Here is a 57671-nt window from a genome sequence, read left to right on the forward strand (position 1 = left end):
GCCGATCAGGCTGGCTGGATGTTCGGTGAATTCATCCTGCGAATGGCGCCTGTCACCCTACCCGTTTTCGTCTGTGGCCTAACCACCTGTATACTGGTTGAGAAATTCAAAATCTGCGGATACGGTACAGAGCTACCAGAAAACGTTCGTCAGATCCTCGTTGAATTCGACAACGAAGAACGCAAACAACGCACTAACCTTGATTACGCAAAACTGATCATCCAAGTCATCATTGCAGTATGGCTGATTGTCGGCTTGGCAATGCACCTCGCTGCTGTAGGCTTGATTGGCCTGACCGTTATCATCCTTGCGACCTCGTTCACCGGTATTACCGAAGAGCACGCTTTGGGCAAAGCCTTTGAGGAAGCCCTACCGTTCACCGCGTTGCTGGCCGTATTTTTCTCTATCGTAGCCGTGATCATTGACCAGAAGCTGTTCGCCCCGATCATTCAGTGGGTACTCAGCATGGAAGGCAACAGCCAAATGACCATGTTCTATGTAGCCAACGGCCTGCTATCGATGGTATCGGACAACGTATTCGTCGGTACCGTTTACATCAACGAGGTTAAATCTGCCCTACTTAACGGCGCGATCAGCCGAGAGCAGTTCGACATGCTAGCCGTTGCCATCAACACAGGTACCAACCTGCCGTCAGTGGCAACGCCTAACGGACAGGCAGCGTTCTTGTTCGCGCTGACCTCTGCGCTGGCACCGTTGATTCGCCTGTCATACGGTCGTATGGTCTACATGGCTCTGCCATACACCATCGTGCTGTCTCTGGTTGGCTTGGCCTGCATTGAATTTACCCTAGTCCCTATGACCCACTGGTTCTACGACATGGGATGGCTGGCCCAAACCGCAGCTGAAGCAGCTAGTCATGCTGCGCCCGTAATTGGACATTAATGGAATCTTTTTCACATTTCATGGTCTGTTAACTATCAAAGCCCTGTTTATTCAGGGCTTTGTAATATATTAGTATGACCAAACAGCACATTGGCTGTTGACCATCACAATGCCCTGGCAAACAGCCCGTGAAAAAAGAGTAATTAGGAACCGACAATGCAATTTTTATACAACTTTTCCAAAAGCCGCCTCTCTTGGGGTCTGCTGCTCGCTTTCATTGTCTTCTTCGAAGCATGTGCAATGTTCTTCCAGCATGGGATGAAGCTGGAGCCTTGCGTAATGTGTGTCTATGAGCGCGTTGCCATGACCGGTATCGGTATTGCCGCTATCATCGGCCTTATTGCCCCTCAAAACGCCCTGTTTCGCTGGTTAGGGCTCGCAGGCTGGGGATTTGGCGCCTATCAGGGCCTTATTCTGTCAACCGAGCATGTTGCCTACCAATTCCCTACCAACCCGTGGTCAGCAACCTGTGCCCTGAATGTTAATTTCCCTGCATGGGCGCCGCTTAACGAGTGGGCACCTTGGTTCTTCGAAGCCACTGGCGACTGCGGCAAAATCGTATGGCAGTTCTTGGGGCTATCCATGCCGCAATGGCTTGAAATCATCTTTGCCGCCAACTTGGTCGCTCTGGCTATTATTGTTATCGCCCAATTCTTCGGCGCGAGAAAAAAATAACTCGCCAAATCACGAACAGCCGTTGCTAACTCGGCCTGTTCAGCGCAATAAAAAAGCAAGAGATAACCTCTTGCTTTTTTTTATCCTTGCTGCGCTCAATCTCGCCTTTGGCCGCCTCTCAACGACTAAACGAGCAATGCATCAACAATCGGTAAATCAGCCGGGCAGAGCGAGTATGCCGCTATCTGATCGGCCTCCACCCAACGGGCATCCTGATGACTATGCAGTACCAAGTCTCCCGACAGCCAATGGGAAAGATATCCTTTTAAATGGATAACCTTATCGCCATAGTCAAAAACACTGTCAGCCAAGAAACGTCCCGTATGCGTGGCGATAGCCAGCTCCTCGGTCAACTCGCGTTCCAATGCCTGCTCAGGGGTCTCTCCGGCTTCGACTTTGCCGCCGGGAAACTCCCACAATCCGGCCTGACTACCGTGTTCAGGCCGTTGGGCCAACAGATACTTACCGTCTTTTTCAATCACCCCGGCCACGACCAGGATGACTTTCTGACAACGACTTTCCATTACTGGCCGCAGCAATGCTTGAATTTCTTGCCACTGCCGCACAGGCAGTCATCATTGCGTCCGGTCTCTTTAAACGGGTTCACCGCCTGTGACTTGGCACCGACTTGCAGCTCATCTGCCGCCATCACCACTTCGGTTAGCATCAGTGGCAATTGGCAATAAAGATCGGTAGGTTGAGGCATCCCTGTTACGCCCGCATCTTCCATTTGTGCCAGCGTTGCCTCTTCATCCAGCATCAACATCAGCGTTGTAATAAGCGCAGACAGCATACGCATCGTACCGTCGGACAATGGCTGATCGGCCCAGCCAGGCTCGATACAAGGCCACACCGTCAAGAAACCTTCGGCAAATTCGCGGTGTGCATCGCAAAGCCCTGTCTCCGGATCCCACTGCAGTTCAGCGGGCAATACAAACTCGCCAGCTTTGATATAGCGGTATTGCAGTTCAAAATGGTTCAGGATTGCCATTTTGTCATCATGACCCAGTTCGATAGCTTCATCCTCCTCAACACCGCCTGTGATCAACAGGGGAAGCCAGGCTTCTGGCTCAAGCGGTTTCGGATTGGCATTTGCTGCAAGCAGCGCGCCTTCGATGAAAGTAGCAGGCATCCCTTGCCAATCTTGTGGCAAAGACAGCAGATGTGTCATGGTCGATATCTCGTTGCGTCTTAAATATTAATGCTGATTATACCTGACTTCCCCGATTTGGCCGACCCGTGAAACAATTATTACTGACTGTACATAATTTGAGCTAAGACAGAAAAATGAGGGCGTTAGCGACAAAGATATTGAAAACACCTACGAACAGTGGCAAAAAGTACCCCATTCAAGCCAATCAGGATGAATAGAATGACGGGACAACATGCCATTATTGCCGGGGCCAGCGGGTTGGTCGGCGAAGAATTGATCCACTTACTGCTGCGCAATGATGACATCAATAACGTCTACGCCCTGTCTCGCCGGGAATTGCCCTACCAAAGCAAAAAGCTGAAGCAAATTCTTGACCCATCCCTGCGAATCAATCACTGGGAAGAGCACGATCCCACGCCGACGCTCGGCTTTATTTGCTTGGGCAGCACTAAAAAACAAGCGGGTTCTCAACAGGCACTCGAGGCCGTCGACATTACCTTGGTTAGGGACGTCGCCAAATCAATGAAAATGCTCGGTGTAAAGCATATCGTCGTCATTTCCAGTCTTGGGGCCTGCCGCCACTCCCCTGCCCATTACCTACGCTGTAAAGGGAAAATGGAAAAAGCCGTCACAAATATCGGCTTCGAAACCTGTATTTTCGTCCGTCCCGGCCCGTTGAAAGGCGAACGCCATATTCCCCGCAAGGATGAACTGGCGATCCAACGCCTATCTGCATCCCTACACCCGCTGATGATTGGCCCGCTCGCCAACTTCACCCCGATTCCAGCTGAACAGGTCGCCAAGCGGATGATCGAGCTGGCTATCTCGGCAACTCGCCGCAAACTGCCTGAGGTTGTGATCGTGTCCGGCCGAAAGTTATTAGACAAGTAAACACTTAACAACTAGAATCGCGCTCCCAACAGTGATCAGAACAGACCTCTTTGCGGCTCTTATCACGAGCCCGGATCATCTTGTTTCAGGCCCGTTGTGTCATGCATTCCCAATGGGAGTTGTTGCCCAACACAGCGGTCAGCAAGAGGTTACTGTTCGCCAGCCGAGAGAGTTCGATGCGAGTAATTTTAGGCCCGATGGAAGGTGTAGTCGATCACCTGATGCGGGAGATGCTGACCGAAATAAATGACTATGACTTGTGCGTGACAGAATTTGTCCGGGTTGTCGATCAGCTTCTAAACAAGAGTGTCTTCTATCGCCTGTGCCCCGAACTGTATCAAGGCGGAAAAACGGCATCGGGCACCCCCGTTCGAATCCAATTACTGGGGCAAGACCCGCACTGGCTGGCCGAAAATGCCGTCAGGGCCGTCGAACTGGGCTCACCCGGTGTTGACCTCAACTTTGGCTGCCCGGCCAAAATGGTTAACAAGAGCCGTGGCGGAGCCGTTTTGCTGCAAGACCCCGAGATGATGTACCAAATCGTCAAAAACGTGCGAGATGGCGTCGACTGCCGTCGCCCGGTTTCAGCCAAGGTTCGTCTCGGCTGGGATGATCCTAATCGATGCTTCGAAATTGCCGATGCCGTCGCCCAAGCCGGTGCCGATGAGATCGTCATCCACGCCCGCACCAAAGAAGACGGTTACCGTGCCGACACCATCAAGTGGGACTACATCGCCAAGGTCAAGCAAGCCATCAAGATCCCGGTAGTGGCCAACGGCGAGATCTGGAATTACGAGGACGGACAACGTTGTATTGCCGCCACCCATACCGACTCGCTCATGGTATGCCGCGGCGCAATCAACCTGCCAAACCTGGGCAATGTCGTTAAATACGATGAAAAAGCAATGGAATGGCCCGCCGTGCTTGATTTGCTGTTAAAATACTCCACCTACGAGATCAAAGGCGACAAAGGGCTTTACTACCCCAACCGCATCAAACAGTGGTTCAGCTACCTGCGCCAGCAATACCCGCAGGCCAAAGCACTCTTTGCCGAAATCCGCAGCCACAACAAGGCTGCGCCAATCATCGAGATATTGGAAAACGCACGCCGTTAATTCCACGCCTTGATTTTCGACTCCATCTGACCGGGCATGACCCGGTCGGATTGTTTTTATTTAAAAAAAAGAGATGTTGATAAACAAGTTAACACTCATGAACAAAGAATACCGTATTACTATGAACAACCGACTTTCCTGGGCAGATTCATGCCGTATACTCGCCACCCTCGGCGTTATTATTATCCATGCTTGTGTTGGCAACTTTTCCAAATTTGGCACAATACCCACCTATGAGTGGCTCTCTGTCAACCTTCTAGATTCTCTTGTTCGTGTCTCAGTCCCATTATTTTTCATGCTTTCCGGCGCTTTTATTTTAAAAACTGACGGCAGTTATATCAGTCTGAAAAGTGTATTCAAAAGAACAGCAAGAATAGCGATTCCATTATTTGTTTGGAGTATTGGATACCTTGCGTATATTTCACATTATACCGGCCAAGGCATTGATGTATTAAGTGTATTTAAAAAACCTTCAATGTATCATCTATGGTTTGTTTATTCCTTAATTGGCGTATACCTATTACTTCCACTCTTACAGAGTATTTTCAATGCTCTAGTCTCGAGGAAAGACTACCAAATTTATTTTTTGGTTCTGTGGTTTACCATTAACTGTTTGCCAACGTTTATTTATATGCCAGAAATAAACCTCATGCACCTCACTGGTTTTTTGGGGCATGCTGGCTATTTCCTTATTGGTGGCCTGCTCTTTTCATACCTTTCATCCCATAAAGAACTCGGCAAACCACAAACAATGCTCACCTTCATTGTTTTTGTGGGCGCGCTAGCAAGTACATTTTTAATTACATGGTTTATTTCCGACAAAGCCAACAGGCCACTAGAAACGGCTTACAGTAACTTCTGCCCAACCATTTTCATTGCCTCTGTTTCGCTATTTGTTCTCTTTAGCCAACTAAAGACCAAAGAAAAAACGGCGAAGGTTCTTAACTGGATCTCTGATCGCACATTCATCATCTATTTTGTTCATGTGCTTGTGCTAGAGAAAGTCACTCATTTTGTTACCGGTCACATCCATTTACCGGCTATGATTTCTATTATCTCCATTTCTCTAATTACATTTACCATCTGCCTGGTAATTGCCGCGATTCTACGTCTGTTACCAAAATCAAAAATGATTTTAGGGTAAATATCGCCAATAAAAAATGCCGCCATGTTGTTGCCACAAGAGTGGCCACAACATGGCGGCATTCAATGTCAATACACGGTTTAGACTAGAAACCCTATGTCATTGACACTTCGACAATATTAAATTATCTGTTATCGATTTGGATGATTCAGAATGTGGTCTTCCCAATCAATCACATCGATTTCGTAGACGACTTTGTCTTTAACCGACTCATCAGCTGCATGCATCGCGTCTTTAGAACCGGTGATCAGCGGATGCCACTCTGGCAGGCCTTTGCCTTCAGCCAATAAGCGGTATGCACAAGTATCTGGCAGCCATACAAACTCATCGATACGTTCGCGGGTTAGCTTGAGGCACTCTTCGCCTGATTCAAAACGGTTCAGGTAATCACTGCACGAACAAGTCTTGCTGTCGAGCAAACTACAGGCAACATTGGTGTAGTAGATTTCATCGGTATCGTCATCGATCAGCTTGTGCAGGCAGCATTTACCGCAACCGTCGCACAGGGCTTCCCATTCCTGATCTGTCATATCCTTCAAATCTTTTTCTTGCCAGTAGTGTGTCATTACATCGCCTTCTGTCTTCATCCTGCCTGCCAACTTGGCCAAGCGCTATGGTGAGGCGGTGTTATAGCCGCCAGCCCAGCAAAGTGCAAGCACTTATGGCCAAATGCCGCCAAACCGGCGTTGTAATAAAATTCATTCTTATTTGGCAGACAAACAACGACAAATTTTTGATCCGAACGCCCAAGGGTGATAACGTTCGCTCCCTTCAAATTACAGTGTAGGTGAGTTATGGAATGCCGTTTAGGGTGCGGTGCCTGTTGTATAGCCCCGAGTATCTCCTCCCCCATTCCTGGGATGCCCAATGGCAAACCGGCTGGCGTGCGTTGCATTCAGCTTAACGACGATAATCTGTGCAAGCTATTTGGCAAGCCGGAACGGCCTAAAGTCTGCGGACACTTCAAACCCTGCCCATCGGTATGCGGCACATCAAACCAAGAAGCGCTTGATACCATCACCGAACTGGAAAATATTACCTGATACCCATCGTACTCTTCGAATGGTACCAGAAACAAAAAGGCCTGATGATTTGCTCATCAGGCCTGAAGACTCTCTCGCTGTTGGCGAGATTTAGGCAACGTCGACTTTACCAGTCAGAATACGTAACGCTGCTTTTGCATGCTCAACGGTTTGATGGCCGGAAAAGGTCAAATAGCCGCCATCTTCTTGAGTTACCAGCCCCTTGGCATAAAGACGCTTGGCTGCTGCTACCGTTTCAGGCGCGGCATCGCTGCGAACTTTAATCCCCTCTCGTTCACTGTGCATAGGGAACTTTACCAGCAGGTTCATCTCGTGCATTAGGTCTGCATTATAAGGCATAGCATTCTCTCATTTGTTTCTTAACCTGCATTAATAGTAGCGTCTTGGCGCACGAATAATAGGTGGTCAGATCATATCTCATTGATTTTTTGAGAGAGGAAGATCAAAAAAACAAAAAGCCGCCCTTCTAGGGACGGCTTTTGTCTTGCGGCTACACCATTATTGGTATTGATGAGAACGGCTTACGCCTGAATCCCCACAATCAACCACGGTGCATTTGGCTTGGTTAAATCGCGCTCAAGGTGCCACACATCCGTGATCTCTTCCTCAACGCCTTCAGCACGGTCTTTGTAGCGGCCGGAGAACTGGATACTCAACTGAGCCATGCTCGCATTGTAATCGGCACGTACCAGTTCGGCGTCAACATACATGACTTCAGTATGCTGCTCGCCATCTAGCTTGGCGCGCTCTGCCGCGAGATCATCGAACAATGCCGGGCTTACGTATTCACGGATTTTACCCAGTTCATTGTGGTTCCAAGCTCCCTGAATCGTACGATAATGTTCACGCGAACCATTCAGGAATGCGTTCATATTGAAGCCTGGAGGCAAGTTGAACGGCACTTCGCTGTCTGTCGACACATAGCTTTCCTGACCGGCATTCGCCTGCTGACGGAATTGCTGGGCTTGTTGCTGCTGCTGGGGAGAGTTCCCCGCATACGCTTCGCGGTGTCCCATCGGTGTCGATTTTGAACCACGCAGTGCTTTGAAAATCTTGAATACCACAAACACCAGCAAACCGATGATCAGAATATCCATAAACTGAATGCCATCGAATGCCCCGCCGAAGAAGGCTGCCAACAAGCCACCGGCCAACAAGCCGCCAAGTAGACCGCCCATAAGCCCTTTCTTGCTAGACTTAGCAGGCTGATTCGCGGTAGGTTGTTGTTGTTTTAGGGTATCAGTTTGTTGCGGTTGCTGCTTTTTCACCGGTGCCGTTTTAAAACTTTTACCGAATGATTTGCCGCCACCGAATTTTTTAGCCTCAACGTGCGGTGCCGCGAAGGACACTGTCAGTATCAGGGCAAAAATGGTGAAGATGCGTTTCATATCAATGCATACCTTTGCCTTATAGTCGTAGCTGCATCGTAAACATCCTTGACTGAATGTCAACTAAACCACAAAAGCAAATTGTTACTAATATTTATATGGCAGCCGCTCGCCATAACCGGTAATCACCATTAGGCTGACCCAACCGGCTGTCACCTCAGGAGAAATAAGTAATGCACCAAGATACACATAGCAAACTCATCGGTTACCTCTTATGGATCTTCGGCTTCCTCGGCGCCCATCGCTTCTATTACGGCAAACCGGTTACCGGCACGATTTGGTTCTTCACCTTTGGCTTACTGGGCATAGGTTGGTTAATTGACCTATTTCTGATCCCTTCGATGGACAGAGAAGCCGACCTGCGCTTCCAAGCTGGCCCTTACGACTATACCGTTGCATGGTTACTGCTGACGTTTCTAGGGATCTTCGGCCTCCACCGCTTCTATATGGGCAAGTGGCTAACAGGTTTGCTATACCTATGTACAGCAGGCTTCTTCCTGATCGGTGTCCTAGTCGATTTCTGGACACTCAACGAGCAGGTCTCCATCAAAAATAGCGAGAGCCTACGACGCTAACCCGTCGACCACGACGCTCAATACACGCTGATATGATAGCCCTCACAGGCTGCCAAGAAATCAGCCGAAACCTTGTGGGATATAAGCCCAGCCCTTGACCTAGAACAAGCGTTCGAACTAAAATATCGAACAATGTTCTATATTGACGATGTCTCTGCGCTAACCGGACTGAGGCTGGGCAAGATAATAAATTGAACGATTAAGAGTTGATAATTCAATGGCAAGACGAAATGACCATACTCGGGAAGAGTTGGTAAGCATGACCCTTGAACAAGTAAAGCTGTTCCTTTCCGAGCACCCTCACCACGAACTCAGCCTGCGTAAAGTTGCCGCGATGATCGGCTACGTACCGAGCACGCTGGTCAATATTTTCGGCAACTACAACCTGCTTCTGCTTCATGCTGTCGCCCAGACACTCGATGAGCTGTTCGCCGAGGCCGAAGCCGAAATGGCCACCGCTACCTCGCCGGAAGAAGCACTGCGAAAGCTCGCCTACTGCTATCTCGATTTTGCCAGCCGCAACCCTTACCGATGGCAGCTTATTTTCCAGCACACAATGAACGGTGAAGAATTGCCAGATTGGCAGTCAGACCGTATCAACAATATGACGGGAATGCTGGAAACCCTGATCAGCCAGATCAACCCCGACATCAATGACGCCGATGTTCTGGCGGCAAGCCGGGTCTTGTGGGCGGGTGTTCACGGTATTACCCTGCTGACTGTCGACGACAAGTTGTTTACCGAAGTACCGGTGGACGGCAAGGCGCTCATCGACAACTTGCTGACAACTTACCTTAATGTCTGGAAAGGGTAAGCGGAGCCTGTGATGTCGGAAAAGCCCCAATCTCGCCTGTTGACCAAACGGCGCTTCCTGCCTTACTTCCTCACTCAGGCGCTTGGGGCATTCAATGACAATGTCTATAAAAATGTCCTGCTGCTACTGATTGCCTTTGCTGCGCCTAGTGCCCTGCCGTTTGAGAGCGATCTGATCATCAACTTGGCTGCTGGGCTCTTTATCCTGCCCTTCTTCCTGTTCTCGGCAAGTGCCGGAGTCCTGTCTGACATGTATGACAAAGCCGTGATTATGCGGGTAGTCAAAATGGCCGAAGTGGTTATCATGTCACTGGCAGCACTGGCCTTGATCAGTGAAAACTATGCCATTCTCCTCATCTTATTATTTCTTATGGGGACTCAATCGGCATTCTTCGGGCCGGCAAAATATTCCCTGCTGCCACAGCACCTGAAAAAAGAAGAGCTGGTGTCTGGCAATGCACTGGTTGAAACCGGTACATTCTTGGCCATCCTGCTCGGTACTCTGATTGCAGGCATGATTGCCAACCAGGCCGATGCCAACATTATCGCCGCTATAAGCGTTGTCACCTTTGCGGTACTCGGCTATCTGACATCAAGGTGGATCCCCGAAGCCAAGCCAAGCAATCCACACGGCAGCTTCCGCTGGCAACCCATAAAGCAAACACGACACACGCTGGCTATCGCACGTAAAGACAAAGTCATCTTCCAGTGCGTGATGGGGATCAGTTGGTTCTGGTTCCTCGGCGCGTGCTACCTCACCCAATTCCCGAACTTTGCCAAATTGCACCTTGCCGGCAATGCCGCGGCGGTCTCGTTCCTACTGGCCCTATTTTCGATTGGAATTGCCGTTGGCTCACTGCTTTGCGACCGCCTTTCAGGACACCGTATCGAACCGGGCATCGTCCCTTTGGGCAGCTTGGGGATCACGGTCTTCGGTGCCGGGCTGATGTTCTCCACCCCGAGCTCAATGCCGGAGAATATCGGGTTTATCGAATTTATCAGCCATCCCGACTTATTCTCGGTCTTTGTTTGCCTGATGATGCTAGGCGTTTCAGGCGGGATATTCATCGTCCCGTTATATGCCATGATGCAACAGCGTGCCAAAGACAGTGAACGCTCGCAGATTATTGCCGCCAACAATATCTGGAATGCCATATTCATGGTGGCCAGTGCCATTACCGGGATTGTTTTCCTCTCCGTCCTCGGCTTCAATATCCCTGAGTTTTTCCTGTTTCTCTCCGTGCTTAACTTCGGCGTGGCAATCTATATCTATATCCAGGCTCCGGATTTCTTCTGGCGATTTCTGGTATGGATGGTCAGCCACACCATGTACCGGGTCGAGCACCAAAATCTGGCCAATATCCCGGCCAAAGGCGGCGCGCTTATTGTCTGCAACCATGTCAGCTACATGGATGCCTTGCTGCTGGCCGGGGCCTGCCCGCGCCCCATCCGTTTTTTGATGGACAGGGATATCTACAACTTGCCCCTGATCAAGACCTTCTGCCGGGAGTGCAAGGTGATCCCAATCGATGCCACAGACCGTCGCTCGATAATGAAAGCCTTCGCTGAAGTAAACCGACGGCTAGAGCTCGGAGAGGTAATCTGCGTCTTCCCCGAAGGGCAGCTTACCTACGATGGGGAAATTGGCCCTTTCATGCGTGGTATCGACCTCATTATCAAGCGCAGCCCCGTGCCGGTGATCCCCGTCGCCCTACAGGGGCTATGGGGCAGCTATTTCAGTCGCGAAGGCGGCAAGGCCCTGCTGAAACGGCCAAAGCGTTTCTGGTCGAAAATCAATATTGTTTTCGGCAGCCCAATCAATGCAAGTGATGCCGACAGCGCAACCCTACGCGAACAGGTAGCCCAGCTACGTGGCGAAAGTCGATAACGGCTCTTCATTGCGAATAAGCGGATATAAGCAGATAAATAAAAAGGCCAGCTCCCAAGAGCTGGCCTTTTTGGCAATAATAACAAGATAATAATAATTACTGCGTCGTCAGCCACTGAGCGAGCATGGCACGCGATATTTTTATCCCGCCACCCAATGTCTCCGGTAACGGCAGATAACGAACAGGCCGACGATAGCCGCTAACCTGCTCGGCCATATAATCCGCCAGACGCTCGGCCAACTCAGACGTGAACGGTTGCCCCGAGGCCACCAGCGCCACCGGACGGCTCCCGAACTCATGGTCCTCGACAGGCAAAACGAACACCTGATCGACCTCAGGGTGAGCCATCAGAACTTTTTCAATCTCTTCTGGCTGAATGTTCTCGCCACCGGAAATAAACATATTGTCAGCACGGCCGGAAATATGCAGCTCTTCATCCTGCCAGAAGGCCAGATCCTTAGTCGCAAACCAACGCACACCGTCAAACTCGGTTTCACCAGCGGGGAAAATCATCCGATTACGGTAATATCCCAAGCAGAGCGTCGCACCGCTCACCCATGCCTCACCATTTCTCACCGCCACATTACGGTTAGGCAATACATAGCCAACCCCCGTGCTCTGATCAGCCAGTTTAGCCGTGACCGTCGAAGCCATTTCGGTCATGCCATAGCCACACCAGCATTCGATTCCAGCCGCTCTGGCCTGTTCAGTCAAACTCACCGGGATCACGGCTCCGCCGAGGAGGACCCGTTTCAACGCCAAATTAGTCGGCCTTCCTCCAGCCAGTAGCCGCTGAAGCTGGGTAGGCACCAAGGAAGCATGGGTAACGCCGGCCAACGATTGCTCCAGCTGCTGAGGCGGGCACAATACCAACCGGGCACCACGCAGCAGCCAGCGCCATACAATCGCCAAACCAGAAATATGGAACAGCGGCAATGACAACAGCCAACTGTCGTCGGCATCAAACGCCATCCGTTCGAGCAAACCCTCGGCACTGCTCAAATGGTTTTGGGCCGAATGCACCACGGCCTTTGGCAATCCTGTCGAGCCAGAGGTCAACGTCAAGGTTGCCGCTCGCGTCGGCTGCCATGTCACGGGCACCAGCCTTGGCTGTTTGGCCGGCAATAATTGCAGCCGGGTATATCCCGATGGTACGCCAGCTTGTTTCGACGGATACCACACAAAATCACAGGCCAATGCAGCTAATTGACGCTCCAGTTCCACCGCAGAAAAACGCGGGTTAATGACCACTATCCGGGCTCCGACGCGCAATGTCGCCAACAGCAACCAAACCACAGACACAGAATTCGCAGCCACAACCGCGATGAGCTGGTCGCGCTTCACCCCCTGTTCGATCAGCCCCTGGGCATAATCATCCACCCGCTGAGCAACTTCCGCCCAACCAAACGACTGGCCATCAAACGACAGAGCGACCGCTGAGGGCCGCTCTGCTGCCCAATACTGCCAGGGCCAGGTCGGGAAATGGGATTCAATCACTTCCGCCATTACTTACCTTTACTTATTATAAATTGCCCTAAACCGTACCGTTAGGCTTGCCAAACAACCGGCAACGACGCCAATGACGTCACTGGCAATTCGCAACCCGGCCACGGCATTTCAAGCTGGGCCATGAACAGCTGCATGGTGTCCAACCCAGGAATAACCCCCGGGGTCTGCCATGCGGCAAGACGTGCCAACTGATTAAGGCCAAGGCTGCTTTCCATACTGGAACTCACCACCGCGACAAGACCCACGGCCTGTGCCTGCGCAATAAGGTCGATACAGCGCGCCACGCTTCCCACCAAGGTCGGCTTGATAACAATTGCCGCAACACCCGGTTCAGCCTTCACTTCAAAGCCTTCGTCGCGTACCGTTTCATCCCATGCGATGCTAATACCGGTCTCTTGGGCAAAAGCCAAGCTGTCGGCAGGGTTCATGCACGGCTCTTCGAGGAACGCGATTCCACCGCGGTGCTCGGGCTTCACATACTTGGCAAACTGCTGGGCTTTCAATGGCGTCCACTGACGGTTGGCATCAAGACGCAGGCGTACACCCGGAATAGCCTCGATAAACATGTTCGCAACCATGCCGTCACGAACCGCTTCGTACATACCCACTTTGATTTTAGCGACCTTCTCCCCTTCCATTTCATTGAGGGCAATCACCAAATCATCAGGGTCACCGGCACACAGCGGGGCAACCTGATAGTTACCGTCTTCCGGCAGTTCGCCAGCCAACGTCATGGCAGCCATGCTTAGGCCAAACGCAACAGAAGGTATTGCTGACTCTAGATCCCATGCCTCACCAGCCACCCACTGGGCCAGCAGTGCCTTGGCCTGCTCACCGGCTTGCTCAGCCGTCTCGTGGCTGAATTCCGGCAAGGGAGCAATTTCACCATAGCCAGTACACTCACCGTCTTTAAGCTCGACAATCCAACCGTCACGGTTAACCAATCGCTGAGTTCGCAGGATCACGCCGCTATCCATCGGCAACTGGTATTGGTAGAGTTTTGCACTACGCATTGTTCATTCCATCTTATTGATTAATATCTGCCGCAAGGTGCCTGCGAACGCATCGGGTTGTTCGGCATGGACATTGTGCCCCGCTCCGCCAATCACCGAGTGGTCAAGTGCAGACTGGCTTGCCAGAGTTTTGAATTTGGTGTCGTTCTCGCCGCAAATGTAATGCACGGGCATCGTCAGCCCAGTCAAAAGCGGCAGCAAAAACGGCTGTTTGGCCAACGATGTAGCCTGTAACATATGTGCTATAGCAACCCCAAGGTTATCACTGCGTTTGGCGATAAAACCTTGTCTTTGGTCATCATTGAGAGATAAAAAAACCGGCTGTCGATACCAGTCCGCCAGCACCGAATCCAGCGACTCGGTGGCAAATCGCCGCGACCAGCACAGATCATTTTTCCAGCGAGGCTCACGTTCAATCTCCGGCAGACCGAAATTCCCGCCTTCGACAACCAAGCCTGCAAGCCGTGGGGGGCCGAACTCGTTATCGACCTCGCCGCCTGCCTCGCCAGCTACCTCGCTATCGGTTTCAGCGGGCAGATAACAGCTGGCATAATACATTGCGATCCGAGCGCCCAGCGAATAGCCAACCAAGACATAACGGCGGATGCCTCGCGCACGCAGCGTCGCCGATAATTGCCGGCAGACATCATCAAAACCATCTGCACGGCACCATTTGCTGTGCCCGTGCCCCGGCAAATCAATACTCAGGCATGGCCAGTGCGTCGCCATCTCAGCAATCACTCGCTGCCAGTCGCGCCCGCTTCCCAACAAACCATGAAGAAAAACCAGAACCGGACGCTCTGCCGCCAACGGTGACGAGCAACCAAATGACTCGCTATAAAGCCGACTAGAGCAATGCGGCATCGCGGACCTCGGCAAACAACGCCTGCAAGCGGCTGCCGCTGTCACCGGCTGGGGTCTGAATTTCAATAACCGTTGTACCTGAGTTTACCAATGCCTGCTCACAAGCCTGCTGGGCATCTTGCAGCGTTGCCGGGCAAACATAATCCAACCCGAACATTGCGGCGGCATGACTAAAGTCTAACCCGTGGGGCATTCGGTAGAACTGTGCCTTTTCCTGCTCAGGGACCGGCAGCATATCGAAAATCGCCCCGCCGTCGTTATTGGTCACCAGTACCACCAACGGGAAATCCTGCTGGCGCAACAGCGCCAGCGAATTCAAATCATAAAGCAGCGAAGTGTCACCAAGTACGCACAGCATCGGTGCCAACTGCGCCCGCTGCACCCCGGCAGCAGTGGCAATCAAGCCATCGATCCCCGAGGCCCCGCGATTGGCAAAAGTAGCGGTTTCCGGCATTTGCGCAAACATATCAAGCAAACGCACAATCAGGCTGTTACCCAAAAAGACCGTGGTATTTTGCGGTACCCAATCCATCATGTCGGCAGCTAGACCCAACTCATTCAAGCCACCGTTTTTATCAGAGGCCAATTGCTGGCAACGCAAGGCGGCAGCTTTCAGTGAATCCGCCCAACCGTGATACTCACCGCACTGGCCTGCCTGCATCAATTCAGAGGCCATCGCGGCAGCAAATTGTGCGATACCCGCCTGTAGCCGCAAAGTACAACGGAAACTCGGGTCAAGCGGCACATCCAGCGGGTCCACCAGCCAGTAGTGCTGTAACGGGTTGGACGCAATAAACTGACCAAGGCGTTTCGATACCAAACGCCCGCCAAACTGGAGCACCACCTCGGCTTCGGCCAGTTTCGCTCGGCACGCGGCATTTTGCATCCAAACGTCAAAACCGAACCAATCACTGGTTCCCCCTGCCTGCGGGTCCACCAACAACGGCCAGCCCAAAACCTCGGCCAACACCTTGACTTGCGCCAACTCGCCCGGCGCCATCCGCCCAGCCACCAGTACCCCCTTGCGCGACACGCAATCCTGCCACGCAGGCACGGCACACCCCGCCATCGGAGACGGATAAACCGTCAGCGGCAAAGACGAGGATTGCCAGCGGGCAACAGGCTGAAGGTAATCCGAAAAGTCCTGATCACAGCCATACAGCGGCTCAGGGTAATGGCAATTGAAATGAACGGCACCACCACGTACAGCCTGCTGCTGCATCGCTTTGTCCACTGTAGACAACAGCCATGCTGGACTGATCGACATCGTAGGGGAAGGTATATCTTCAAAGGCCGTCACATGGGTGGAAAAAATACCATGCTGGCGAATAGCCTGATTGGCCCCGCACTGAATCAGCTCGGTAGGACGGTCAGAGGTAAGCAGGACCAGCTTCTCACCGGTCAGGCCGCTCTCGGCAACAGCGGGAAGCAAATTGGCCACCGCCGTACCGGAAGTCACAACGACTGCCACCGGCTGGTCACTGGCCTTTGCCAGCCCCAGCGCGAGAAATCCGAGACCGCGTTCGTCAAAATGGGTATGGACGGTCAATCCGCCATGACGGGCCGCCGCCAGCGTCAACGGGGTCGATCGCGAGCCCGGAGCAATACAGATATGTTTGACACCCAACCTGAAAAGCTCTTCGAGCATCAAACTTGCCCATAGTTGGTTCAAGGCAGCCCGGCTTTCGAGCCCCTGCGGTAAAGTCGCAACTGTCATGCCGTCTTGCGCTCCCAATCCGTTTCATCACTACCGAACAAGCTGCACAAGGTTGAGGTTTTCCGGTCCAACTCCTTCCATTCGCTGTCGGCGGTCGAGCCAGGGACAATCCCGGCGCCAGCAAACAGATGAAGCTGGTCGCCCATAATCAGCGCACTGCGAATTGCCACGCAGAACTCGCTGCGCTGTTGGCTGAGAAAACCAACCGAGCCGCTGTACCAACCTCGGGCAAACGGCTCGTGCTCAGTGATAAAATCCAATGCCTTGTCGCGGGGCAAACCGGCAATCGCCGCTGTCGGCTGGAGGCTTTCCAGCAAGTCCGCACTGTCTACATCGCTGTTGAGCTGGGCATCGATGCCTCGCTTGAGGTGCTGAACCTTGCGCAACCGGATCAGTTCTGGGGTCTCAGCCACATTCATGGTATCGCAGCATGCCTCGAGGCGACTGACAATATCATCAACCACAAGGCGGTTTTCATACCGGTTCTTATTGTCATCAAGCAGCCATTGTGCCAACCGGTTATCTTCCGCAGGGCTATTGCCCCGTCCGATCGTTCCCGCCACCGCCTCGGTCAGCAATGCTCTCTCCTGACGCAAAAACAGTCGCTCGGGGGTCGAGCCGACGAAGCAGTGCTTGGCATCAAGGGCCATCATAAAGTGAAAACTGTGATGATTGCTGCTCCGGCTGGCCTTCAGCAACTGGGCTGGCGCAACGGGCGTATCGAGTGTTAGCGTTGTCTTACGCGCCAAAACCACTTTTTCGAATACTTTCTGGGAGATCGCCTCAAGGGCGTTGCTGATCATTGTCGACCAACCAGAGAAATCTGGCGAATAGGTCCGGCCAAGGATCTTGCTCTTTATCTCCAACACCTCACTCGATTCTATGCTGAGCTGAGACAAGGCAGAAAGCACCTTGCTTGTTGATTCTGGAGAGATATTGACAGCAAGATACCAGTCACCGTCCGTCCGGGCCAACTCGGCCACAGGCAGGAAAAAGAACGACGGGAGGCAACGCTGGTTGCGTGCCGTTCGTCCGTCAAAGGACTGGCCACCCCAGATGCGTTGCTCGGGAGCCAAGATTTTCTCGGCAGCTTTCGGATCGGTAAAGGTTTTGATTTGGCCAAGCGCAACGACCTCTTCGCGTCCGTCACGTGACTGCCAATAGAATTTAGGAAACAGCGGCTGGCTGTCTAGCCAGTCTATCAAGTCGGTATTTGCCGGAAGCTCCAGCTTTACCATTAATCGTTGAGTTGTCGGTGCGGATTGTTGAATTTTTCTAATTAAGAACTCAACGGCTTGTTGTAACGCGGTCAAGGTAACCTCACTCAGCTCTCAAGCACTAAAAAAGGCTCATCCCTGGCTGATGCTTTGCTGCTAATCGTTAGCATATCACTTGCTTTGTATGGCTGTTATGGTTGCAGTTTCGTTGCAAAATACCGCATGTAGCAAGCCCTCGGCCCACCTACGGCAACCATACAATGAATAAGCCATTCTACATCAGTTATCGTATTCTGACTAATAAAGTAATGACTCAACACGAATTTTCACATCTCATCATATACCTACGATGTTTAGTTTCTTACCACTCTCATCTCGGCATACGCAACCACTCCACCAAACTGTACACCAATGTGTCCAATGCAGGGCAAAACCTCGGTTCTATATTGGTTAAATCCCGAGCAGAACCACGCAAAGTAACATTTCCTACTGCTTTCCAAGCCAATCGAGCCTAAAAAAACCGCCAAAGTAGCGTAATCTTTCACCCAAGGAAGAATTTAATAATATAAAAAACTATTTATCCCTATATTCACCCGATAGGTGTTTATTTTATAGGGTTTCATAGTGTAATTTGTGGATATTCACTAAAAGTTACAGAGTATCAGCCAATGCATAACATCGGGATGTCATCCAAACTCAATAATGTCTGCTACGACATTCGCGGGCCCGTCCTCAAACATGCCAAGCGCATGGAAGAGGAAGGAAACAAAATCCTCAAGCTTAATATTGGTAACCCTGCCCCGTTTGGTTTTGACGCCCCAGATGAAATTCTGGTTGACGTAATCCGCAACTTGCCGACCTCGCAGGGGTACTGTGATTCCAAAGGGATCTACCCGGCTCGCAAAGCCGTTGTCCAGCACTACCAAAAACGCGGCATGCGCGATATCGATGTCGAAGATGTCTATATCGGCAACGGGGTATCCGAGCTGATCGTCATGGCTATGCAGGCACTGCTCAACAACAACGACGAAATGCTGATCCCGTCACCGGACTACCCGCTGTGGACCGCAGCCGTTTCACTGTCAGGCGGCAAGGCCGTGCACTATGTCTGTGATGAGTCGTCTGACTGGTATCCGGATCTCGACGATATCCGCAAGAAAATCACCCCGAACACCCGCGGCATCGTGCTGATCAACCCGAACAACCCAACCGGCGCGGTTTACAGCCGTGACTTCCTGCTGGAAATCGTTGAAATTGCCCGTCAGCACAAACTGGCTATTTTCGCCGACGAAATCTATGACAAAATCCTTTACGAAGGTGCGCAGCATACATCCATTGCCTCGCTGGCAGACGATGTGTTCTGCGTGACGTTCAATGGCCTGTCGAAATCATACCGCGTGTGCGGCTTCCGTGCTGGCTGGATGGTACTTTCTGGGCCGAAGCACGTTGCCAAAGGCTACATCGAAGGGTTGGAAATGCTCTCTTCTATGCGCCTGTGTGCCAACGTGCCGATGCAGCATGCGATTCAAACCGCGCTCGGCGGCTACCAGAGTATCAACGAGCTTATCCTGCCGGGCGGTCGCCTGCTTGAACAGCGCGACAAAGCCTACGAACTGCTGACCTCGATCCCGGGTGTTTCATGCGTCAAGCCGAAAGGCGCGCTATACCTGTTCCCGAAACTGGACCAGAAGAAATTCAACATCATCGACGACCAACGCATGGCGCTGGACTTCCTCCAGCAGGAAAAAGTGCTGATCGTCCACGGTACCGGCTTCAACTGGAAGCAGCCAGACCACTTCCGTATCGTTACCCTGCCACGGGTCGACGACCTCGAGCTGGCCATCGGCCGACTGGAGCGCTTCCTGTCAGGCTACCGCCAGTAATTTCAAACCCCGCTTCTGCGGGGTTTCTTTTATCCGCTTGGCTATCCATTCCCTCGCTATACTTATACCCAACAAATTTACTATTGACCCGTGTCCAGATCTGGTAACGTAATCCTGTCAGCTACCTTACATAAACCAGCGGTACAATCCTCAATATCACGCGATACCAACAAGAAGTAGATCATGAAACAGAGCCATTTTTTTGCACACCTCGCCAGGATGAAACTCATCCAACGCTGGCCGCTCATGCGCAGCGTCGAAACCGAAAATATCTCCGAGCACAGCCTCCAAGTCGCCTTCGTCGCCCACGCCCTCGCCCTGATCAAGAACCGAAAATTCGGCGGCAACACCAACCCCGAGCGCATAGCCCTGCTCGGCATGTTCCACGATTGCAGCGAAGTACTCACCGGTGACATGCCAACGCCAATCAAGTACTACAACCCGGCCATTGCAGAGGAATACAAGAAAATCGAACTGGCAGCAGAGCAAAAACTGTTATCGATGCTACCGGAAGAGTTCCACGACGATTATGCCCCGCTGCTCGATAGTCACCGTATCGACAAAGACGACTACGCCATCGTCAAACAGGCCGACAGCCTTTGCGCCTACCTCAAATGCCTCGAAGAGCTCAATGCCGGCAACCACGAATTTACCTCCGCCAAAAAGAACCTCGAAAAGACCCTCGCTGACCGCTCAACACCGGAAATGCGCTACTTCCTCGATACCTTTGTCGACAGCTTCAACTTAACTCTGGACGAAATCAGCTAATGACAATGTTAACCACAACAGTACCTTCCGGTGAAATCTGGGAAGCACGCAAAAGCAACGAACAAAAGATGCGCCGCAACGACCACCGTTCGGCCTTCCAGCGAGACCGGGCAAGAATTCTTCACTCGGCCGCCTTTCGCCGCCTACAGGCGAAAACCCAAGTCCACGGCGCCGGACACCATGATTTCTACCGCACCCGCCTGACCCACTCCCTTGAGGCATCGCAGATCGGAACAGGGATCGTCGCCCAGCTAAAAATCAAGCAGCCCGAATTTCGCAACCTGCTCCCCTCCACCAGCCTGATGGAAAGCCTGTGCCTAGCTCATGATATCGGCCATCCCCCTTTTGGCCACGGCGGTGAAGTGGCGCTCAATTACATGATGCACGAATTCGGCGGCTTCGAAGGTAACGCCCAAACATTCCGTATCGTCAGCCAGCTCGAACCCTACACCGAACACTACGGGATGAACCTGTCACGCCGTACCCTGCTCGGCCTGCTCAAATACCCGGCTTTCATCAGCCAGACCCAAGCCAGCGAACAGCCGGCACCGGTCCATAATTTCCGTCACCTCAAGGCTCGCGACTGGCACCCGGCAAAAGGGATCTACCATGACGATGCCGATACCTTCAACTGGGTACTGGAACCCCTGAGCAGCAACGACCGAACCCTGTTTAGCCAGATGCGCGCTGCTGATATCGGCCCGCGCGAGCACAACAAAACCCAATTCAAATCACTAGATTGCTCGATCATGGAATTGGCCGATGATATCGCCTATGGCGTGCATGACTTGGAAGATGCCATTGTGATGGGAATCGTCAACCGCGACCAATGGCAGGAAGCGGCGGCCAGCAAGCTTGCCGATTGTGGCGAGTACTGGCTTGAAGAGCGAATCGGCACGCTTAGCGACCAACTCTTTGGCAACCACCACCAGCGCAAGGATGCCATCGGCGCGATGGTCAACGCGCTGCTGACCTCGATCCATATCGCACCGGCAATCCAGAACGGTATCGACAGCTACGATGAGCCGCTGCTCAAATGGAACGCTTTCCTCACCGAACCGATGGAGCAGGTCCTCAATGTCCTCAAGCAGTTCGTTAGCCAGTACGTCGTTCACAAACCCGACATCCAGCTGGTTGAATACAAAGGCCAGCAGCTGATCATGGAGCTATTCGAAGCCTATGCCTCCGATCCCGAACGACTGCTGCCTGAAAGCACCCGAGCACGCTGGCGCGAGGCACAAGGCAGCGGAGGAAACCCGCACCGGGTGATTGCCGATTATATTTCCAGCATGACCGATGGCTATGCCCAACGCCTCTACAGCACCCTGTTCCAGCCCTCTACCTCATCATCGTTCGGGCTCGACGGACATGGATTCTAGGAGGCGCCGTAGTTTTTCTGGTAGACCCCTGCAGGCATCTGCTGGATCTGGAACTCAATCATCTTGTTGAAGGTGTCGATAAGGGGCAAGTACTTATCCGTTTCACCGTCCATCACCGATAGGGCAAGGAAACCGGCCTCTACGGTCGACACCCCTTCTTCACGCGGGGACTTGCGGATCCGGTAGTTGCCTTTTTCGACATTGTCCAACATCACCGACGGCAACTGCTGCAGGTTGCTGGACAGCTGCCACATCTTATAGGCTTTCTTCCACGTGCCATCGAGCAGGATCAATGTCCGTACCCCGTCCGTCGCACTCGCTGCGTCTTGCGGGCACAGGCTAGAGATGGGAACCGCCTGCTCACCGGGGTATACCACCCATGTCTGCCGCCCCGGCTCAGCCAGCAAATGGTTAATTTCCTCGTGCAAGGAAAAGTCCTCTCCAACCCACAATCGGCTGTTAGGAAGCGACAACGACAGGATTCTGGCTGTACCAATTGCCCGTTTAACCTCGCTTGGGTGTTGTAATATCCAAAGTTCGGTTTTAGCATCAATAACTTGGATCCAACGGCAAATACAGGCTTTCTTCGCCTTGCCGCATTGCTCACAGTAACGACTCATCGAGGTTGCCTTGTCTTTACGTATTTCAGTACTCATTGTGATCGCCTTAATGGCATTAGCACAACTGCCGTTCATCCAGCCGCAGTTGGTCTGGCAGAGCGACATGATTAAAAATGGGGAGTTGTGGCGGATTATCACCGGTAACCTCACCCACACCAACTGGCCCCACATGATAATGAACAGCATGGGATTGGCAATTATAACCTTCTGTTTTCGCCATCACCTGAGCCCTAAACGGTTATTCCTGCTACTTCTCGGACTTTCCGCCTGGGTAGGATGCGCATTGTTTGCATGGCCGACAACTTGGTACGCAGGGCTGTCAGGAGTACTTCATGGCCTATTTGCCTGGGGGGCGCTGGCTGATATCAAACAACATGACAAACTCGGTAAATGGTTACTAGCAGCGATTGTTGCCAAAATTCTATGGGAGCAGTTTTTCGGAGGAGCCGCCAGTTCAGCACAACTGATCGGGGCCCGTGTAGCGGTCGAAGCGCATCTTGCTGGCGCACTGGGCGGAATTGTATTCGGGGGGCTGGCATCAATGGCCAAAAACAAAGCCACAACACCCAAAGTCTGACTCTGATAATACAAAACAAAGGAGAACCACACACTTCTCTCCTTCGCAGGGTAAAGCTATAACACTCGGGGTCGCCTACAGCTGAATCCGCTTACGGTTCTTCTCCACCGTAGCAGGGCCGATCCCTTTCACCTCGGACAATTGCTCTATCGAGGTAAACTTGCCATTTTGGGTCCGGAACTCAATGATGCTTTGAGCCTTCTCCGGCCCAATACCCACCAACAGCTCATCCAGCTCCTCGGCATTGGCGTCATTGATATTGACGGTGATTTCTATTCCCTCATGACTGCTCTCTGCAGCCAATACCGCTGTGCCCGGATAACACAGACAAGCCAGCAGCAGCAAAATCCCTTTCAGTGACTGTTTCATTCATACTCTCCTTTTAATGTTTTTGTCATGTTTGTACCATCGTGCCAAACATAACCAGAGTGGTGGAGTGCACTCCGGCGAGTAAACAGTCAATTATTTTCAGGCCCTAAAAAAACGACGGGCCACACAAGGTGGCCCGTCTGACTAACGTAATAATTACCTGTTAGTTTGCAGCTGATTGCTCTTCCACTGGGAAGCTCACTTCCGATGTATTGCGCAACACCTGTAGGGTTGTCATCACATCTTGCTGAGCAAGCATCTGAGCATACTGCTGGCCTAGCTGGCTATCTGCCGATACTGGCTGAACAGTGGCTTCAACCACCTTGTCCAGTTCGATGATCAGCATGTCACCCTTGGCATCGCGGGTCATACCGTAAACAGGCTTGCCGTCTACTGGTTTCGCCAAGCTAAAGGCTACCTGAGCAACCATAGGCTCTGCACTGGTACGAGTCAGCATTTCAGGTACAGAGAAGCTCAGACCTTCTTCAGCGACTACATCTGCCTTGCCATCACGCAGGGCTGCCAGTAGTTCGTCGGCTTTCGCCTGCGCCTGCTCCTGGCCTTTCTGCTGTGCTAGCTGACTCTTAACCTTGGCAGATACCTCTTCGAAAGGAAGCACCGCTTCATCACGAGAGTCATCAACGCGCACTACAACCACGTGCTCAGGTGCAATCTCAATAATATCTGAGTTCAGACCATCTTCACGAACTTCTGGGCTGAACAGCGCCTGCAATACCGCAGGGTTGTTAAGCACACCCGGGGCATCCGCATGCGAGAAGTAACCCGTAGCATGCACCTTGGCATTAACGGCTTCGGCTGCATCATCCAGCGAATCTGGCATTTCGAACGCCTTCTCTGCTAGCTGAGTCTGCAAGTCGTAGAATGCTTCTGCCGCACGCTGCTCGCGCAGGTCAGCAATGATTTCATCACGTACCTGATCGAATGGCTTCAGCTTCGATGGCTTCACGTCTTCCAGCTTGATGATATGGAAACCGAAATCAGATTCAACCACGCCGGAGATCTGGCCTTTATCCAAGGCAAATGCTGCGTCTTCAAAAGCAGGATCCATCACGCCACGCTCGAACCAGTCCAGCTCACCGCCGTTCTTAGCACTGAACGTATCCGCAGATTCTTTCTCAGCCAATGCAGCAAAATCCGCACCGCCTTTCAGCTCTGCATCCAGCGCTTCAGCCTTGGCCTTCGCCTCGCTACCACGGCCTTCAACAAGGATGTGGCGAACCAAACGCTGCTCGGCTGAACCAAACTTGGCTGGGTGCTCGTCGTAGTATGCCTTGGCATCTGCATCGCTAATCACCAGCGTCTGCTTCAGATTGTCACCAGACAGTTCGATATACGCCGCTTTCACCTGATCAGGACGCGTGTACATCTCTGAATTCTGTGCGTAGAACTCTCGGGCTTCCTCGTCAGTCACTTCGACTTTATTGGTAAAGTCAGCCACATTCAGAGTAAGCGTACGTACTTCACGCTGCTGCTGCTCAAGCTTAGTCAGCGCAGTCAGCTCATTGCTCAGGGCAAAATCGCTGCTTTGCAGAGCACGAAGCAATTGCTGGCGAAGCAGGTCAGTACGCATCGATTCGGCAAACATGTCAGGTGTCATACCGGCACGGCGCAGCAATGTGTTGTACTGTTCGTTATCAAATGTACCCATGCGCTGGAATTCAGGCATTGCCAGAATAGTCTGACGAACCTGCGCATCGCTGATACGCATACCCAGCGCCTTCGCACGCTCTTCGATAAGCAGATCGTTCACCATACGATCCAGCACGCTGCGGCGGAACTGTTCAACGTAGGCAGGATCACCCATCAACGTCGAGAAATAGTCGCCTAGCTGGCTTTGCATACGGTTACGCTCGTTCTGATATGCCATCTCGAATTCGCGCTGACTGATCTCACGGCCATCTACTTTAGCAGCTACTTGCTGACCGCCGCTGGCAAGGTAACTACCTACACCTGCAAAAACAAAAGAAAGAATAATGAGTCCAAGAATGATCTTGACCCAAATGCTGCTTGCGCCTTCGCGCATACGCTCCATCATAATTTGCCGTATCTCCTACTGATTCGATTTGGCATAGCGGTGAAGAAAGCTAACAGGGCGAGACCTGAAATAATTTTCACACTGTCAAAGTAAAAAAAGCGCACCGATTGGATGCGCCCTTTATCATGCCAAGCTGCTACGCACATTCAACTTGAAGTTGTATCGCTATGACAACTTGAATAAGTCTTTGTTCCAAAAAACAAACGGGCATCAACCCGGTGCTTAGTTTACAGAATCTTTTAGCGCTTTACCCGCTTTAAAACCAGGTACTTTTGCTGCTGCAATTTGAATTTCCGCGCCCGTCTGAGGGTTACGGCCAGTACGTGCTGCACGCTCGCGAACAGAAAATGTACCGAAGCCTACAAGAGCAACCTGATCACCCGCTTTTAGGCTATCAGATACGGCTTCGATGAAGGCATCAAGAGCACGTCCTGCAGATGCTTTAGAAATGTCTGCATTTTCGGCGATTTTATCAACTAGTTGAGTTTTGTTCACGATCTCATCCCCTCTATGAACACTATCCGTGCAAGGCCTTCTGGGCAAAATACATGTCACGGATAAAAATATATAAGGTCTAATTATATCAGCACAGAACACCAATAATCTGGCAAGCGTTGATATTATTGAGCTAACAGCAAATTAAAACTAACTTATAGCTACACAAAAAAACGCTGACAAGGCTTTTTAGCCCTGAAAGCGTTTTTTCATACATTAACTTTGCTGCATGTCACTGTTTTGTGCGTTGACCAGTTCAATGCCTGCTGGGTTGTTCTGAAGCGCTATCGTCAGCACCTCGTCAATCCAGCGCACTGGGCGTACTTCCAAATCAGCAATCACGTTGTCTGGGATCTCTTCCAGATCACGTTCGTTCTCTTTCGGGATCAGCACTGTTTTGATACCGCCACGGTGGGCAGCCAGCAACTTCTCTTTCAAGCCGCCAATCGGCAACACTTCACCACGCAGGGTAATTTCACCCGTCATGGCCACGTCACCGCGTACCGGGTTGCCCGTCAGGCTCGATACCAGTGCCGTACACATCGCGATACCGGCACTCGGGCCGTCTTTCGGTGTTGCGCCCTCAGGCACGTGTACGTGGATATCACGCTTCTCGTAGAAGTCTGGCGCAATACCCAAATGCTCTGCACGGGTCCGGACAACGGTCATCGCCGCCTGAATCGACTCCTGCATCACATCACCTAGCGAACCGGTGTAGGTCAGCTTGCCCTTGCCCGGCATAGATTCGGTCTCGATGGTCAGCAGATCACCGCCCACTTCGGTCCATGCCAAACCGGTTACCTGACCAATACGGTTGCTGTCTTCCGCTTTACCGTAATCGAAGCGCTGCACGCCGAGGTAGTCTTTCAGGTTCTCCTGATTAACAACCACTTGCTTGGTTTGCGGATTCAGCAGGATCTCTTTCACCGCCTTGCGGCATAGCTTAGAGATCTCACGCTCAAGGCTACGCACACCCGCTTCGCGCGTGTAGTAGCGGATAATGCCGATCAGTGCGGAATCATCAACGTCAATCTCGCCGGCTTTAAGGCCATTACGCTGGATCTGCTTGCCTAACAGGTGACGCTTGGCAATGTTCAGCTTCTCGTCTTCGGTATAACCCGACAGACGGATCACTTCCATACGGTCAAGCAGCGGGCCTGGGATATTCATTGAGTTCGATGTCGCCACGAACATCACATCCGACAGGTCATAGTCAACTTCCAGATAGTGGTCGTTGAACGCATTGTTCTGCTCGGGGTCAAGTACCTCAAGCAAGGCTGAGGCAGGATCGCCACGCATGTCAGAGGACATCTTGTCGATTTCATCAAGCAAGAACAGTGGGTTCTTCACCTCGACCTTGGCCATTTTCTGGATCAGCTTACCCGGCATCGAACCGATATAGGTACGACGGTGACCACGGATTTCCGCTTCGTCACGTACGCCACCAAGAGCCATACGTACATACTTACGTCCGGTAGCTGCAGCAATCGACTGACCCAGCGATGTTTTACCAACACCTGGAGGCCCAACCAAACACAGGATCGGACCTTTCAGCTTGTTGATTCGGCTCTGAACCGCCAAATACTCAAGGATACGTTCTTTGACGCGCTCAAGGCCGTAGTGATCGGCGTTCAGTACTTCCTCGGCCTTCGCCAAGTTTTTCTTCACTTTTGAACGCTTGTGCCACGGCACGCTAAGCATCCAATCGATATAGCCACGTACCACCGTTGCCTCGGCAGACATCGGCGACATCATCTTCAGCTTCTGCAGTTCTTGCTCGGTCTTCTCGCGCGCCTCAGCCGGCATCTTCGACTCTTCGATCTTCTTCTTGAGTGATTCGAATTCGTCCGGTGCATCGTCAAGCTCACCCAGCTCTTTCTGGATCGCCTTCATCTGCTCGTTGAGGTAGTACTCGCGCTGGCTCTTTTCCATCTGCTTCTTGACGCGGCCGCGGATGCGCTTTTCCACCTGCAGCAGGTCAATCTCAGACTCCATCATCGCCATCAGGAATTCCAGACGCTCGACGACATCGGTGATTTCCAGCACTTTTTGCTTATCTGCCAACTTAAGAGGCATATGCGCAGCAATGGTGTCAGCAAGACGTGCCGCCTCATCGATACCGTTTAGCGAGGTCAGAACTTCCGGTGGGATTTTCTTGTTGAGCTTGATAAAGCCTTCAAACTGGTTGATGGCGGTGCGCACAAGCACTTCCTGCTCGCGCTCATCCATCTCTTCTGTCACCAGGTACTCTGCGTCAGCATAGAAGAAATCATCATCGCTAAGCGTGTGAACCTTGGCGCGTTGTTGACCTTCAACCAACACTTTAACTGTACCATCAGGCAGCTTCAGCAACTGCAAAATCGTTGCTATCGTACCGACGTTGTAGAGATCATTGATCGATGGCTCATCAGTCGCCGCTTCCTTCTGGGCAACCAACAGAATTTGTTTATTATCATCCATCGCCGCTTCTAGGCAGCGAATCGATTTTTCCCGTCCTACAAACAATGGAATAACCATATGCGGGTAGACAACCACATCACGCAGTGGCAGAACGGGGATCTCAAGGCGTTCCGAACGCTCCAGGTTCATATTATTCTCTCTTCCGTTCACTCTATTACTGAGTATATGGGGGCTTGGGGACAAGATTCAACGGGATATGCGGCAGAAAATAAAAAAGGAGGCCAATGCCTCCTTTTTTTCGTCACTCTGTGCAGAGTTTACTCAGCGCCAGCGGCTTGATTTTCAGTGTTTTCGTAAATCAGCAAAGGCTCAGACTCGCCCTTAATAACTGATTCATCGATAACAACCTTACTTACGCCTTCTGCCGAAGGAAGCTCGTACATAGTGTCGAGAAGCACGGCTTCAACAATCGAACGCAGGCCACGGGCACCCGTCTTGCGCTCCATTGCCTTGCGGGCAATCGCAACCAATGCATCGTCACGGAACTCAAGCTCGACATTTTCCAGCTCAAGCAACGCACCGTACTGTTTGGTCAGGGCATTCTTTGGCTCGCGTAGGATCTGAACCAATGCGTCTTCGTCCAGCTCGCTCAGGATCGCCGCCACAGGCAGACGACCGATGAACTCAGGGATCAGGCCGTATTTAACCAAATCTTCTGGCTCAACCTTCTCGAACAGATCGCTTAGCGTACGTGACTCGTCTTTCGAGCGAACATCGGCACCAAAGCCGATACCCGTACCCGTAGACACACGTTGCTCAACAACCTTGTCCAAACCGGCGAATGCACCACCACAGATGAACAAGATCTTCGACGTATCAACCTGCAGGAATTCCTGCTGCGGATGCTTACGACCACCCTGCGGCGGCACCGATGCAACAGTACCTTCGATCAGCTTCAGCAATGCCTGCTGAACACCTTCGCCCGATACGTCACGAGTAATCGATGGGTTGTCCGACTTGCGGGAAATCTTGTCAATTTCATCAATGTAAACAATGCCGCGCTCGGCCTTAGCTACGTCGTAATCGCATTTTTGCAAAAGCTTCTGGATGATGTTCTCAACATCTTCACCCACGTAACCCGCTTCAGTCAGCGTGGTTGCATCGGCCATGGTGAACGGAACATCCAGCATACGTGCCAAAGTTTCGGCAAGCAGCGTCTTACCACTACCGGTAGGACCGATCAGCAAGATATTACTCTTGCCCAGCTCAACACCCTCACTGTTGGTATCGCCATTGCGCAGACGCTTGTAGTGGTTATAAACCGCGACTGCCAGAACCTTCTTCGCATGGTTCTGACCAATAACATACTCATCCAGGTTGGAACGAATTTCCTTAGGTGTCGGAAGTTCGCTGCCATCGCGCTTTGGCATCACTTCTTTTATTTCTTCGCGAATAATGTCATTGCACAAGTCAACACATTCGTCACAAATATACACAGAAGGGCCTGCAATCAGCTTGCGAACTTCATGCTGACTTTTGCCGCAGAAAGAGCAGTACAGCAGTTTTCCACTACCACTCTCTTTTCGCTTATCTGTCATTCGCTAACCTCTTCATGGGGATTCCCCCGTCATTGCCTTGTTTTGAGTGTATAACAACTAAAGCCGTTTTGCCCCGTTACCATGACAGCAAAACGAACCATCAGGTAAACGGGGCAAATAGCTGTTTTAGCTGCGGTGGCTCAAAACAGCATCGACCAAGCCGTACTCAACAGCCTGCTCAGCCGACATAAAGTTATCACGATCAGTATCGCGCTCAAGCACTTCCAGCGGCTGGCCGGTGTGTTCGGCTAACAGGTTATTCAAACGCTGCTTGATCGTCAAAATTTCCTGAGCATGGATCTGAATATCAGAAGCCTGGCCTTGGAAACCGCCTAGTGGCTGGTGAATCATAACGCGGGAGTTAGGCAGGCAGTATCGCTTGCCTTTCGCGCCGCCAGCCAGTAGGAAAGCACCCATTGAACAGGCTTGGCCCATACAAACAGTGCTTACGTTCGGCTTGATAAACTGCATGGTGTCGTAAATTGACATACCCGCCGTTACCGAGCCACCTGGAGAGTTGATGTACAGGAAAATATCCTTGTCTGGATTTTCAGATTCAAGGAACAAAAGCTGTGCAACGACCAGGTTGGCCATATGATCTTCAACCTGACCGGTCAAGAAGATCACACGCTCTTTTAGCAGTCGGGAATAGATGTCGTAGGAACGTTCACCACGAGAAGTCTGCTCGACCACCATAGGAACCAGCGCATCCAAAATCGGCGACATAGCGTTTTTTTCTTGGTAGCTCATAACGTTATTTCCCTAAAATAAATGGCCCGAATGAAATTGCTCTCACACGGACCATTGTTAGCAGAAGATTTAACGTAAAGTCAAATCTCTACAGCAATTTCAGCTAATTAAGCAGCTGGCTGGTTCATTAGCTCGTTGAAGCTAACTTCTTTCTCAGAAACCTGAGCTTTTGCCAGTAGCGCATCAATTGCCTGCTCTTCCAGAGCAATGTTACGCATGTTGTTCATCATCTGCTCGTTCTGCTCGTAGTAAGCAACAACTTCTGTTGGATCTTCGTATGCAGAAGCCATGTCAGCGATGATTGCTTTAACGCGCTCTTCGTCAACTTTCAGCTCTTCAGACTTGATTACTTCACCAAGAAGAAGACCAACAACTACGCGACGCTTAGCCTGCTCTTCGAACAGTTCGCGAGGTAGCTCAGGAGTGTTCTGCATGTTGCCACCGAAACGCTGTGCAGCTTGCTGGCGAAGAACGTTGATTTCCTGATCGATAAGTGCAGCAGGAACAGCGATATCGTTCTGCTCAACTAGGCCGTTAAGAACCTGATCTTTGATGCGAGCTTTAGTTGCTTGCTTCAGTTCACGTTCCATGTTCTTGCGAACTTCAGCTTTAAGCGCGTCAACAGAACCGTCTTCAACGCCGAACTTAGCAACGAACTCTTCAGTCAGTTCAGGTAGCTCTTGCGCTTCAACTTTGTGTAGTTTGATAGCGAAAGATGCTGCTTTACCTTTTAGGTTTTCAGCATGGTATTCTTCTGGGAAAGTTACTTCTACAGTGAACTCTTCGCCAGCTTTCTTACCTACGATACCGTCTTCGAAACCTGGGATCATACGGCCCTGGCCCATAGCTAGTGCGAAGCCTTCAGCTTTGCCGCCTTCGAACTCTTCGCCGTCGATAGAGCCAGTGAAGTCGATAGTTACACGGCTGCTTTCTGCTGCGGCTTCTTCAACTTCTTTCCAAGTTGCCTGCTGCTTGCGCAGAGTATCTAGCATCGCATCAACGTCTTCAGCTTTAACTTCTACAGCTGGTTTCTCAACAGCGATCTTGTCTAGGCCAGCTAGTACGATCTCTGGGAATACTTCGAAAGACGCTTTGAATACTAGGTCTTTGCCTTCTTCGATTTCAACTGGAGTGAAAGTAGGTGCACCCGCTGGGTTGATCTTCTCTTTCACGATAGCTTCGATGAAGTGACGCTGCATTACTTCGCCCAGGATATCCTGACGAACTGAAGCACCAAACATACGAGCAACCATTTTCATCGGTGCTTTACCAGGACGGAAACCATCGAAACGACGATTCTTAGCAATTTTCTTCAGCTCAGCATTCACAGCGTTTTCGATGTTAGCTGCTGGAACTGTGATAGTTAGATGGCGTTCTAGACCTTCAGTGGTTTCAACGGTAACTTGCATTATTTTAACCTCAAAACTTACTCAGTGTTCTCTGAGTGATGTTGCCGATCAGCTTGGCTGACGGTGGCATCCTTTCGTGTTATGGCCGGCAACCACGCCAGTACCATAACGCCTTAATTCTGATAATTCCCCTCATTGCAGCGTATGCAAAAGCGAGGCAAATTAAAAACGCGGTATTATAACGGTCGCATCCCGATTCGTCGAGACAAGAGCCTCCGCAATTCAACCTTTCACACAAGATAGGGGCAAAAATTCCATTTACAAGGGAAAAGTTTAAAAAAATCGCATCCCATTACGTTTTTTTGACCATGCGTTGATTTATCCGATTCAATTGCCTTCCCATTGCTGTTTTTTACATCAGCCAATTAGCTCACCCTTCGCGACTGATCCAAGGCCACCGCCAGTCAGTAAGAAAAGAGATAATCAAAAGGGGGATAATAATGAAACACTTTATCGTCGGCGCCTCCGGCGGCATTGGGCTGGCGCTGGTCGGCAGGAGTATAGCGCACGGGAATCAGGTTACCGCCCTAACCCGGCAAGCCTCCCCCAAATTGCTCGAACTGCGCCAAAGCGCCCCACGGCAACTGGCCATTATTGAGGGGGATCTGCTGACGGACACTGCTGAAACACAAAGTAAACTCAACGGCCTGTTTCGTCGTTTCGGGAAGCCGGACTGGACTATCAATGCCGCGGGCATACTTCACCATGGTCAATCAATGCCAGAAAAAAAACTCGACGACGTCACTCCTGATTCTTTCCAGCGCAATCTAGAGGCTAACACCTACCTAAGTATCGCCCTCGCTCAGTACCTAGCCACAGGCTACCAACGAGCTGACCCTTTCCGCTTCATCTGCCTGTCAGCATTGGTTGGCTCTATTAGTGATAATCGAACCGGTGGCTGGTACAGCTACCGTATGAGCAAAGCGGCCCTCAATATGTTTGTCAAAACACTCAGCCATGAATGGCGGCGCCAATATCCCAACGCTATCGTAGCCGCTATTCACCCGGGAACAACCGCAACAGACCTCTCAGCCCCGTTTTGGGCAAATATCGCCGACGGGAAACTCTTCAGCCCATCGCTAACCGCAGAGCGGTTGCTTACCCTTATCGCCACTATACCCAATACCGGCAGCGGGCAGTTTTTCCATTGGGATGGCACACAAATAAGCTGGTAGCGCAACGCAGGCCGCGAACAACGACCATCTCCAAGCGTCAACGCCACGAACTCAGACAATAGTCAGCAGAAAGGCAGAAAGGGAATTTCAGACATGAAAAAGCCCGCAGCAAGATACTTGCTGCGGGCTAGAATACGCTGGCGCGCCCTGCAGGATTCGAACCTGCGACCACATACTTAGAAGGTACGTGCTCTATCCAACTGAGCTAAGGGCGCGTCATGGTGCCACCATTGTGCGGTGGTACGAGGGGAATTATACGTAGCCGTCAGTGAACGTCAACGCCTTTTCCCCTATTTTCCGAGCATTTGCAATCAAACGTTCAAACATAAAGCAATCCGGGGGGAAATATCGCAAATTGACACCTTCATCACCAACCAACAAGATTAACAATACACCCAATAGTTTTATCAACTTTAACCAAAATACAAATAGCAAACGTTTGCGATGTGGATTTAGTCAAAAAACTCTGCGACAATATGCAGCGCCGTGACAGCACAGGCTAATCATCCTCTCTGCATGTGCATAGTCAAACCTGACAACTGATATCGCTCAGCAACCTCTGACGAAAGGAACACCATGGCCGCTCAAATTATCGATGGTAAACTCATATCTCAAACTGTCCGCCAAGAAGTCGCAGCTCGCGTAAAAGCCCGAATCGAGGCGGGGCTACGCGCTCCTGGACTAGCGGTCATTCTGGTCGGCCAAGATCCTGCCTCCCAAATCTATGTTGCCAGCAAGCGCAAGGCCTGTGACGAAGTTGGCTTTGTGTCCCGCTCGTACGACCTGCCGGCCACGGCCACCGAAGCCGAACTGCTAGATCTCATAGATACTCTCAACAATGACCAAAACGTTGACGGTATTTTGGTTCAGCTCCCACTACCGGCTGGCATCGACAGCACAAAAGTGCTCGAGCATATCGATCCAGAAAAGGATGTGGATGGTTTCCATCCTTTCAATGTCGGTCGTCTGTGCCAGCGTATTCCCAAGTTACGCTCCTGCACCCCGAAAGGTATTATGACCTTGCTTGAGCGTTACAATATCGAGGTTAGGGGCAAGCATGCCGTGATTGTCGGCGCATCCAATATCGTCGGCCGCCCTATGACACTGGAAATGCTGCTGGCAGGGGCGACCACAACAACCTGCCACCGCTTTACTCATGATCTAGAGAGTCACGTCCGCCAAGCCGATATTCTGGTCGTAGCCGTGGGCAAGCCCAATTTCATTCCTGGCGACTGGATCAAAGAAGGGGCCACCGTTATCGATGTCGGTATCAACCGGCTCGACAGCGGCAAATTAATCGGGGATGTTGAGTACGATCTAGCACAGCAAAAAGCCCGCCATATTACTCCGGTTCCTGGCGGTGTTGGGCCAATGACCGTGGCCACCCTGATCGAAAACACCCTCCACGCCTGCGAACTATTCCATAGCAAGTAAATCCGCAGTCACAGTAAATAACAAAAAGTCCCTGTGTCATAAAACACAGGGACTTCATTTATTCAGCTGGTGATTAAAAAAGTAAGGCTTACTGACTTTTTACTTTGCCAGCGATTTCAGGTAATCGGTAAACGCTTCGCCAAATTCATTATGACGCATGCCGTATTCGACAAACGCTTTCATATAGCCGATCTTCGAACCACAGTCATGGCTTTTGCCTGACATATGAAATGCATTAACCTGCTGTTTTTCCATCAGCATATCAATCGCATCTGTCAGTTGGATCTCATCACCGGCACCAATTGGCGTACGCGACAACAACGGCCAAATATCCGCAGACAAAATATAACGACCGACAATGGCCAAGTTCGACGGCGCATCGTCCTGAGCCGGTTTCTCAACAACCTTGGTCATCGATACCGAACCACCAGGTAACAGATCCGCACCATTAACATCCGCGACACCATAGCTAGATACCTCGGACATCGGCACTGGCTCAACCATCACCTGGCTCACACCATTCTCATTGAAAGCCTTTACCATCGCAGCCATATTCTCACGACGCAAGTCACTGGCCACATCATCAAGAATGACGTCTGGCAACACGACGGCAAACGGCTCATCGCCAACCAGTGGGTGGGCACACAGCACAGCATGGCCTAGACCTTTGGCCTGACCTTGGCGCACATGCATAATCGTAACGTCAGGCGGGCAAATATTCTGCACCTCATCGAGTAGCTGACGCTTAACACGTTTCTCTAGCGTGGCTTCGAGTTCAAAAGAGGTATCGAAATGGTTTTCAATCGAATTTTTTGATGAATGCGTCACCAAAATAATCTCTTTGATCCCAGCAGCAACACACTCACTCACTACATACTGAATCAGCGGTTTATCTACAATCGGCAGCATCTCTTTTGGGATGGCCTTTGTCGCTGGCAACATACGAGTACCCAAGCCAGCAACTGGAATCACTGCCTTACGGACGGGGGAAGTATTCGACATTTCTTTATCCATATTTAAACGTGGCTGGGCCAATATAACAAACGAGAATTATTTTTTAATTAAATATTCGTTCTGGACACTCACTTTCACCTGCTTGCCCAGCAGATTTATCAGCATGAATGAGCGCTTTTCGCCATCAGGTTCATGATAAATTGCCTCTATCCCTTTGAATTGCCCTTGAGCAAGTTTGAGGGTTTCACCAGGCTGAGGCAAATTAGACAATTTTGCCTGTTGTTCCGCGGAATCCTCATTAACCATTAGACTATAGATGAGGTCGGGGTCAACTCGCTGCGGTGTTTTGCCCTGCCGGATAAAATCAGCCACCCCGCGCGTTGAACGTACCGTTGTATAGCTGATCATTTCAGGATCAAAATAAACAAACATGTAGTTGGGGAACAGTGGTTCTTGCGATGAAACACGCTTACTACGTACAATTTTTTCAACGGTCACTTGCGGGTAATAACATTCAACACCCTGACGATCCAGATTGATGACAGCTCGTTCCTGCTCGCTGCGTTTACAATACAAAAGAAACCAATCTTTCATCGTCTCGCCTACCCTAATGGCCACTTCATGATCAGGCAATTATATACAAAATTCTTTTGAATATGTGTCCACGAGCCCAAAATTATTGCCTGCCCCACGTTTTTTGCACGGCCGACATCACAGCTCGGTCAATTTCGGAAGTTAATGACAAGCGCCAAATGTAACAATCATTAAAATATAAATTTCTCAGCATTACACTCCAACATTAACACCAAAAACAGAACAATACACCACAACAAAGCATAAAAACAGAATAACCACACCAACAAGACTAGGAAAACTCATTTTTCATTTTTGAACAATAAACAAACAAATCTTTACTTTTCAACATCTTGTGAGTTTTAAATATTGTTCTTTAAATGTAAAGATTTGCAGTTTAATTATTTGTCATTTATAAAAGACGCCACACAAGCAAACACAATACATCCAAATACAGAGAATAATTATGAACAACGACGCCCGTGGTACTTTATTAGGCCACCCTAAGGGGTTGTTCTTGCTGTTTGGTACCGAACTGTGGGAACGATTCTCTTACTACGCAATGCGAGCCATTCTTGTCCTATATCTAACTGACAAGACCATCAACGGCGGTCTGGGTTGGACAACCCAAGACGCTCTGAATCTATACGGCATCTACACCGGCCTTGTTTATATTACCCCTCTTATCGGTGGCTGGATTGCTGACAACTTCCTAGGACAGCGTCGTTCAATCATTATCGGCGGTATCCTGATGGCCCTTGGCCAATTTACTCTGGCCCTACCCCACAGCATGGTTGACCCGCATGCGGTAACAGCCTTCTACGCAGGCCTTGCGCTTCTTATTATCGGTAACGGTCTGTTCAAGCCAAATATCTCTACCATGGTCGGCGACCTATACAAAGAAGGTGACAACCGTCGTGACGGCGCATTTACCATCTTCTATATGGGTATTAACCTTGGTTCATTAATGGCGGGGGTTATCGCGGGTACAGCTTCAGTAACTTACGGCTGGAAAGCAGGTTTCCTAACAGCGGGTATCGGTATGCTGATGAGCCTTGTCATTCAGCTTATCTTTGCTGAACGCCTACTGGGCGATATCGGTAAGGTTCCGGCAGCCAAGCGTGCGGCACAGATGAACAAGTCAGGCAAAAAAGAGCCTCTTACCACTCAAGAGCGCGACCGCCTAAAAGTCATCATGATCATGGGTATGTTCGTTGTTATCTTCTGGGCTGGCTTCGAGCAAGCCGGTGGCCTGATGAACATTTTCTCCCAGCAATATACTGACCGTATGCTAGGCAGCTTCGAAGTCCCTGCTGCATGGTTCCAGTCACTAAACCCGTTCTTCGTAATCACGCTGGCACCGGTTATCGCTGCTATCTGGGTGAAGATGGGCCCTAAAGAACCAAGCTCGCCGGTTAAATTCGCGATGGGCCTTTTCTTCCTAGCCGCTGGCTTCCTATGTATGGTTGGCGCGGTTCTGGAACAAGGCGGCGACCTAACAGTGAAAACCTCTATGCTATGGCTAGTTGGCGCATACTTCTTCCATACACTGGGTGAGCTATGCCTATCGCCAATCGGCCTGTCACTAGTTACCAAGTTGGCACCGCTTCGTCTGGCCTCTCTGATGATGGGCGCATGGTTTGGTTTCAACGCTATTGCTAACTATGTTGCCGGTATTATCGGTGCCCACGTTGGCGAAGCCGGTCCAATGGCTATCTTTAGCGGTATTGCCATTGCAGCAACCGTTTCTGGCCTGCTACTGCTACTATGCTCAAATCAGCTAATCCGCTGGATGCACGGTGCAGAAGGTAAAGCCGTTGTTGAAGATGATGCTGAAGCACAACCCGTTCAGGCATAATCATTTAATAAAGCACAACTAAAAAGGAGAGCTAAGGCTCTCCTTTTTTTGTTTTATACCCAATGCAACACTTTTATTCACGCATACCAAGTCGTTTGAAGATCAGGCTAAAACTCCCAGCTCCGGCCTCGCACAATGATAACCGCCCGCCAGATGGTGCCAAATGCAACCGCATCACGTCATTGTGTTTCGCCCCTTTTCCTAACCAGGCAAGTGGCGGCACAAATTGCCCCCCATCACTGGTTTGAAATTTACCGGCCAACCCCGTCGATACAAGACTCAAGGAACGGTCGGTGGCATCAAATATCCCGAACAAGGCTCTTACCGGTGAAGCATAGCCCGATTGGGCTACCCCCTTCTCAATCAATTGAATGAGTGCTGGCAGGTTATTCTCCTGCGCCATACGGGTTCTTAGGTAATCATTGAAAAATGCGCGGATCAATAAAGTCGTTGCTGTGCCTTTATCACCGCCTGACGCCGCATCAACCAAATAAAAAGCCAAGCGGCCATCTATCATCCAGCTGTAATCAAGCAACACCGGAAGAGTGCCTGCATCTTGAAGCACACAATAGTTAACCTGCCAATCTCCCTGCCGAGATTCCGTGTCTGGCATCAATCCAAGCAACAGATCCCTCGACGCCTGTGGATTGGCCTTAAGTTCATCGATATGCCACTCCAATTCTTCGTCTATCACCGTTTCATCATCAACGTTGACCCACTGGCTAGAAAAATCCCGGGATCCCTCTGTGGCACTATCTTGGCTGCCCATCACCGACAGCAAGGCCGATTTCAGCACCATGATGTTATCAAGCGGCTTGATCAAGAAGTCCTTCACACCATGCCGCAATGCCGAAGCAACATCAGCCATATTCCCCGTACCTGAAATCACAATGATCGGCACCATCGGATACTGCAAGGATGCCTCTTCGACAAACTCCATCCCCGTCAGTACCGGCATTTCAAGATCACACAGCAACACGTCAGGAATGGCATCACGCATCGCCTTTAACCCTTCCAACCCGTTTTCGGCTGTACGTACCAAACAGCCCTGCCGGACGAGAAAGCCCGCCAGCATTGTGGTAAATACCGGGTCATCTTCTACAACTAATACATCTTTACCTTCAAGCAACGTCATCCCTCGCGCTGTTCTGCAATTCTGACTTTCCGCCTCGAATAACACCGATATCACCCCCTTGTTAGTCCAAAGTACAACGTACACAATGAACCAAAAGGTCAATCCGCTCTCGCATAAACAAGGATCTTAAGGTAGCTTGGATATTCATAGCCTGTAAAAAGCATAGGCAGCATTTACTCAACCGTCAGTGATCCAGCAAAAGAATGTTAAGATTAGAGTAATTTTGCAATGCATATCAAAATTTAACAATTTCAAATAGTAAGAAGCAATTATTTCCAAACAATGGCAAGAGATTTGATTTACGACAAAAGTTGCCATGTTATCGACATCTTCTTACATATTTTGTTATACAATTCACCATTATAAGTTTTCAGTGATGTAGAGTTATGAAGCTTGACGATTTAAATCTTTTCAGAATGGTGGTAGAAAATGGGAGCTACACTGCAGCTTCCCGTAAAACGCAGGTGCCTGTTGCAACCCTGACCCGCCGAATTCAGGCTCTTGAAGAATGCCTGAACATCCGGTTGCTTAACCGCCATGCCCGCAAGCTCTCGCTCACAGAAGCCGGTCAGAAATTCTATGACGACTGTAGCCCACTGCTGCAGCGACTGGTTGATACGGCCGAACACATCAGCGAAGAGTGCAAAGGGGCGGCAGGTAAACTAAAAATCGCAGCACCATCGAACTTGACCAAGGTCATGCTCCAACCATTGCTTAATGCATTCATGAAAGAGCACCCGGCAATCAATATCGAAATTTCGATGAGCAATGATCCTGAACTGCTCGATCCAACGGACTGGGATATCATTTTCCGCGTCGGCCCCCAACGCGATTCCACCCTTATTGCCAGAAAGGTCAATGCGGTCAAAGATATCTTGGTTGTCAGCCCTGATTACCTGAAGCATAACCCTGAGCCAAAACATGCACAGGATCTCCACCAGCATCCGCTACTCAAAGGCAAACCACTCCTGCGCTGGCGTCTAACCGAAAGCAACGGTGAAGTCATTACCGTCAGCGATCGCGGTCGCTTCGAGGCCAACGAACTGAATGTTGTGCGCAAAGCCTGTATGGCAGGACTGGGAATCACCTTAATGCCAGATGTGATGCTCGAAAAATACATCGCCTCCGGCGAGTTGATCCAGATCCTGAAAAACTGGTCATCAAACCCACGCGATGTATACCTGATGTACAACCACCGCGATTACCAGCCAGAAAAACTGCGCTTGTTTATCGAGTTCGCCAGCACCTACTTCAAACTGTAATAGGACCATTCCCTTCTTACCTGTGTGCAACAGGAACGCAAACCTGTTGCACGTCATTCCTTGCCATCCCCATCAAGCCCGACTAAACGTTAATAATGTCACTTTTACCAATACACAGGTTTACCTTGGTCTAAGATCGACAGCCAAACGACAGAAGAACACTAAAAGCAGGGCTGCACGCGTGTTCTTTACATGTGGGAATACACTGTGGGGAAACATTATGATTCTGGGACACCTTTTCGGGCTATATGCCCACCCTAAGAAAGAATGGACAGCCATCGACAAAGAACACGAAGGTATTCAGAGTAGCCTCAGCCATATTTTGCTGATTGCACTGCTACCACCAATCTTTGCCTTTATCTCCAGCGTGTTTATCGGCTGGCGAATTGGGGTTGGTTCCCCCATATTCCTGACCCAGAACAGTGCATTCGCCATGTCAGTCGCCATGTATTTTGCACTGGTCGGCGGCGTATTCGCACTCGCTTACCTAATCTACTGGATGAGCCGCACCTTCGGTTCGACACCTACATATACCCAAGCCCTTGAGCTCGCGGCCTACACCGCAACGCCGCTCTTCATGGTCAGCATCGCAGCAATTTACCCTCAAATCTGGTTTCTGATGATTATTGGGCTGATCGGCATTGCCTATTCGGTCTACCTGCTCTACACCGGTGTTCCCATTTTGATGCACATTCCCGAGGAACGCGGTTTCATCTACGCCAGTTCCATCGTCACCTGTGGCTTGGTCTTGCTCGTTAGCATTATCACAGGCTCCGTACTTCTCTGGAATTGGGGAATTGGCCCAGTGTTTAGCCACTGATCGGCAAAAGCACCGACCTGCAAACAAAAATCCCCAGCTTCGGCCGGGGATTTTTCATAGACAGAGCGCATTATTAACGATTACACACCTTCGTTGTGCAGCTCCAAAGTGGCAAGATCCTGCTGGATCTCACGCTGGGTCTTAGCATCTTCGCTACGCAGCGAATCAAGAAAATCCAAATAGCTCTGGTCAATGTCACCGGTCACATACGTACCGCTAAAGACTGATGCCTCGAAATTCTGGATCTCCGGATTGCCCTCGGCAACCGCACTCAACAAGTCGTCAATATCTTGGAAAATCAAGCCGTCGGCTCCAATCAGCTTACAGACCTCATCGACTTCACGACCGTGGGCAATCAGCTCGTTGGCCGACGGCATGTCAATGCCGTAGACATTCGGGAAACGCACCTCCGGAGCCGCCGACGCCAAGTACACCTTACGCGCACCTGCCTCGCGAGCCATCTCGATGATCTGCTCTGATGTTGTACCGCGCACAATCGAGTCATCCACCAACAGTACGCTCTTGTCTTTGAACTCAGAACGGATAGCATTGAGCTTGCGACGTACTGACTTACGGCGTAACTGCTGACCTGGCATGATGAAGGTACGACCCACATAACGGTTTTTCACAAACCCCTGACGGTAGGGTTTATCCAACGTACGGGCGATCTCCAACGCACTGTCACAAGAAGTCTCAGGGATCGGTATCACAACATCAATATCGATATCCCCCCACTCACGCTGGATTTTCTCGCCCAACTTCTCACCCATCCGCACTCGGGCACCATAGACGGACACCTTGTCAATAAACGAATCAGGACGGGCAAAATAAACAAACTCGAACACACACGGGTTCAAAGAAGGATTGTCGGCACACTGCTCGGTGTACAACTGGCCATCGAAAGTAATGTAGACCGCTTCGCCCGGCGCGACATCACGCATGAAATCAAAGCCCACTGCATCAAGCGCAACAGATTCTGATGCCACCATGTACTCAATCTGGCCCTTGACCTCGCGCTTGCCCAAACAGAGCGGACGAATACCATGCGGGTCACGAAAAGCAATCATACCGTGGCCTATCACCATAGCCACGACAGCGTAGGCACCAGAAACAATACGGTGTACCTCACGCACAGCCGCGAAAATCTCATTGGGGCAAATCGGGTAAGACTTGGCACCATCCAACTGGTTAGCCAATACATTGAGCAGGATTTCTGAATCGGAGGTGGTATTTACATGGCGGCGGGCAGACTCGAACAAGGTATCCCTGATTTCGGTAGCGTTGGTCAAATTACCGTTGTGTGCCAATGATATACCATAAGGAGAGTTCACATAAAATGGCTGTGCTTCCGATGCACTAGAGCTTCCTGCTGTCGGGTAGCGTACATGGCCAATGCCCACATTACCCTGCAGACGCTGCATATGCCGGGCTTCGAATACATCGCGAACCAAGCCGTTCGCCTTGCGCAGACGGAAACGATTGCTTTCCAAGGTAACAATACCAGCCGCATCTTGGCCACGGTGCTGAAGCACCGTCAGTGCATCATAGATAGACTGGTTAACCGGGGTCGAGCCCACGATTCCGACAATACCACACATGTCCTAAATCCTCGTCACGCTTTCTATAGTTAAATTTCAGCGGGAACCCAGTATCCCGAGAACCCGCTGTAAATTGTTGTTTCCTTGGCGCCGACACCCCTGCCCGCGCCTCTACTATCGTGCCCAACGCTACTTAACGGTAGGCAAAAAGCTTGATGTGTCCTTAATGTACGAGAAGAACCACTCAATCACGACCCCGAACTGTGGGATAAGCTGCGACTGCTGCCACCAATCGGCTTTCGAAAAGCCGGTAAAGGCATCGATAAAGAACAGGACAGCTGCCACGATCAAGACACCACGTACACCACCAAACACAATCCCCAACACCCTATCGGTGCCAGACAGACCCGTTTTCTGGACCAGTTGGCCAATCACATAGTTGACCACCGCTCCCACCACCAAGGTGGAGATAAACAGAACGGCGATTGCACTCCCGTTCCGGATCATTTCATCCTGAATGTTCGAGAAGTAGACCGCCAGCTTCTGATAGAAGTTACTAGCGATAAAAAACGCGGCAAACCAAATCACCAGCGACAATGCTTCTTTGACAAACCCCCGTATCAAACTGACAAGGGCCGAGAAGCCAATTACGCCTATAATTACGTAATCAATCCAGATCATCATTTTTTATTTTCGTCTTGTTGGTGCGTATTCTAACAGAAAAAATGCGAACGCAAACGTTTACCTAAGGGTTTAATGGATTAAATCTAACCAATTGCCCTTTCAGGCCGGTCAGTTTCTCCAGTTCTTTTACTTGCTTGGCCAGCTTGTCTTTCGATACATCCGGGCCGACAACGACCCGAGCCAAATCTCCCGGCTGCGGGACTTTCGGCAAGACATGGGCCTGAAAGCCCTCCTTGCGCAGCTTAGCAACCAGCTGGTAGGCGTTCTCGAAATTACGGAAAACCCCAAGCTGCACCATCCAACCGCTGTCAATATTACCGATTTTCGGGGCTGACTCTGGCTGAGGGTCGGTTTTCACCATTTCCTGCGCGAGCGGCTGTGGCTCGTCGGTGTTGGCGTCTTCCGGCGGCAGAATATACGGGTTGTCCACCTCGCTGACGACCACTGTCACGGGATCGGGCGGCAACTCCACCTCGGCGAATTCAGGCTCGGGAATAGAGGCATACTCGGTTTCCTCGGCAACCTGCGGCTTTAGCGGAATGCTGGCAAATTGCTCTTGGTAATGCTGCTTTTTGCCATCAAACAGATCCGGCAGGAAAATCACCCCGATCGCAACCAGGATGATAGTACCGACCAAACGACTTTGAAATTTACTTGCCACTCTTACTCCTGTGCTTGTGCTGTAATGTGATCAGAGACTTGGCCAACAGTGTAAAATGAACCGAACACAATCACCATGTCTTCAGTGGTTGCCTCTGTCAGAGCTTTGTCATAAGCCTCCACAGGGGTGTGATAAGCCACCGTTCCGGCTGGAAGGTATGCCTGAATCTCAGCCGCCGTTGCGGCACGCGGGCCGGTCAGTGACGCGGGATACCAGTGGTCGACAATACCGGCCATCTCGGCCACCGTCGAGGCAATATCCTTGTCATGAAGCATCGCCACCACCGCATGAATGCGCTGCTTGCCCGCCTGCTGCTTAATGGTAGCCAATTGCCCGGCAAAATACGCTGCCGAGTGAGGGTTATGGGCAACATCCAAAATCACCAGCGGCGACTCCGATATACGCTGCATCCGACCGGCAAGTTGCACGCCGGCAAGCCCTGCCACAATGTCCTCATCGCTGATATCCAACTCGGCTGATGCCAAAGCCATCAGGGCCGTAGCGGCATTCGGCAGCGGCAACGACGGTACCGGCAAGTCCTCCAAACTGAAACAGCCACTGTGCCAAGACCACGTCTCGCCGTCACGCTCGTAGCGGAACTGGTACCCAACCTGATACAACTTGGCACCAATATCATCGGCATGGGCAGCCACTGTCGCCGGCGGATTAGGCTGGCCACAAATTGCAGGTTTGTCCGCACGGAAAATGCCAGCCTTCTCATAGCCGATCACATTGATGTCATCGCCTAGCCAGTCAACGTGGTCAATCGCCAGGCTGGTGATCACCGATACATCATGATCGACAATGTTGGTGGCATCCAAACGGCCACCCAGCCCCACTTCGAGAATAGCAACGTCAACCTGATTGGTTTTGAACAGCTGCAACGCTGCAAGCGTGCCGAATTCAAACAGGCTCAGGCTCGTATCGCCACGCTGCTGCTCGACAAAGGCGAACGCCTCGCTGTGGGCGGCATCGGAAAGCTCACTACCGTTGATCCGAACCCGCTCGTTATAGCGGATCAGGTGCGGCGAGCTGTACACACCCACCTTGTAGCCAGCCTGAAGCAGAATGGCTTCCAAAATCGCACAAGTTGAGCCTTTGCCATTGGTGCCAGCTACGGTGATCACCCGCGCGGCGGGTTTGGTCAGTGCCGCACGCTGGGCAACGGCCTGAACACGGTCAAGCCCAAGGTCGATGGCGCTGGTGTGGAGTTGTTCTAGATAGGTTAGCCAAGTGGCCAAAGAGGCGTTTGCCTGGGGAGCTGTCAATCCGGACATTCTTCATTCGTTATCTGGGTGAATATAGCCACTAATTTATCACTGAAACCCCGAATCCCAAACCGCCACGGCAATTCAATCGTTTAAATAAGAGCTCAGCAGCACGAATTATACAAAAATGCCTAACTAACAGGCACTCCTGCTGTCCATATTGCAGACATAACAAAAACGGGACCCGAAGGTCCCGTTTGCAGAATCAATACACGGCAAGGCGGATTATTCTTGAATATCGTCTGCGGCATCAGCCTCAGGCTTGGCAGGCTCGAGCTTAGCGACAAACGGCGATTCGATTTGCGTCATTTTCGCAACCAAGCCACCGATGCGGTCACGCATCTCGCGGCGGTCAACGATCATATCAATCGCGCCATGCTCAAGCAGGAACTCGCTGCGCTGGAAACCTTCAGGCAGTTTCTCGCGCACTGTCTGCTCGATAACACGCTGACCAGCAAAGCCGATCAGAGCCTTAGGCTCACCGATATTGATATCACCCAGCATCGCCAGGCTTGCCGATACACCGCCCATTGTCGGGTCAGTCAATACCGAGATAAACGGCAGGCCCTTGCCTGACAGGCGCTCAAGCGCAGCACTGGTTTTTGCCATCTGCATCAGCGACATCAGGGCTTCTTGCATACGCGCACCGCCACTGGCAGAAAAACAAACCAAACCACAGTTATTGGCAATCGCCTCGTCAACAGCACGGACAAATTTCGCCCCTACCACCGAGCCCATTGAACCGCCCATGAAAGAGAATTCAAACGCACAGGCAACCAGAGGCTGCCCAAGCAGGGTGCCTTTCATAGCAACGAGGGCATCTTTCTCGCCGCTTGCTTTTTGCGCCGTAGACAGGCGATCTTTGTACTTCTTGGAGTCGCGGAACTTGAGCTTATCTTGCGGCTCAAGCTCGGCAGCAATTTCTACCTGGCCATCGGCATCCAAAAACGTCTCAAGGCGACGGCGAGCCTTCATCCGCATGTGGTGGTCACATTTCGGACACACTTCTAGGTTACGCTCAAGGTCGGCGTGATAAAGCACTTGTTCGCAAGAGGTACATTTAGTCCACACCCCTTCAGGGATAGACGCTTTGCGAGAAGAAACAATGTTGCTTTTAGTTAGGATCTTTTCGAGCCAGCTCATGAATGACCTTTTATGTTCTTTTTCCCTGCTTATGAGTTATTAGCAAATAGTAGTATTAGCAGAGAATGACAAATTCGTTAAATTTCCGAACAAGGATTAAAGCACAAACTCGCCAGCCTGTAGATAAAAAACTGGTACTACTAGTTGAGTTTGGCCGTCCTCCCTGCGGTTTTTTGCTTAATCCGGCAGAAACACAGGGCCAATCGGCGCCTTAGGCAGATCAAACGCTTGAGGGTAATCCACCTCAACCAAATAAAGGCCTTCCGCCTTGGCCGTCGCGCCAGCCAACGTACGATCTTTCTGGGCCAGCAACCACTGGATCCATTCCGGTTTTTCTTCGCCACGCCCCACTTTGATCAGGCTACCGGTAATATTGCGCACCATGTGGTGAACAAAGGCGTTGGCCTTGATGTCGATAATGACATAGTGGCCCTGACGCGTCACATTCAAGTGCATTAGATTACGCCACGGGCTCAATGATTGACAATGCACAGCACGGAAGGATGTGAAGTCATTCTCACCCAAAAGATACTGGCCTGCCTCATGCATCGCTTTTTCATCCAGCTCGCCATGATAATGGCTTACCCCTGAACTAAGGATAGCCGGACGCAATGCATGGTTGTAAATTACATAACGGTAACGGCGAGCCGTGGCACTAAAACGGGCGTGAAACTCGTCATTCACTTCCTTAGCCCAGCGCACAGCAATGTCCTTCGGCAGATGGGCGTTGATCCCCATTGTCCACGCAGCCATCTTGCGGTTCACATCAACCTCGAAGTGCACCACCTGACCGGTGCCATGCACGCCCGCATCGGTACGGCCGGCACACTGTACCTCAATCGGCTTATTGGCAATTTTACTAAGGGCTTTTTCCAAGCGCTCTTGCACGCTATCCACATCCCGCTGACGCTGCCAACCGTAGTACTTCGCCCCGTCGTATTCAATACCTAACGCAATTCGCATAATTCACTTCGTTGTTGCTGGGCCTAACGGCCAATGAATGATCAAAGTGAGCGATTATAGGGTTTCTAGGGGCAAAGGGGCAAGGCAGCCCCCCAATACCGTATAAAAAAAGTCCCCAACCCGTACAGGTTGAGGACCTCTATTTTTAGCGACGACTCTTTCAGTTAGCGCAAATGACGCAGGATCTCCTTGGCTTCCTGCTGCAACTTGGCATCCGCCTGCTCGGCGATTTCCTGCAGTAGGCCACGAGCCCCTTCGTTGTCATTCATCTCAAGGTAAGCCTTGGCCAGATCCATCTTGCTCGCGAACTCACCCTGACTATCAACATCAAATGACGCTACGCCATCTAGCACATCCGGGAACTCATCCAAACCGACATTCAAGTTCAGAGGCTCCTCATCAAGATTCTTCGCCAAGCTCTCATCCTCCTCGTCCAACTCCTTGAGGAGATCATCAATACTGATGTAAGGAGACTGGGATGAACGAGGCAGCTCTGCAACGGACTCATCAAGCAACTCACTGCCCGCTTCGTCGCCACCCACCAACTCAGAATCAGGCAGTTCAGTGACGGCTTCGCTGATTGCAACCTCATGATTAGCGATAATGTCATCCGCCTGCGCCACCGATACCTCTTCTTCGGCAGGCCACTTATCGGCCGTCGAATTATCCATCGCATCAGCAACATCTTCACGGTGCATCTCTGGCTGGGTCGACCAATCCTCGCCTTCCAGCAACGGCTCAGGATTGCTTGCCGCCCAAATCGCACTGTCTTCCTGCGACAGCTCATCATCCGACAAGCTCGAGTCCTCGGTGCTCATATCCGACAGCGACCACAGTTCCTCGCGTTCTTGCTCTAGCAGCTCACGGCCATTTTCCTCAAAACCGTGCTCAACCGCTTTAGAATCCGCTTGCGGCAATACTGGCGGCACCTGCAAAGCCGGCTTCTCAGGCTGATGGTCAGCCGGGTCTTCAACGGGCTCATTGAGCAGCGCATCCATATCCAGACCCGCTGAATCAATCATCACCTCGTCAAGCCCAGCCTCTTGACGGCCATTACCAGACTGGCCCGAATAACGGTCATTAAACTGAGCGCCACTATCAAGCTGTTTCAGGCCATGCTCAAGCTCATACTGTTCCAGTTCGTTCTGCTCATCGAAAGATGCCTGCAGGGCGTCATCTTCTCCGAACTCCGGCAGACTATTCGGATCCAGCGTCTCGAACTGAATATCCTGGCGACCATGAATCGAATAACTCCCACCAAATTCATTGGCAGAAACTGCAGGCTCATCGTCACCAGCAGGGGCCTGACTATCCTCAGCAAGATCTTCGCCAGCAATATCGCTATTACCTTCCTCCTGCTCGGCTAGATTGGCCATCGCCTCCGCCATGACAGCATCGAACGGCATATTGCTTGCTGGCTCAAATTCCGCATCGACAGACGTATCCTCGTCATGCGTATCTGGTACCGACGGTGCTCGTTCCACGGCCTCGGCAGCCTGCTGCAACTGCTTGACAATATTGTCCAGCATGACCTGCTCTTCATCGGCCGAAAGCTCTTTAGCCGGTTCAATCTCAAACTCAGCCTCAGGATCGTTCCATGCACTCTCTTCATCGAACTCAGGCAAATCTTCAAGGCTCAACGCCTCCGGGGCAACCGGGGCCGGAGCCTCGCCAGCCAAATCGCTGACCTCTATCGGTGCATGCTCATTGTCAACGGGTTCTTGAGCATCCAGATCGGCCAGAGCAGCCTCTTCGTCATAAACAGGGAACGCTTCAGCCGCAAGCGGCGCGTCATGCAGCTCTTCGTTATCAACATCAACGGCGCCCTGCGCTTCGAGTGATTGCAGTAGCTGGTCAACTGTTTGACCTACCCCCTGCTCGCCCTCATCGCTATCTGCTGCGAGATCATCATCGAGAACCTCGTAAGCCTCATCTACCTCGTAAGCTTCGTCAGCAAAATCGGTGCTGGCACTCTCCATAATCGAGGAAGCAGCATCAACATCAACAGCTGGCACATCAATAGCAGGAGCTTCAACCTCTGGCTGAAACGTTTCCTCCGCCATCTCGTCGGTACGATCGTCAACCGGCGCAGCCTCTGCGACATCAGCGTAAGCATCCGTTGCCGGAGCGACATCCGTTTCAGCATCTTCAACGCCAGCAAATTGCTCAGCCGTTGACGCAACAAGCATATCCTCGGGCTCTAGCGACCGCTCAGGCTCTACTGGTTGCTCAGGTTCAGACTTTCCCAGATGGTCGGCCTCACCCGGAACATGACCACCCTGATCATAAGGCCGACGCTCAGCATGGCGCGCATCTTCAAACAAGGCCTGATCGATATCAGCCGGGCGGCTCGCCGCTTCAGGCTCCTGTGATTCTGCCTCAAGCTCAGACGGGTCCTTTGGGGTGTGTTTTGCCAACACCTCATCGAGCAGCTCCGTGCTGTTTTCATCAACTTTGATGTCAGGTGCGTGGAGTTCATCCTCGTCTTCACCCAACACCTCATCTAACAACTCGACACTGTTCTCTTCAAGGTCGATATCTGAAGATAGCTCATCTTCGTCTTTTACCAGCTCGTCCAGCAGGACAACGCTATTCTCGTCGAACCCATCAAGAACATGCTCATCAAAACCGTTCTCCAGTACATCAACGTCAACCGGCGGCTTGACCAGGCTTATCGGAGCTAGCTCTGGTTTAACGTTTTGCGGCTCGAACGCCATATCGGCAAGGCTATCAATAACCGGCGGCTCAACGGCAACCTCAGGTTCATCAAGCGCCACCTGCGGTTCAACCGGAACGGGCTGAGGCTGCAAAATATCGCTACCATCCAGCTCCTCACCCTCATTGAGGCGTGGCGTTTGCGCCAGCAGATTAGTATAAGGCTCCGCCGGCTCTACTTCAGACTGCGGCTCAGATTCTTTTTTTTTCTCCTCGCCCTCATCAGCAAGGTCATCGAAACCAAACCCGTCGAGATCGGACGCCGTTGCCTGTGGCAGATCCCACAATGCATCAAGCTCATCTTGGTCTACGCTCTCATTTTTACCCGGCGACTGAGCCAACATCTCGGCATCAGATACCGCTTTATCAACGGCAGCCTGCTGCTTGGCATCATTTTTTTCTTCGAAAATATCTTCATCAAAGCTATCGAAGTTATCAAACAGCGCATCGAGCTCATTTTGATCAACCAAACTATCGGCTACCGGTTCCGTACGGGCCGCTTCTGGGGCAACACGATTCTCCGTCGCAGAACGGTCAACCGCTGGCGTATCCGTTGGTAGGCTGTCAGTCAGCAAATCATCGAGCATGGACTGATCAAGCAAATCATCACGTTCATCATTCTGATCGGAATCAAGCAACAGATCGTCATCATCCAAGGTCAGGTCGAAGCTGTCCTCTTCGTCATTGCCGCTCAGTGACTTTTCCCACATCGCCGCCAAATCGGCATCGGAAGACGAATCCACCTTCTGATCCAGCTCGTCCAGCGCGCGCTCCATGTCTTCCAGGCCAATCGCCTTCTCGTCACCTTTGACCGAAATGCTGCTCGGGCCAAGGCCGTTACCCACGGAATAATCGTCCAAATCGAGAGAATCATTCGATGTGCCGAACAGGCTATCGTTATTATCATCGAACAGCGCATCCTCTGACTTGAACAAGTCATCCAAATCCGGTTCAAGCGCATCCGGCTTGGATTCCATGTCCAAATCCATCTCCGGTACCGAGCTGCCCAAATCAGGGGAGGATGGCGATTCCGGCCCCTTATCGGGATCCGTTAACAGCTCATCATCCTCTTCATTTTTACGGCGTCTCATAAAGAAGATACCCGCAGCGACAATCAGACCGCTCGGCACCAGCATCATCGCCAACAATGCCAGCGGGTTGGAGATCAAATTGTCAAAAAAGCCTGGCTCCGGGATGGGTGCTAGCTTAGGCTGGTTTGGCTGCTGCGCTGCCTGCTGACCCTTTTGCTGATCAATAAAATCTTTAATTTGACCGCGTAGTTGCTCATCAGCAGTGATCTGGGTTTTAAGTGCGGCAACTTCGTGTTGCATTTCTGCCAGACGAACTCGCAGCAAATGATTGCTTTCCAGCAGTTTGTTCATTTGCTCGTCGGAGGCATCCAACTGCGCCTGCAGAAGATCTGGCTTGATAGAATTGGTGCCGCCATCGCCCGCCGGGCTCTTGGCCGCTTGCGAAGCCGCAGACGACAGAGCCGTACTTGACAGGGCTGAGGTTGGCTTGGCAGGCGGTGTCTCGGTGTTATTGTCTGCGGGTTTCTTATCCGCTTTCTTGTCCGTATTCACCACGGGCTTAGCCGGGGCATCGTCCTTCTTATCTGCCGCCGCAGATTTGACCTCTGGCTTAACCGGGCTTACGGCAACCTTTTTCGGGGCTTTGGTCTCTTCTACCGGCTTAGGTGCTGGCTTCGGCGCAGGCTTCTGAGACGAGGCCGTACGCTGTGACGACGCACCCGAGGCAGCAGGGTGCTTGTCCCTTTCCAACTGGCGCTTGACCAAATCCGTACTTTCACGGCTGATTTGCTCAGGCGTAGGGATCACCAGCACGCTGCCAGGCTGCAAACCGTGAATATTGTTGCCTTCAAAAGCCTGAGGGTTCAAACGATAGATTGCACCAATCACTTGGTAAACAGAATGATTGGTAGTAGGACGGTAACGCGAGGCGATCGACCACAGGGTTTCCTGCTGTGTGGTCGGCCCGTAACGGTTATTGGCCGATGGAACTGTATTCTGGCTACTGCGGACAGCTGATACAGCAGAAACCGTCGGAGAAACCACAGGAGAAACCGTACGTTCAACGGGCAGCGCTTCATCTGCAGGACCAAGAATACGGATAGTATTTGCGTAAACCGGGAGATGAATGGCGGAGGCGGTAAATACTACCGGAATAACGAGACGTTTTATCATCTTATTAGAAAAATCAGACACTGCCTGCTGTCCTCTTTGGCAGGAATTAATGCTTTGATCTCAGGGTACAAACACCCGATATTGATCATATAGATACCCAAGCGGCCTCAAAATGCGTGTTTTCACGAAAAGGGAGTGACCTTCAACCAAGGTACAGGGTAGTTGGTATCTTGAGTTTACTTACGGCTATATCATACTAGATTACTCACTATCGGCCTACGGCAAACAAACTTGAAGGCGAGAATGTGAGCATGGTTCGGAATTAATGGCGATTCTGCAACCAATAGTATAAAAAAGGCTCTCAAATCCAATAACTTGAGAGCCTATAAGAGATTATTTAGCCGTTAAAGATAATCAGCAATCAACGTTTCGGCGATCTGTACGCTGTTTGTCGCCGCGCCCTTGCGCACATTGTCAGCAACAACCCACATATTCAGGCCACACGGATGGCTGATGTCTTCGCGGATACGGGAAACCATAACGTGATCTTTGCCTGTCGCATCGCCTACCTGAGTCGGGTAGTCGTTACCGTGGAAGACCTCGATACCTTCGGCATTTTCCATCAGTGAAATGACTTCTTCGATATTCACCGGCTGGCATGTCTCAACATGTACCGCCTCGGCATGGCCGTAGAATACCGGCACGCGAACACATGTCGGGTTCACACGGATGTTATCGTCGCCCAGAATCTTCTGGGTTTCCCATACCATCTTCATTTCTTCTTTGGTGTAGCCGTTGTCCATGAACTGGTCAATGTGTGGCAGGCAGTTGAAAGCAATCTGCTTGTCGTACACATTGGTTTCGGCAGGAAGGCCATTAAGCAGCTTAGCCGTTTGGCCCGCTAGCTCGTCAACGCCCTTACGGCCCGAGCCAGATACTGACTGGTAGGTCGCCACGTTGATACGCTCGATACCATAAGCATCGTGGATCGGCTTAAGCGCCACCAGCATCTGGATAGTCGAGCAGTTAGGGTTGGCAATAATGTTACGGTTACGGTATTCGGCCAGTGCGTGCGGGTTCACCTCAGGCACAACCAACGGAATATCGTATTCGTAGCGGAAACGGGAAGTGTTGTCGATCACTATCACGCCCTGATCGGCCGCGATTGGCGCCCAACGGTCAGACGCTTCTGCACCGGCAGAGAAAATGGCAAGCTGCACCTGACCCCAATCGAAATCCTCGACATTGGTAACACGTACACTCTTACCCTTGAAGCGCAGGGTTTTGCCCGCGCTGCGCTCAGATGCTAGCAGATAGAGATTGCGAACAGGAAAATTGCGCTCCTCAAGTACTTCGACAATTGTCTCACCAACGGCACCAGTGGCACCTAGAACGGCAATATCAAATTCCTGGCTCATGGCCTTTCCTCTACAGTAAAACCTAAATTAGCCAGCGACTCTACCCCAAAATGGGCCTCGCCCGCTACTGTAATCGCACTATATTCACGGCGATCCCAATAATTTTTCCGCATCCGGTCAAATGCGGCGGCCATTTGCGGAGTACCCTGCTCCGTTGCGCCCATTTCACGGCGGAACACGCCATCGTCACGGCGCACGTCATACACCAACTGGGTTAGGCTGAACAGGCTCGCCTCGTCCCATTGTTGGCTCAGTGCAACCTGCGGGATTGGCGCCACAGGCAGCAAGCTAGACGCTTCAACCTGCTGGTCGTCATCAAGACCGAGAAATTGGCAGAACGCATTGAATACCATCGTCGTGCCGCGCGCCTTGCCCTCAAGGCCATAACCCGCCACATGCGGCGTGGCAAAAGCAAGCAACGGCAATAACGCCAAATCAACCTGCGGCTCGTGCTCGAACACATCCAATACTGCCGTCAGCATTTTTCCAGAGCCAGACTGGCTGGCCTGCAACGCCGTTTTCAGGGCTGAGTTATCCACCACCGGGCCACGAGCGGCATTGATCAAGATCGCCCCCGGTTTCATGGCCGCCATAAACGCGCTGTCGACCAAATGGTACGTTGGGTAGGCACCATCACGGGTAATAGGTGTATGGAGGGTGATCACGTCACACTCGGCCTTGATCTGCTCAAGGGTATGGAAAGTACGGGGATCACCGGCCTGCTCCTTGAACGGGTCATTGAGCAAATAGCGGATACCCAGCGCATCGAGGCACTTGGCCAAGTAGCTACCCACATTGCCCGCACCAACGATACCCACGGTTTTGTCGAAAATCGAAAAGCCCTGCTGCTGGCCAAGTACCATCAGGCTGCTGAGTACATACTCGGCGACCCCCACCTTGTTGCAGCCCGGTGCCGCCGTAAAAGCAATCCCCTTTTGCGCCAGCAATACGTCATCAACATGATCCTGTCCGGCAGTTGCAGTACCAACGAACTTGAGCACATTGGCCTTGCTGATCAACTCGGCATTGACCTTGGTCACCGAGCGGATCATCAAGGCGTCGATATCCACCAAATCATCGGCGCTCAGGGTTCGCCCCGGCTTGCTGATGACCTCGCCAAGCTGGCCAAACAACGCTGCCGCATAGGGCATGTTCTCATCAATGAGGATCTTCATGGAGTGTCCTTTGGTTACTGATCTTTGGGATAGTATTATATCCCAAATATAAAAAAGCCCGGCACATGGCCGGGCAAAACATCCAGGTATGAAAACACAAGCTGCGTCATAGACAGGTCCCGCAAAAGTCCATACTATGCCAGAGCGTGTGCCGCGTCTGTCTATTTTGGCACCGGCCTAGGATGCCGAGCTCAACACATCCCCGCTAAAGGCTGTTAGACTGGCTCCTTTGCCGGTGCCGATCCTGGATAATGACAAAAGTTAGTATTATTCGCGTGTCGACGGCCAATTAGCCTTCGAACTTCTTGATAACCAATGTCGCGTTAGTGCCACCGAAACCGAAGCTGTTCGACATTACAGTCTTCAATTCCTGATCGCGTTTCTCAGTAACAATGTCCAGACCTTCAGCAGCCGCATCCAAATTCACGATATTGATACTTGGTGCAATGAAGTTGTTGTCCAGCATTAGCGTTGAGTAAATCGCCTCGTGAACACCTGCCGCACCCAGTGCGTGGCCCGTCATCGCCTTGGTCGCAGAAATCGCAGGGCTGTTCTCGCCGAACAACTCTTGGATCGCGCCCAGCTCTTTCAGGTCGCCAACCGGCGTAGATGTACCGTGGGTATTGATGTAGTCAACCGGTGCATCCAGATCCTGCATCGCCATCTTCATACAGCGCACCGCACCTTCGCCCGAAGGGGCAACCATGTCGTAGCCGTCAGATGTCGCGCCGTAACCCACGATTTCACCGTAGATTTTCGCGCCGCGCGCCAATGCGTGCTCAAGCTCTTCGATAACCAGCATGCCGCCGCCACCAGAGATAACGAAACCGTCACGATCAGCATCGTAAGTACGAGATGCCTGCTCAGGAGTTTCGTTGTACTTGGTAGACAACGCGCCCATCGCATCAAACATCATGGTCATTGACCAATCAAGCTCTTCACCGCCACCTGCAAACATGACGTCTTGTTTGCCTAGCTGGATAAGTTCAACCGCATGGCCGATACAGTGAGCAGATGTCGCACACGCAGAGCTCATCGAGTAGTTCACGCCACGGATCTTAAACGGTGTAGCCAAACAAGCCGAAACCGTTGAAGACATCGTACGCGGTACCATGTAAGGACCTACACGCTTCACGCCTTTTTCGCGCATAGTATCAGTCGCAACAACCTGGTTAAGCGCAGAAGCGCCGCCCGAACCGGCTACAAGGCCAGTACGATCGTTGGAAACTTGGTCTTCAGACAAGCCCGCATCGGCAATGGCCTGCTCCATAGAAAGGTAAGCGTACGCAGCCGCATCACCCATAAAGCGCATTTTCTTACGGTCAATGTGCTCAGACGGTGTGATTTTCAGATCGCCCCACACATTGCTGCGCAGATTCTTCTCAGCAAACTGCTCAGAAAAAGTAATACCGGACTTACCCGCTTTCAGAGACTCCAGCACTTCTTCCACGTTGTTACCAATGCTGGACACAATACCCATGCCAGTAATTACGGCTCGTTTCATGATGTATTCCTACTGTCTGTTATACCCAAGTCATCTCAGTATGGACGGCAACGGCTGCCTGCAAAGGCCACTCTGCGCCAACTTGGGTATAACGTGGATGTTCACTTATCATTATCGCGTAAAATATACCGTGCCGACCTGATAAATTCACCATCAGGGCCAACGGCAGAAGCGGCTACTTACGCCAAGACATTCTTTTTGCTAAGTGGATAATAACGGCTTTAGCCCGCAAAAGTGGTCAGCTTTCCTTTTGATCGGGTACAATCCCCGCCCAACAGGGTGTTCACTGGGTGTTTTGTACACAAAACCCGCTCGCCAACGAATACCATTGGCACACTAACCACTTGCAACAATGAGGTTTCTTCCCTTGTCAGATTCAGCCAAACCGTCAACTACAACCAGTCGTACCCGTATCGAAAACGCGGTACTGGACTGGAACGATGCCGGCACACCGGTTTCCAACGACTTTGATGATGTGTATTTCTCCAACACCAATGGCCTCGAAGAAACCCGCTATGTATTTCTCAAGCAGAACGGATTGCCCGAACGCTGGGAACAAAGCGAGCACCGCCGCTTTGTCGTGGCCGAAACCGGCTTCGGAACCGGCCTAAACTTTCTGGCGGTGTGGCAGTGGTTCAAGGCATTCCGGGCTGCAAACCCCGATGCCCCCCTGCGCGAGCTGCACTTTATCAGCTTCGAAAAGTTTCCCGTCACCCTGACCGATCTGGTCAAGGCGCATGAGTCATGGCCGGAGTTGGCCGACTTGGCCAGCCAGCTCCACGCCCATTATCCACCAGCCGTTGCCGACTGCCACCGTATTGTACTCGAAGATGGCCTGATTACCCTAGACTTGTGGTTCGGTGATATCAAAGACTGTATGCCGCAGGTATGGACCGGCGACGACGGCATCGTTGATGCCTGGTTCCTTGACGGCTTTGCCCCGAGCAAGAACCCTGAAATGTGGAGCCAGAGCCTGTTCGACGGCATGGCCAAACTGGCCCGCCAAGGCGGCACGGTTGCCACCTTTACCGCTG

At 51.4% G+C, this 57671-nt stretch carries 50 protein-coding genes and 1 tRNA gene (2 of these 51 cut by a window edge); 19 read left to right on the forward strand and 32 right to left on the reverse strand.

Annotated features, from left to right (window positions below; translation table 11 throughout):
* Together nhaB and dsbB are read left to right on the forward strand one after the other, a co-directional pair.
* Positions 1-903, forward strand: partial view of a Na(+)/H(+) antiporter NhaB gene (gene nhaB / locus ABT56_RS16875; protein WP_047880077.1) — the 3' portion only. The gene continues 690 nt to the left of window position 1, outside the view; 903 of the gene's 1593 nt are visible here — the last part of the coding sequence; its start codon lies beyond the left edge, outside the window; the stop codon is at positions 901-903.
* Positions 904-1059: 156 nt separating this feature from the next.
* Positions 1060-1578, forward strand: coding sequence for a disulfide bond formation protein DsbB (dsbB, locus tag ABT56_RS16880; protein WP_047880078.1), 519 nt, complete (start codon positions 1060-1062; stop codon positions 1576-1578).
* A gap of 125 nt (positions 1579-1703) precedes the next feature.
* Here the strand turns inward: dsbB and ABT56_RS16885 are convergent, their stop codons facing one another.
* Positions 1704-2102, reverse strand: coding sequence for a (deoxy)nucleoside triphosphate pyrophosphohydrolase (locus tag ABT56_RS16885; RefSeq protein WP_047880079.1), 399 nt, complete (start codon positions 2100-2102; stop codon positions 1704-1706).
* Positions 2102-2749, reverse strand: coding sequence for an SEC-C metal-binding domain-containing protein (locus ABT56_RS16890; RefSeq protein WP_047880080.1), 648 nt, complete (start codon positions 2747-2749; stop codon positions 2102-2104). Before ABT56_RS16890 ends, ABT56_RS16885 begins: the two co-directional genes overlap by 1 nt.
* A gap of 201 nt (positions 2750-2950) precedes the next feature.
* On the opposite strand from ABT56_RS16890, the gene ABT56_RS16895 reads away from it, so the two are divergent.
* The 3 genes from ABT56_RS16895 to ABT56_RS16905 all read left to right on the forward strand — a co-directional run bounded on the left by ABT56_RS16895 (position 2951) and on the right by ABT56_RS16905 (position 5881).
* Positions 2951-3622 (forward strand): NAD(P)H-binding protein, encoded by a 672-nt coding sequence (locus ABT56_RS16895; protein WP_047880081.1) that lies wholly within the window; start codon positions 2951-2953, stop codon positions 3620-3622.
* Positions 3623-3798: 176 nt separating this feature from the next.
* Positions 3799-4737 (forward strand): tRNA dihydrouridine(16) synthase DusC, encoded by a 939-nt coding sequence (dusC, locus tag ABT56_RS16900; protein ID WP_047880082.1) that lies wholly within the window; start codon positions 3799-3801, stop codon positions 4735-4737.
* A gap of 97 nt (positions 4738-4834) precedes the next feature.
* Positions 4835-5881 carry an acyltransferase gene (locus ABT56_RS16905; RefSeq protein ID WP_169753943.1) on the forward strand — a complete coding sequence of 349 codons (1047 nt, stop codon included), beginning with the start codon at positions 4835-4837 and terminating at the stop codon, positions 5879-5881.
* A 131-nt stretch (positions 5882-6012) separates the two neighbouring features.
* On the opposite strand, the gene ABT56_RS16910 is transcribed toward ABT56_RS16905, so the two are convergent.
* The gene (locus ABT56_RS16910) at positions 6013-6447 is read right to left on the reverse strand and encodes a YcgN family cysteine cluster protein (RefSeq protein ID WP_084722365.1); all 435 of its coding nucleotides are present in this window, start codon (positions 6445-6447) and stop codon (positions 6013-6015) included.
* A 228-nt stretch (positions 6448-6675) separates the two neighbouring features.
* Between ABT56_RS16910 and ABT56_RS23680 the strand changes: the two genes are divergently transcribed.
* A complete protein-coding gene (locus ABT56_RS23680; RefSeq protein ID WP_084722359.1) occupies positions 6676-6924 on the forward strand; it encodes a YkgJ family cysteine cluster protein in 249 nt (82 codons plus the stop codon).
* A gap of 90 nt (positions 6925-7014) precedes the next feature.
* On the opposite strand, the gene ABT56_RS16920 is transcribed toward ABT56_RS23680, so the two are convergent.
* On the reverse strand, positions 7015-7263 hold the full coding sequence (locus tag ABT56_RS16920) for a TIGR02647 family protein (protein ID WP_047880086.1): 249 nt from the start codon (positions 7261-7263) through the stop codon (positions 7015-7017).
* A gap of 182 nt (positions 7264-7445) precedes the next feature.
* Complete coding sequence (locus ABT56_RS16925) at positions 7446-8312, reverse strand: Tim44 domain-containing protein (RefSeq protein WP_047880087.1); 867 nt, start codon at positions 8310-8312, stop codon at positions 7446-7448.
* Positions 8313-8485: 173 nt separating this feature from the next.
* Between ABT56_RS16925 and ABT56_RS16930 the strand changes: the two genes are divergently transcribed.
* The 3 genes from ABT56_RS16930 to ABT56_RS16940 all read left to right on the forward strand — a co-directional run bounded on the left by ABT56_RS16930 (position 8486) and on the right by ABT56_RS16940 (position 11588).
* On the forward strand, positions 8486-8887 hold the full coding sequence (locus tag ABT56_RS16930) for an NINE protein (RefSeq protein WP_047880088.1): 402 nt from the start codon (positions 8486-8488) through the stop codon (positions 8885-8887).
* Between the two features lie 217 nt (positions 8888-9104).
* Positions 9105-9701, forward strand: coding sequence for a TetR/AcrR family transcriptional regulator (locus ABT56_RS16935; RefSeq protein ID WP_047880089.1), 597 nt, complete (start codon positions 9105-9107; stop codon positions 9699-9701).
* A 12-nt stretch (positions 9702-9713) separates the two neighbouring features.
* Positions 9714-11588, forward strand: coding sequence for an MFS transporter (locus tag ABT56_RS16940; RefSeq protein WP_047880090.1), 1875 nt, complete (start codon positions 9714-9716; stop codon positions 11586-11588).
* Positions 11589-11685: 97 nt separating this feature from the next.
* Here the strand turns inward: ABT56_RS16940 and menE are convergent, their stop codons facing one another.
* The 5 genes from menE to ABT56_RS16965 are packed head-to-tail and all read right to left on the reverse strand — an operon-like array spanning position 11686 to position 18005.
* Positions 11686-13095, reverse strand: a complete 1410-nt coding sequence (gene menE / locus ABT56_RS16945) for an o-succinylbenzoate--CoA ligase (RefSeq protein WP_047880091.1) — start codon at positions 13093-13095, stop codon at positions 11686-11688.
* Positions 13096-13136: 41 nt separating this feature from the next.
* Positions 13137-14111, reverse strand: a complete 975-nt coding sequence (menC, locus tag ABT56_RS16950; RefSeq protein ID WP_047880092.1) for an o-succinylbenzoate synthase — start codon at positions 14109-14111, stop codon at positions 13137-13139.
* Positions 14112-14114: 3 nt separating this feature from the next.
* Positions 14115-14975, reverse strand: coding sequence for a 2-succinyl-6-hydroxy-2,4-cyclohexadiene-1-carboxylate synthase (menH, locus tag ABT56_RS16955; protein WP_047880093.1), 861 nt, complete (start codon positions 14973-14975; stop codon positions 14115-14117).
* The gene (gene menD, locus ABT56_RS16960; RefSeq protein WP_047880094.1) at positions 14959-16692 is read right to left on the reverse strand and encodes a 2-succinyl-5-enolpyruvyl-6-hydroxy-3-cyclohexene-1-carboxylic-acid synthase; all 1734 of its coding nucleotides are present in this window, start codon (positions 16690-16692) and stop codon (positions 14959-14961) included. The genes menH and menD overlap by 17 nt, the downstream gene beginning before the upstream one ends.
* Positions 16689-18005 carry an isochorismate synthase gene (locus ABT56_RS16965; protein ID WP_047880095.1) on the reverse strand — a complete coding sequence of 439 codons (1317 nt, stop codon included), beginning with the start codon at positions 18003-18005 and terminating at the stop codon, positions 16689-16691. Before ABT56_RS16965 ends, menD begins: the two co-directional genes overlap by 4 nt.
* A gap of 572 nt (positions 18006-18577) precedes the next feature.
* On the opposite strand from ABT56_RS16965, the gene ABT56_RS16970 reads away from it, so the two are divergent.
* The 3 genes from ABT56_RS16970 (at position 18578) to ABT56_RS16980 (ending at position 21939) form a co-directional block, all read left to right on the forward strand.
* Positions 18578-19792, forward strand: a complete 1215-nt coding sequence (locus ABT56_RS16970; RefSeq protein ID WP_047880096.1) for a pyridoxal phosphate-dependent aminotransferase — start codon at positions 18578-18580, stop codon at positions 19790-19792.
* 183 nt (positions 19793-19975) lie between these two features.
* Entirely contained in the window at positions 19976-20560 is a 585-nt protein-coding gene (gene yfbR, locus ABT56_RS16975; protein ID WP_047880097.1) for a 5'-deoxynucleotidase, read from the forward strand.
* The gene (locus ABT56_RS16980; RefSeq protein ID WP_240478341.1) at positions 20560-21939 is read left to right on the forward strand and encodes an anti-phage deoxyguanosine triphosphatase; all 1380 of its coding nucleotides are present in this window, start codon (positions 20560-20562) and stop codon (positions 21937-21939) included. The genes yfbR and ABT56_RS16980 overlap by 1 nt, the downstream gene beginning before the upstream one ends.
* On the opposite strand, the gene ABT56_RS16985 is transcribed toward ABT56_RS16980, so the two are convergent.
* Entirely contained in the window at positions 21936-22559 is a 624-nt protein-coding gene (locus ABT56_RS16985) for a tRNA-uridine aminocarboxypropyltransferase (RefSeq protein WP_047880154.1), read from the reverse strand. The two genes, ABT56_RS16980 and ABT56_RS16985, sit on opposite strands and share 4 nt — an antisense overlap.
* A gap of 49 nt (positions 22560-22608) precedes the next feature.
* Between ABT56_RS16985 and rrtA the strand changes: the two genes are divergently transcribed.
* Entirely contained in the window at positions 22609-23136 is a 528-nt protein-coding gene (rrtA, locus tag ABT56_RS16990; protein ID WP_047880098.1) for a rhombosortase, read from the forward strand.
* 75 nt (positions 23137-23211) lie between these two features.
* Here rrtA and ABT56_RS16995 read toward each other — a convergent pair whose 3' ends face one another.
* The 7 genes from ABT56_RS16995 to tig all read right to left on the reverse strand — a co-directional run bounded on the left by ABT56_RS16995 (position 23212) and on the right by tig (position 32213).
* Complete coding sequence (locus tag ABT56_RS16995) at positions 23212-23505, reverse strand: ComEA family DNA-binding protein (RefSeq protein ID WP_047880099.1); 294 nt, start codon at positions 23503-23505, stop codon at positions 23212-23214.
* A gap of 163 nt (positions 23506-23668) precedes the next feature.
* Entirely contained in the window at positions 23669-25561 is a 1893-nt protein-coding gene (gene ppiD, locus ABT56_RS17000; protein ID WP_047880100.1) for a peptidylprolyl isomerase, read from the reverse strand.
* A 222-nt stretch (positions 25562-25783) separates the two neighbouring features.
* Positions 25784-26056, reverse strand: a complete 273-nt coding sequence (gene hupB / locus ABT56_RS17005) for a nucleoid-associated protein HU-beta (RefSeq protein ID WP_047880101.1) — start codon at positions 26054-26056, stop codon at positions 25784-25786.
* 216 nt (positions 26057-26272) lie between these two features.
* Positions 26273-28645 carry an endopeptidase La gene (lon, locus tag ABT56_RS17010; protein ID WP_047880102.1) on the reverse strand — a complete coding sequence of 791 codons (2373 nt, stop codon included), beginning with the start codon at positions 28643-28645 and terminating at the stop codon, positions 26273-26275.
* Between the two features lie 128 nt (positions 28646-28773).
* Positions 28774-30054 carry an ATP-dependent protease ATP-binding subunit ClpX gene (clpX, locus tag ABT56_RS17015; RefSeq protein ID WP_047880103.1) on the reverse strand — a complete coding sequence of 427 codons (1281 nt, stop codon included), beginning with the start codon at positions 30052-30054 and terminating at the stop codon, positions 28774-28776.
* Positions 30055-30180: 126 nt separating this feature from the next.
* Positions 30181-30804 (reverse strand): ATP-dependent Clp endopeptidase proteolytic subunit ClpP, encoded by a 624-nt coding sequence (clpP, locus tag ABT56_RS17020; protein WP_047880104.1) that lies wholly within the window; start codon positions 30802-30804, stop codon positions 30181-30183.
* A gap of 107 nt (positions 30805-30911) precedes the next feature.
* Complete coding sequence (tig, locus tag ABT56_RS17025) at positions 30912-32213, reverse strand: trigger factor (RefSeq protein ID WP_047880105.1); 1302 nt, start codon at positions 32211-32213, stop codon at positions 30912-30914.
* Positions 32214-32653: 440 nt separating this feature from the next.
* Between tig and ABT56_RS17030 the strand changes: the two genes are divergently transcribed.
* Positions 32654-33388, forward strand: coding sequence for an SDR family NAD(P)-dependent oxidoreductase (locus tag ABT56_RS17030; RefSeq protein ID WP_047880106.1), 735 nt, complete (start codon positions 32654-32656; stop codon positions 33386-33388).
* Positions 33389-33526: 138 nt separating this feature from the next.
* Here the strand turns inward: ABT56_RS17030 and ABT56_RS17035 are convergent.
* Positions 33527-33603, reverse strand: a tRNA-Arg gene (locus ABT56_RS17035).
* Positions 33604-33964: 361 nt separating this feature from the next.
* Here ABT56_RS17035 and folD point away from each other — a divergent pair.
* Positions 33965-34822: a bifunctional methylenetetrahydrofolate dehydrogenase/methenyltetrahydrofolate cyclohydrolase FolD gene (folD, locus tag ABT56_RS17040; RefSeq protein WP_047880107.1), complete on the forward strand. Its 858-nt coding sequence runs from the start codon at positions 33965-33967 to the stop codon at positions 34820-34822.
* A gap of 99 nt (positions 34823-34921) precedes the next feature.
* On the opposite strand, the gene galU is transcribed toward folD, so the two are convergent.
* Together galU and rfaH are read right to left on the reverse strand one after the other, a co-directional pair.
* On the reverse strand, positions 34922-35824 hold the full coding sequence (galU, locus tag ABT56_RS17045; RefSeq protein ID WP_047880108.1) for a UTP--glucose-1-phosphate uridylyltransferase GalU: 903 nt from the start codon (positions 35822-35824) through the stop codon (positions 34922-34924).
* A 48-nt stretch (positions 35825-35872) separates the two neighbouring features.
* Positions 35873-36370, reverse strand: coding sequence for a transcription/translation regulatory transformer protein RfaH (gene rfaH, locus ABT56_RS17050; protein WP_047880109.1), 498 nt, complete (start codon positions 36368-36370; stop codon positions 35873-35875).
* Between the two features lie 445 nt (positions 36371-36815).
* Here rfaH and ABT56_RS17055 point away from each other — a divergent pair, with 445 nt between their 5' ends.
* A complete protein-coding gene (locus ABT56_RS17055; RefSeq protein ID WP_047880110.1) occupies positions 36816-38207 on the forward strand; it encodes a peptide MFS transporter in 1392 nt (463 codons plus the stop codon).
* A gap of 73 nt (positions 38208-38280) precedes the next feature.
* Here the strand turns inward: ABT56_RS17055 and ABT56_RS17060 are convergent, their stop codons facing one another.
* Entirely contained in the window at positions 38281-39336 is a 1056-nt protein-coding gene (locus tag ABT56_RS17060) for a response regulator (RefSeq protein ID WP_047880155.1), read from the reverse strand.
* Between the two features lie 392 nt (positions 39337-39728).
* Here ABT56_RS17060 and ABT56_RS17065 point away from each other — a divergent pair, with 392 nt between their 5' ends.
* Both ABT56_RS17065 and ABT56_RS17070 read left to right on the forward strand, forming a co-directional pair.
* Complete coding sequence (locus ABT56_RS17065; protein WP_047880111.1) at positions 39729-40604, forward strand: LysR family transcriptional regulator; 876 nt, start codon at positions 39729-39731, stop codon at positions 40602-40604.
* Positions 40605-40824: 220 nt separating this feature from the next.
* Entirely contained in the window at positions 40825-41424 is a 600-nt protein-coding gene (locus ABT56_RS17070) for a Yip1 family protein (protein ID WP_047880112.1), read from the forward strand.
* An 80-nt stretch (positions 41425-41504) separates the two neighbouring features.
* On the opposite strand, the gene purF is transcribed toward ABT56_RS17070, so the two are convergent.
* The 10 genes from purF to fabB form a co-directional block, all read right to left on the reverse strand.
* Complete coding sequence (gene purF, locus ABT56_RS17075) at positions 41505-43022, reverse strand: amidophosphoribosyltransferase (protein WP_047880113.1); 1518 nt, start codon at positions 43020-43022, stop codon at positions 41505-41507.
* Positions 43023-43151: 129 nt separating this feature from the next.
* The gene (cvpA, locus tag ABT56_RS17080; protein WP_047880156.1) at positions 43152-43643 is read right to left on the reverse strand and encodes a colicin V production protein; all 492 of its coding nucleotides are present in this window, start codon (positions 43641-43643) and stop codon (positions 43152-43154) included.
* Positions 43644-43707: 64 nt separating this feature from the next.
* Positions 43708-44307, reverse strand: a complete 600-nt coding sequence (locus ABT56_RS17085; protein ID WP_047880114.1) for an SPOR domain-containing protein — start codon at positions 44305-44307, stop codon at positions 43708-43710.
* A 2-nt stretch (positions 44308-44309) separates the two neighbouring features.
* Entirely contained in the window at positions 44310-45584 is a 1275-nt protein-coding gene (gene folC, locus ABT56_RS17090; protein WP_047880115.1) for a bifunctional tetrahydrofolate synthase/dihydrofolate synthase, read from the reverse strand.
* A gap of 216 nt (positions 45585-45800) precedes the next feature.
* The gene (gene accD / locus ABT56_RS17095; RefSeq protein WP_047880116.1) at positions 45801-46718 is read right to left on the reverse strand and encodes an acetyl-CoA carboxylase, carboxyltransferase subunit beta; all 918 of its coding nucleotides are present in this window, start codon (positions 46716-46718) and stop codon (positions 45801-45803) included.
* A gap of 177 nt (positions 46719-46895) precedes the next feature.
* Positions 46896-47681 carry a tRNA pseudouridine(38-40) synthase TruA gene (gene truA / locus ABT56_RS17100; RefSeq protein WP_047880117.1) on the reverse strand — a complete coding sequence of 262 codons (786 nt, stop codon included), beginning with the start codon at positions 47679-47681 and terminating at the stop codon, positions 46896-46898.
* Between the two features lie 164 nt (positions 47682-47845).
* Positions 47846-52621, reverse strand: coding sequence for a FimV/HubP family polar landmark protein (locus ABT56_RS17105; protein WP_157037884.1), 4776 nt, complete (start codon positions 52619-52621; stop codon positions 47846-47848).
* A 323-nt stretch (positions 52622-52944) separates the two neighbouring features.
* Entirely contained in the window at positions 52945-53958 is a 1014-nt protein-coding gene (locus tag ABT56_RS17110) for an aspartate-semialdehyde dehydrogenase (RefSeq protein WP_047880119.1), read from the reverse strand.
* Positions 53955-55133, reverse strand: a complete 1179-nt coding sequence (locus ABT56_RS17115; protein ID WP_047880120.1) for a 4-phosphoerythronate dehydrogenase — start codon at positions 55131-55133, stop codon at positions 53955-53957. The genes ABT56_RS17110 and ABT56_RS17115 overlap by 4 nt, the downstream gene beginning before the upstream one ends.
* A gap of 289 nt (positions 55134-55422) precedes the next feature.
* Positions 55423-56637 (reverse strand): beta-ketoacyl-ACP synthase I, encoded by a 1215-nt coding sequence (fabB, locus tag ABT56_RS17120; protein WP_047880121.1) that lies wholly within the window; start codon positions 56635-56637, stop codon positions 55423-55425.
* A gap of 367 nt (positions 56638-57004) precedes the next feature.
* Here fabB and mnmC point away from each other — a divergent pair, with 367 nt between their 5' ends.
* Positions 57005-57671: the beginning of a bifunctional tRNA (5-methylaminomethyl-2-thiouridine)(34)-methyltransferase MnmC2/FAD-dependent 5-carboxymethylaminomethyl-2-thiouridine(34) oxidoreductase MnmC1 gene (gene mnmC / locus ABT56_RS17125; protein ID WP_240478342.1), read on the forward strand. It continues 1385 nt past the right edge of the window; the window shows 667 of its 2052 coding nt (coding positions 1-667); its start codon is at positions 57005-57007; its stop codon lies beyond the right edge, outside the window.

It is taken from the genome of Photobacterium aquae, assembly GCF_001029445.1.
In the GTDB taxonomy this organism is placed as follows: Bacteria; Pseudomonadota; Gammaproteobacteria; order Enterobacterales; family Vibrionaceae; genus Photobacterium; species Photobacterium aquae.

Coding starts and splice junctions, on each gene's coding strand:
- dsbB (WP_047880078.1), top strand. CDS start 1,060: ATGCAATTTTTATACAACTTTTCCAAAAGCCGCCTCTCTTGGGGTCTG.
- ABT56_RS16980 (WP_240478341.1), top strand. CDS start 20,560: ATGACAATGTTAACCACAACAGTACCTTCCGGTGAAATCTGGGAAGCA.
- ABT56_RS16995 (WP_047880099.1), bottom strand. CDS start 23,505: ATGAAACAGTCACTGAAAGGGATTTTGCTGCTGCTGGCTTGTCTGTGT.
- ABT56_RS16970 (WP_047880096.1), top strand. CDS start 18,578: ATGCATAACATCGGGATGTCATCCAAACTCAATAATGTCTGCTACGAC.
- rfaH (WP_047880109.1), bottom strand. CDS start 36,370: ATGAAAGATTGGTTTCTTTTGTATTGTAAACGCAGCGAGCAGGAACGA.
- purF (WP_047880113.1), bottom strand. CDS start 43,022: ATGTGTGGTATTGTCGGAATCGTGGGCTCGACCCCGGTTAACCAGTCT.
- clpX (WP_047880103.1), bottom strand. CDS start 30,054: ATGACAGATAAGCGAAAAGAGAGTGGTAGTGGAAAACTGCTGTACTGC.
- ABT56_RS16985 (WP_047880154.1), bottom strand. CDS start 22,559: ATGAGTCGTTACTGTGAGCAATGCGGCAAGGCGAAGAAAGCCTGTATT.
- galU (WP_047880108.1), bottom strand. CDS start 35,824: ATGTCGAATACTTCCCCCGTCCGTAAGGCAGTGATTCCAGTTGCTGGC.
- rrtA (WP_047880098.1), top strand. CDS start 22,609: ATGGCATTAGCACAACTGCCGTTCATCCAGCCGCAGTTGGTCTGGCAG.
- ABT56_RS17110 (WP_047880119.1), bottom strand. CDS start 53,958: ATGAGCCAGGAATTTGATATTGCCGTTCTAGGTGCCACTGGTGCCGTT.
- ABT56_RS16940 (WP_047880090.1), top strand. CDS start 9,714: ATGTCGGAAAAGCCCCAATCTCGCCTGTTGACCAAACGGCGCTTCCTG.
- menC (WP_047880092.1), bottom strand. CDS start 14,111: ATGCGTAGTGCAAAACTCTACCAATACCAGTTGCCGATGGATAGCGGC.
- tig (WP_047880105.1), bottom strand. CDS start 32,213: ATGCAAGTTACCGTTGAAACCACTGAAGGTCTAGAACGCCATCTAACT.
- yfbR (WP_047880097.1), top strand. CDS start 19,976: ATGAAACAGAGCCATTTTTTTGCACACCTCGCCAGGATGAAACTCATC.
- menD (WP_047880094.1), bottom strand. CDS start 16,692: ATGACAGTTGCGACTTTACCGCAGGGGCTCGAAAGCCGGGCTGCCTTG.
- lon (WP_047880102.1), bottom strand. CDS start 28,645: ATGAACCTGGAGCGTTCGGAACGCCTTGAGATCCCCGTTCTGCCACTG.
- fabB (WP_047880121.1), bottom strand. CDS start 56,637: ATGAAACGAGCCGTAATTACTGGCATGGGTATTGTGTCCAGCATTGGT.
- ABT56_RS16905 (WP_169753943.1), top strand. CDS start 4,835: ATGAACAAAGAATACCGTATTACTATGAACAACCGACTTTCCTGGGCA.
- ABT56_RS16890 (WP_047880080.1), bottom strand. CDS start 2,749: ATGACACATCTGCTGTCTTTGCCACAAGATTGGCAAGGGATGCCTGCT.
- ABT56_RS16935 (WP_047880089.1), top strand. CDS start 9,105: ATGGCAAGACGAAATGACCATACTCGGGAAGAGTTGGTAAGCATGACC.
- ABT56_RS17055 (WP_047880110.1), top strand. CDS start 36,816: ATGAACAACGACGCCCGTGGTACTTTATTAGGCCACCCTAAGGGGTTG.
- ABT56_RS17065 (WP_047880111.1), top strand. CDS start 39,729: ATGAAGCTTGACGATTTAAATCTTTTCAGAATGGTGGTAGAAAATGGG.
- ABT56_RS16910 (WP_084722365.1), bottom strand. CDS start 6,447: ATGACACACTACTGGCAAGAAAAAGATTTGAAGGATATGACAGATCAG.
- folD (WP_047880107.1), top strand. CDS start 33,965: ATGGCCGCTCAAATTATCGATGGTAAACTCATATCTCAAACTGTCCGC.
- ABT56_RS16925 (WP_047880087.1), bottom strand. CDS start 8,312: ATGAAACGCATCTTCACCATTTTTGCCCTGATACTGACAGTGTCCTTC.
- accD (WP_047880116.1), bottom strand. CDS start 46,718: ATGAGCTGGCTCGAAAAGATCCTAACTAAAAGCAACATTGTTTCTTCT.
- truA (WP_047880117.1), bottom strand. CDS start 47,681: ATGCGAATTGCGTTAGGTATTGAATACGACGGGGCGAAGTACTACGGT.
- ppiD (WP_047880100.1), bottom strand. CDS start 25,561: ATGATGGAGCGTATGCGCGAAGGCGCAAGCAGCATTTGGGTCAAGATC.
- ABT56_RS16885 (WP_047880079.1), bottom strand. CDS start 2,102: ATGGAAAGTCGTTGTCAGAAAGTCATCCTGGTCGTGGCCGGGGTGATT.
- clpP (WP_047880104.1), bottom strand. CDS start 30,804: ATGAGCTACCAAGAAAAAAACGCTATGTCGCCGATTTTGGATGCGCTG.
- dusC (WP_047880082.1), top strand. CDS start 3,799: ATGCGAGTAATTTTAGGCCCGATGGAAGGTGTAGTCGATCACCTGATG.
- folC (WP_047880115.1), bottom strand. CDS start 45,584: ATGTCCGGATTGACAGCTCCCCAGGCAAACGCCTCTTTGGCCACTTGG.
- menE (WP_047880091.1), bottom strand. CDS start 13,095: ATGGCGGAAGTGATTGAATCCCATTTCCCGACCTGGCCCTGGCAGTAT.
- ABT56_RS17030 (WP_047880106.1), top strand. CDS start 32,654: ATGAAACACTTTATCGTCGGCGCCTCCGGCGGCATTGGGCTGGCGCTG.
- ABT56_RS17115 (WP_047880120.1), bottom strand. CDS start 55,133: ATGAAGATCCTCATTGATGAGAACATGCCCTATGCGGCAGCGTTGTTT.
- cvpA (WP_047880156.1), bottom strand. CDS start 43,643: ATGATCTGGATTGATTACGTAATTATAGGCGTAATTGGCTTCTCGGCC.
- ABT56_RS16920 (WP_047880086.1), bottom strand. CDS start 7,263: ATGCCTTATAATGCAGACCTAATGCACGAGATGAACCTGCTGGTAAAG.
- menH (WP_047880093.1), bottom strand. CDS start 14,975: ATGCCGCATTGCTCTAGTCGGCTTTATAGCGAGTCATTTGGTTGCTCG.
- ABT56_RS17070 (WP_047880112.1), top strand. CDS start 40,825: ATGATTCTGGGACACCTTTTCGGGCTATATGCCCACCCTAAGAAAGAA.
- ABT56_RS23680 (WP_084722359.1), top strand. CDS start 6,676: ATGGAATGCCGTTTAGGGTGCGGTGCCTGTTGTATAGCCCCGAGTATC.
- ABT56_RS16930 (WP_047880088.1), top strand. CDS start 8,486: ATGCACCAAGATACACATAGCAAACTCATCGGTTACCTCTTATGGATC.
- ABT56_RS16895 (WP_047880081.1), top strand. CDS start 2,951: ATGACGGGACAACATGCCATTATTGCCGGGGCCAGCGGGTTGGTCGGC.